Source organism: Uliginosibacterium sangjuense (assembly GCF_059132465.1).
Genome location: NZ_CP101132.1, coordinates 508,361 through 566,031, shown reverse-complemented (window position 1 = coordinate 566,031; position 57,671 = coordinate 508,361). Strand labels below are relative to the sequence as shown.

The 57,671-nt window shown below is 58.7% G+C and carries 49 protein-coding genes (2 of these 49 running past the window's edge); 24 read left to right on the top strand and 25 right to left on the bottom strand.

The window, feature by feature from the left end:
- Positions 1 to 7, bottom strand: partial view of an SRPBCC family protein gene (locus NMB43_RS02540; RefSeq protein WP_494350589.1) — the 5' portion only. It extends 449 nt beyond the left edge of the window; the window shows 7 of its 456 coding nt (coding positions 1-7); its start codon is at positions 5 to 7; the stop codon falls past the left edge of the window.
- Positions 8 to 107: 100 nt separating this feature from the next.
- Here NMB43_RS02540 and NMB43_RS02535 point away from each other — a divergent pair, with 100 nt between their 5' ends.
- From NMB43_RS02535 to NMB43_RS02525, 3 genes are all read left to right on the top strand, one after another.
- Positions 108 to 1,328: a hypothetical protein gene (locus NMB43_RS02535; RefSeq protein ID WP_494350588.1), complete on the top strand. Its 1,221-nt coding sequence runs from the start codon at positions 108 to 110 to the stop codon at positions 1,326 to 1,328.
- 68 nt (positions 1,329 to 1,396) lie between these two features.
- On the top strand, positions 1,397 to 2,038 hold the full coding sequence (locus NMB43_RS02530) for a Vgb family protein (protein ID WP_494350587.1): 642 nt from the start codon (positions 1,397 to 1,399) through the stop codon (positions 2,036 to 2,038).
- A gap of 398 nt (positions 2,039 to 2,436) precedes the next feature.
- Positions 2,437 to 3,834 carry a pectate lyase family protein gene (locus NMB43_RS02525; protein ID WP_494350586.1) on the top strand — a complete coding sequence of 466 codons (1,398 nt, stop codon included), beginning with the start codon at positions 2,437 to 2,439 and terminating at the stop codon, positions 3,832 to 3,834.
- A gap of 135 nt (positions 3,835 to 3,969) precedes the next feature.
- Here NMB43_RS02525 and NMB43_RS02520 read toward each other — a convergent pair whose 3' ends face one another.
- From NMB43_RS02520 to NMB43_RS02505, 4 genes are all read right to left on the bottom strand, one after another.
- On the bottom strand, positions 3,970 to 4,704 hold the full coding sequence (locus NMB43_RS02520) for a LuxR C-terminal-related transcriptional regulator (RefSeq protein ID WP_494350585.1): 735 nt from the start codon (positions 4,702 to 4,704) through the stop codon (positions 3,970 to 3,972).
- Positions 4,705 to 4,795: 91 nt separating this feature from the next.
- Positions 4,796 to 5,404: an isochorismatase family protein gene (locus tag NMB43_RS02515; protein WP_494350584.1), complete on the bottom strand. Its 609-nt coding sequence runs from the start codon at positions 5,402 to 5,404 to the stop codon at positions 4,796 to 4,798.
- Positions 5,405 to 5,545: 141 nt separating this feature from the next.
- The gene (locus NMB43_RS02510) at positions 5,546 to 6,241 is read right to left on the bottom strand and encodes a response regulator (protein WP_494350583.1); all 696 of its coding nucleotides are present in this window, start codon (positions 6,239 to 6,241) and stop codon (positions 5,546 to 5,548) included.
- Between the two features lie 11 nt (positions 6,242 to 6,252).
- Positions 6,253 to 9,540: a PAS domain S-box protein gene (locus NMB43_RS02505; RefSeq protein ID WP_494350582.1), complete on the bottom strand. Its 3,288-nt coding sequence runs from the start codon at positions 9,538 to 9,540 to the stop codon at positions 6,253 to 6,255.
- A gap of 188 nt (positions 9,541 to 9,728) precedes the next feature.
- Between NMB43_RS02505 and NMB43_RS02500 the strand changes: the two genes are divergently transcribed.
- From NMB43_RS02500 to NMB43_RS02445, 12 genes are all read left to right on the top strand, one after another.
- The gene (locus tag NMB43_RS02500; protein ID WP_494350581.1) at positions 9,729 to 10,361 is read left to right on the top strand and encodes a response regulator; all 633 of its coding nucleotides are present in this window, start codon (positions 9,729 to 9,731) and stop codon (positions 10,359 to 10,361) included.
- A 393-nt stretch (positions 10,362 to 10,754) separates the two neighbouring features.
- Positions 10,755 to 11,591, top strand: coding sequence for an alpha/beta fold hydrolase (locus tag NMB43_RS02495; protein WP_494350580.1), 837 nt, complete (start codon positions 10,755 to 10,757; stop codon positions 11,589 to 11,591).
- A 5-nt stretch (positions 11,592 to 11,596) separates the two neighbouring features.
- Positions 11,597 to 13,030, top strand: coding sequence for a catalase (locus tag NMB43_RS02490; RefSeq protein ID WP_494350579.1), 1,434 nt, complete (start codon positions 11,597 to 11,599; stop codon positions 13,028 to 13,030).
- A gap of 46 nt (positions 13,031 to 13,076) precedes the next feature.
- Positions 13,077 to 13,733, top strand: a complete 657-nt coding sequence (locus NMB43_RS02485; protein ID WP_494350578.1) for a hydrolase — start codon at positions 13,077 to 13,079, stop codon at positions 13,731 to 13,733.
- A 16-nt stretch (positions 13,734 to 13,749) separates the two neighbouring features.
- Positions 13,750 to 14,022 carry a XapX domain-containing protein gene (locus NMB43_RS02480; RefSeq protein ID WP_494350577.1) on the top strand — a complete coding sequence of 91 codons (273 nt, stop codon included), beginning with the start codon at positions 13,750 to 13,752 and terminating at the stop codon, positions 14,020 to 14,022.
- Positions 13,910 to 15,904, top strand: a complete 1,995-nt coding sequence (locus tag NMB43_RS02475; protein WP_494350576.1) for an amidohydrolase — start codon at positions 13,910 to 13,912, stop codon at positions 15,902 to 15,904. The genes NMB43_RS02480 and NMB43_RS02475 overlap by 113 nt, the downstream gene beginning before the upstream one ends.
- 26 nt (positions 15,905 to 15,930) lie before the next feature.
- Positions 15,931 to 16,314: a DoxX family protein gene (locus tag NMB43_RS02470; protein WP_494350575.1), complete on the top strand. Its 384-nt coding sequence runs from the start codon at positions 15,931 to 15,933 to the stop codon at positions 16,312 to 16,314.
- Positions 16,315 to 16,396: 82 nt separating this feature from the next.
- Complete coding sequence (locus NMB43_RS02465) at positions 16,397 to 17,908, top strand: MFS transporter (protein WP_494350574.1); 1,512 nt, start codon at positions 16,397 to 16,399, stop codon at positions 17,906 to 17,908.
- Positions 17,909 to 17,931: 23 nt separating this feature from the next.
- Positions 17,932 to 18,447 carry a Dps family protein gene (locus NMB43_RS02460; RefSeq protein ID WP_494350573.1) on the top strand — a complete coding sequence of 172 codons (516 nt, stop codon included), beginning with the start codon at positions 17,932 to 17,934 and terminating at the stop codon, positions 18,445 to 18,447.
- 13 nt (positions 18,448 to 18,460) lie between these two features.
- Positions 18,461 to 18,712, top strand: coding sequence for a DUF2789 family protein (locus NMB43_RS02455; protein ID WP_494350572.1), 252 nt, complete (start codon positions 18,461 to 18,463; stop codon positions 18,710 to 18,712).
- Positions 18,713 to 18,778: 66 nt separating this feature from the next.
- Entirely contained in the window at positions 18,779 to 19,480 is a 702-nt protein-coding gene (locus NMB43_RS02450) for a pirin family protein (protein ID WP_494350571.1), read from the top strand.
- Positions 19,481 to 19,914: 434 nt separating this feature from the next.
- The gene (locus NMB43_RS02445; RefSeq protein ID WP_494350570.1) at positions 19,915 to 22,923 is read left to right on the top strand and encodes a sensor histidine kinase; all 3,009 of its coding nucleotides are present in this window, start codon (positions 19,915 to 19,917) and stop codon (positions 22,921 to 22,923) included.
- 1,259 nt (positions 22,924 to 24,182) lie between these two features.
- On the opposite strand, the gene NMB43_RS02440 is transcribed toward NMB43_RS02445, so the two are convergent.
- The 15 genes from NMB43_RS02440 to NMB43_RS02370 all read right to left on the bottom strand — a co-directional run bounded on the left by NMB43_RS02440 (position 24,183) and on the right by NMB43_RS02370 (position 42,925).
- Positions 24,183 to 24,590 carry a type II secretion system protein gene (locus tag NMB43_RS02440; protein ID WP_494352101.1) on the bottom strand — a complete coding sequence of 136 codons (408 nt, stop codon included), beginning with the start codon at positions 24,588 to 24,590 and terminating at the stop codon, positions 24,183 to 24,185.
- The gene (locus NMB43_RS02435) at positions 24,565 to 25,047 is read right to left on the bottom strand and encodes a competence type IV pilus major pilin ComGC (protein ID WP_494350569.1); all 483 of its coding nucleotides are present in this window, start codon (positions 25,045 to 25,047) and stop codon (positions 24,565 to 24,567) included. Before NMB43_RS02435 ends, NMB43_RS02440 begins: the two co-directional genes overlap by 26 nt.
- Before the next feature lie 2 nt (positions 25,048 to 25,049).
- Entirely contained in the window at positions 25,050 to 27,305 is a 2,256-nt protein-coding gene (locus NMB43_RS02430) for a secretin GspD/PilQ domain-containing protein (protein WP_494352100.1), read from the bottom strand.
- Between the two features lie 10 nt (positions 27,306 to 27,315).
- Complete coding sequence (locus tag NMB43_RS02425) at positions 27,316 to 27,846, bottom strand: hypothetical protein (protein ID WP_494350568.1); 531 nt, start codon at positions 27,844 to 27,846, stop codon at positions 27,316 to 27,318.
- A 1-nt stretch (position 27,847) separates the two neighbouring features.
- The gene (locus tag NMB43_RS02420) at positions 27,848 to 28,339 is read right to left on the bottom strand and encodes a hypothetical protein (protein WP_494350567.1); all 492 of its coding nucleotides are present in this window, start codon (positions 28,337 to 28,339) and stop codon (positions 27,848 to 27,850) included.
- Entirely contained in the window at positions 28,340 to 28,861 is a 522-nt protein-coding gene (locus tag NMB43_RS02415) for a hypothetical protein (RefSeq protein WP_494350566.1), read from the bottom strand.
- Complete coding sequence (locus tag NMB43_RS02410) at positions 28,858 to 29,535, bottom strand: hypothetical protein (protein WP_494350565.1); 678 nt, start codon at positions 29,533 to 29,535, stop codon at positions 28,858 to 28,860. The genes NMB43_RS02415 and NMB43_RS02410 overlap by 4 nt, the downstream gene beginning before the upstream one ends.
- 118 nt (positions 29,536 to 29,653) lie before the next feature.
- Positions 29,654 to 31,333, bottom strand: coding sequence for a GspE/PulE family protein (locus tag NMB43_RS02405; RefSeq protein ID WP_494350564.1), 1,680 nt, complete (start codon positions 31,331 to 31,333; stop codon positions 29,654 to 29,656).
- The gene (locus NMB43_RS02400; protein ID WP_494350563.1) at positions 31,330 to 32,520 is read right to left on the bottom strand and encodes a type II secretion system F family protein; all 1,191 of its coding nucleotides are present in this window, start codon (positions 32,518 to 32,520) and stop codon (positions 31,330 to 31,332) included. Before NMB43_RS02400 ends, NMB43_RS02405 begins: the two co-directional genes overlap by 4 nt.
- A gap of 143 nt (positions 32,521 to 32,663) precedes the next feature.
- Positions 32,664 to 33,578 (bottom strand): PstS family phosphate ABC transporter substrate-binding protein, encoded by a 915-nt coding sequence (locus tag NMB43_RS02395; protein ID WP_494350562.1) that lies wholly within the window; start codon positions 33,576 to 33,578, stop codon positions 32,664 to 32,666.
- A gap of 691 nt (positions 33,579 to 34,269) precedes the next feature.
- Positions 34,270 to 34,641, bottom strand: a complete 372-nt coding sequence (locus NMB43_RS02390; RefSeq protein ID WP_494350561.1) for a hypothetical protein — start codon at positions 34,639 to 34,641, stop codon at positions 34,270 to 34,272.
- Positions 34,635 to 38,405 (bottom strand): RHS repeat domain-containing protein, encoded by a 3,771-nt coding sequence (locus NMB43_RS02385; RefSeq protein WP_494350560.1) that lies wholly within the window; start codon positions 38,403 to 38,405, stop codon positions 34,635 to 34,637. The genes NMB43_RS02390 and NMB43_RS02385 overlap by 7 nt, the downstream gene beginning before the upstream one ends.
- 113 nt (positions 38,406 to 38,518) lie before the next feature.
- On the bottom strand, positions 38,519 to 41,407 hold the full coding sequence (locus tag NMB43_RS02380) for an FG-GAP-like repeat-containing protein (protein ID WP_494350559.1): 2,889 nt from the start codon (positions 41,405 to 41,407) through the stop codon (positions 38,519 to 38,521).
- A 204-nt stretch (positions 41,408 to 41,611) separates the two neighbouring features.
- On the bottom strand, positions 41,612 to 42,382 hold the full coding sequence (locus tag NMB43_RS02375) for a metallophosphoesterase (RefSeq protein WP_494350558.1): 771 nt from the start codon (positions 42,380 to 42,382) through the stop codon (positions 41,612 to 41,614).
- Between the two features lie 54 nt (positions 42,383 to 42,436).
- A complete protein-coding gene (locus NMB43_RS02370) occupies positions 42,437 to 42,925 on the bottom strand; it encodes a hypothetical protein (protein ID WP_494350557.1) in 489 nt (162 codons plus the stop codon).
- 487 nt (positions 42,926 to 43,412) lie between these two features.
- Between NMB43_RS02370 and NMB43_RS02365 the strand changes: the two genes are divergently transcribed.
- From NMB43_RS02365 to NMB43_RS02355, 3 genes are read left to right on the top strand one after another with little or no spacing between them, the layout of a single operon-like run.
- Positions 43,413 to 44,318 carry a TnsA endonuclease N-terminal domain-containing protein gene (locus tag NMB43_RS02365; protein ID WP_494350556.1) on the top strand — a complete coding sequence of 302 codons (906 nt, stop codon included), beginning with the start codon at positions 43,413 to 43,415 and terminating at the stop codon, positions 44,316 to 44,318.
- Positions 44,306 to 46,552: a TnsB C-terminal domain-containing protein gene (locus NMB43_RS02360; protein ID WP_494350555.1), complete on the top strand. Its 2,247-nt coding sequence runs from the start codon at positions 44,306 to 44,308 to the stop codon at positions 46,550 to 46,552. Before NMB43_RS02365 ends, NMB43_RS02360 begins: the two co-directional genes overlap by 13 nt.
- The gene (locus NMB43_RS02355) at positions 46,545 to 47,825 is read left to right on the top strand and encodes an AAA family ATPase (RefSeq protein WP_494350554.1); all 1,281 of its coding nucleotides are present in this window, start codon (positions 46,545 to 46,547) and stop codon (positions 47,823 to 47,825) included. The genes NMB43_RS02360 and NMB43_RS02355 overlap by 8 nt, the downstream gene beginning before the upstream one ends.
- Positions 47,826 to 47,849: 24 nt before the next feature.
- Here NMB43_RS02355 and NMB43_RS02350 read toward each other — a convergent pair whose 3' ends face one another.
- The 5 genes from NMB43_RS02350 to NMB43_RS02330 all read right to left on the bottom strand — a co-directional run bounded on the left by NMB43_RS02350 (position 47,850) and on the right by NMB43_RS02330 (position 52,120).
- A complete protein-coding gene (locus tag NMB43_RS02350; RefSeq protein WP_494350553.1) occupies positions 47,850 to 49,133 on the bottom strand; it encodes a TniQ family protein in 1,284 nt (427 codons plus the stop codon).
- Positions 49,134 to 49,136: 3 nt separating this feature from the next.
- Positions 49,137 to 49,493: a helix-turn-helix domain-containing protein gene (locus NMB43_RS02345; protein ID WP_494350552.1), complete on the bottom strand. Its 357-nt coding sequence runs from the start codon at positions 49,491 to 49,493 to the stop codon at positions 49,137 to 49,139.
- A gap of 86 nt (positions 49,494 to 49,579) precedes the next feature.
- On the bottom strand, positions 49,580 to 50,584 hold the full coding sequence (locus tag NMB43_RS02340) for a TnsD family Tn7-like transposition protein (RefSeq protein WP_494350551.1): 1,005 nt from the start codon (positions 50,582 to 50,584) through the stop codon (positions 49,580 to 49,582).
- A gap of 292 nt (positions 50,585 to 50,876) precedes the next feature.
- Positions 50,877 to 51,821: an ImmA/IrrE family metallo-endopeptidase gene (locus NMB43_RS02335; protein WP_494350550.1), complete on the bottom strand. Its 945-nt coding sequence runs from the start codon at positions 51,819 to 51,821 to the stop codon at positions 50,877 to 50,879.
- Positions 51,818 to 52,120, bottom strand: coding sequence for a hypothetical protein (locus NMB43_RS02330; RefSeq protein ID WP_494350549.1), 303 nt, complete (start codon positions 52,118 to 52,120; stop codon positions 51,818 to 51,820). The genes NMB43_RS02335 and NMB43_RS02330 overlap by 4 nt, the downstream gene beginning before the upstream one ends.
- A 231-nt stretch (positions 52,121 to 52,351) precedes the next feature.
- On the opposite strand from NMB43_RS02330, the gene NMB43_RS02325 reads away from it, so the two are divergent.
- From NMB43_RS02325 to NMB43_RS02300, 6 genes are all read left to right on the top strand, one after another.
- The gene (locus NMB43_RS02325) at positions 52,352 to 52,528 is read left to right on the top strand and encodes a hypothetical protein (protein WP_415658387.1); all 177 of its coding nucleotides are present in this window, start codon (positions 52,352 to 52,354) and stop codon (positions 52,526 to 52,528) included.
- A 9-nt stretch (positions 52,529 to 52,537) separates the two neighbouring features.
- Positions 52,538 to 52,825: a multiubiquitin domain-containing protein gene (locus tag NMB43_RS02320; RefSeq protein WP_494350548.1), complete on the top strand. Its 288-nt coding sequence runs from the start codon at positions 52,538 to 52,540 to the stop codon at positions 52,823 to 52,825.
- The gene (locus NMB43_RS02315; protein ID WP_494350547.1) at positions 52,800 to 54,065 is read left to right on the top strand and encodes a ThiF family adenylyltransferase; all 1,266 of its coding nucleotides are present in this window, start codon (positions 52,800 to 52,802) and stop codon (positions 54,063 to 54,065) included. Before NMB43_RS02320 ends, NMB43_RS02315 begins: the two co-directional genes overlap by 26 nt.
- Positions 54,044 to 54,559 (top strand): ubiquitination-like system serine protease family protein, encoded by a 516-nt coding sequence (locus tag NMB43_RS02310; protein WP_494350546.1) that lies wholly within the window; start codon positions 54,044 to 54,046, stop codon positions 54,557 to 54,559. Before NMB43_RS02315 ends, NMB43_RS02310 begins: the two co-directional genes overlap by 22 nt.
- A gap of 788 nt (positions 54,560 to 55,347) precedes the next feature.
- A complete protein-coding gene (locus NMB43_RS02305) occupies positions 55,348 to 56,544 on the top strand; it encodes an efflux RND transporter periplasmic adaptor subunit (RefSeq protein WP_494350545.1) in 1,197 nt (398 codons plus the stop codon).
- A 13-nt stretch (positions 56,545 to 56,557) separates the two neighbouring features.
- On the top strand, positions 56,558 to 57,671 hold the 5' portion of the coding sequence (locus NMB43_RS02300; RefSeq protein WP_494350544.1) for an efflux RND transporter permease subunit. Its footprint extends 2,036 nt past the window's final position; only the first 1,114 of its 3,150 coding nucleotides appear in the window; its start codon is at positions 56,558 to 56,560; the stop codon falls past the right edge of the window.

Sequence of the window (57,671 nt, the reverse complement as noted above, 5' to 3'; positions counted from 1 at the left end):
CGACCATGATGTTTCTCCGTTGGGTTGATTGAACGACAATCCGTCGTGGTCGAGAGTCTCGGCGCGGAGCCTGGGAGGGTGGGAGTGACAAGTGTGTCGGGATTCGGATGGACTCGCTGATCACCGCGGCGGCGCGGGCGCTGGCGCTGGGCTATCCACTGGATGCGCTGAAGCTGGTCGCCCTGCGCGATGACGCGTCGGCGCTCGCGCTGCGCGGCATCGCGATGGCCCAACTGGGCGACCTCGCGCGCGCCAAGCCCCTGCTGCGCAGCGCGGCGCGCGCCTTTGGCCCACGCGAGGGCCTGGCCCGGGCACGCTGCGTCGTGGCCGAGGCCGAGGTTGCGCTCGCTTCACGCGATCTGAGCTGGGACACCCAGGCGCTGGAGGCCGCGCGCGTGATGCTGGAGGCATACGGCGACCGGGCGAACGCGGCCCACGCGGCTTACCTCGAAGTACGGCGCCTGCTGTTGATCGGCCACCTCCGCAAGGCCGAGGGCAAGCTCGCCGCGCTCGACCCGTCACCCCTGCCGCCCGCGCTGCGCGCAGCGCATGAGCTGGGGATCGCGGGGATCGCGATGCGCCGCGTGCGTGCGGCGGAGGCGCGCATGGCCGTGCAACGCGCGGCGCAGGCTGCGCACGCAAGCGGCATTGCGGCGCTGATGGCCGAGGTGGAGGGCGTGGCAGCCCTGCTCGCAGCACCTGCGGCACGCCTGATCACGGAGGGCGCAGCGCGACCACTGCGGCTCGACGAGGTCGAGGCCGTGCTCGCTTCCAATGCGCTGGTGGTGGATGCCTGTCGTTACGCGGTGCGGCATGGAGATCAATCCGTCGAGCTGGCGACCCGGCCCATCCTGTTCACGCTGATCCGTGCGCTCGCCGAGGCCTGGCCGGCGGACGTGGCGCGCGATACGCTGGTGGCGCGCGCCTTCCGCCTCAAGCTCGCCGATGAATCTCAGCGCGCCCGTTTGCGGGTGGAGATCGGGCGGCTGCGCAAGCTGCTGTCGCCGCTGGCAGCGCTGCAGGCGACGGCTGCGGGATTCCGGCTCGTGCCCCTGCAGGCGGTGGAGGTGTGCGTGCTGGCGCGGCCGGTCGAGGAGAAGCATGCCGCCATCCTGGCCCTGCTGTCCGACGGTGAATCGTGGTCAACCTCCGCCCTGGCGCTCGCACTCAACACGGGGCAACGCACGGTGCAGCGCGCACTCGACGCACTGGCCGCCGCCGGCAAGGTGGAGCCGGTGGGCCAAGGGCGGGCACGGCGCTGGATGACCCCTTCGGTCGCGGGATTCACGACAGCATTGTTGCTCTCCGTGCCCGCAGGCCTCGATTAGCATGCACGGCGAAGACCCCGGAGAACACCGCCGGGCCAGCTGAATGGATCACGCATGAGGACTGCATCATGAGCAAAGCCCCTGTCGCCGAAGTTCTCCGCGAGTACGGCCCCTTCCCCGACATCGAGGGCGTGCACGGCGTCAGCTACGACGGCCGCCACATCTGGTTCGCCTCGGGCGACAAGCTCAGCGCGCTCGATCCCGAGAGCGGCGAGACCACGCGCGCCATCGACGTCGCCGCCGATGCCGGCACCGCCTTCGACGGCAAGCACCTGTACCAGATCGCCGAATCGCGCATCCAGAAGATCGACCCCGCGACCGGCCAGGTGCTGGCGACGATCCCGGCGCCGGGGAATGGCGGCGACTCCGGCCTCACCTGGGCGGAGGGGCTGTTGTGGGTCGGCGAGTATCGCAACCGCAAGATCCACCAGATCGACCCGGAGACCGGCGCAGTCCTGCGCACCCTGGAATCCAACCGTTTCGTCACCGGCGTGACCTGGGTGGAGGGCGAGCTGTGGCACGCCACCTGGGAAGGCGACGAGAGCGAGCTGCGGCGCGTCGACCCGCAGTCCGGCAAGGTACTGGCGCAACTGCAGATGCCGGCCGGCATGAACATCTCCGGCCTGGAATCGGACGGCGCGGACCGCTTCTTCTGCGGGGGCGGGCCGACACGCAAGCTGCGCGCGGTGCGCCGGCCGACGAAACCGTAAGGGCACCTGCGCGGGCCTGGCACCCGACAGGAATCCCGATCCGACCGCCGGGACTATTGCTGGAGGACGATGAACAGGAGTCGATCCGTCCCCCGCCCCCGCTTCACCAGGTGAAGAGCCCCCCGGCGGGCACCTGGCCGCTTCCGACGGCACGGGGCACTACGAGATTCTGCATAGCTGACCGACCGCCCCTGCGCATCCGCAGTGGTGACGAAGAACATGGCACAGCCCTCGATGAAGGCGCGGTCTTCGCCTGAGAACGCCTTGAAGTGCCATCAGTTTTCTGTATGGTGCGCTGCGCCTTGGCGAAGGCTGTGCTGTAGGACATATTCCTACAACGACAAGGCTAAGCGGTTTGTCTTGCTCGTACCAAAAATCCAGAACGAGGAGACAAACACATGATTCGCAAACTCACTGCGGGCGTTTTCGCCTGCCTGCTGGCCGGTGGCGTGCAAGCCGCCACCGATTATCCCTCCGGCTACACCAAGTGCGCTCAGAACACCGGGGCCACCTGCAGCATGAGCGGCACGCGCAACGTTGCCCTGGGCAAGTCAGGCTCTTTCGTCTACGCCGTGAAGACGGGTAACTTCGCGTGTACCGGTTCGGCCTTCCCGACCAATAGCTTCTCCAGCTCGGCCTGGTGCTCGGTGGGCCCGGTTGCCAGTTCCTCCTCGTCGTCTTCTTCGTCGTCTTCCTCCTCGTCGAGCAGCAGTTCCTCGTCCAGCTCCTCCAGCTCGTCGAGCAGCTCTTCCTCCTCTTCGAGCTCTTCGTCGAGCAGTTCGTCCTCCAGTTCCTCATCGTCCAGCGGCTCCAGCTCCGGCAGTTCGGGCCAGGTTGGTTTCTCGACGCAGAACGGCGGCACCACCGGCGGCGCTGGCGGCACCACCGTCACCGTCTCCACCGGCACCCAGTTGAATGCAGCCCTGTGCGGTCGCGCTTCGGTCAGCACGCCCATCATCATTCGCGTGAACGGCACCATCAATCACGGCAACACCACCAAGGTCAGCGGCAGCTGCAGCACCGCGGCCGACGTGATCGAGCTCAAGGGCGTTAGCAACATCTCGATCATCGGCGTGGGTAATGCAGCGCTGTTCGACCAGATCGGCATTCACATTCGTGATGCGCGCAACATCATCATCCAGAACGTGCATGTGCGTAACGTGAAGAAGTCCGGCTCGCCGACTTCCAACGGCGGCGATGCAATCGGCATGGAATCCAATGTGTCCAATGTGTGGGTCGACCACGTCACGCTCGAAGCCTCCGGCGGTGAAGCCCAGGGCTACGACGGCCTGTTCGACATGAAGGACAACACCAAGTACGTGACGCTGTCCTGGAGTCTGCTGAAGAACTCCGAGCGTGGCGGCCTCGTCGGTTCCGGTGATGGTGACAGTGGCAACGGCCCGGTGACCTACCACCACAACCATTTCCAGAACCTGAACTCGCGCGTACCGCTGCTGCGTCACGCCACGGCACACGCCTTCAACAACTACTACAACGGCATCGTTGAATCCGGCATGAACCCCCGCATCGGCGGCAAGATCAAGGCCGAAAACAACTACTTCACCAACGCCCAGAACCCGATCGGCACCTTCTACACCGACGACATGGGCTACTGGCAGGTGAGCGGCAACATCTTCGGCAGCGGCGTCACCTGGCTGACCGGCGACAAGCTGCATCCGGCGGGCCCGAACGTAGTGTCCACCACCACGATCAGCATCCCGTACGCCTACTCGCTGGACAATGCCGCGAACGTGCCGGCCATCGTCACCAGCGGTGCTGGCGCGGGCAAGATGTAAGCATCGGTAGCTGAAGTCAGGAAAAGGGGCCGGAGACGTTCTCCGGCCCCTTTTTTGCGACAGTCATGGGGCTTCTGCAAGGGCCTCGGACTTGTTGAAATACGGTTTCTCGCAGCAATCAAGACCGGCTGGATGCTAGGGCCTGTTCACATTTACCGCGCCGGATTGCGTGGTTCGCAGCGGTCGTTCCAGACAGCCAAGGTCATATCGACGTTCAGACGCGGCATTAAACGCCCCCAATGCATACACCTGTGGCGGCAAGGCCAGCAGCCCACGACGATCAGCAACCGCAACAACTTCAGTTCGGCTAGTTGCATTGAGCTTATGAAAGATCCCTTTCACGTGGACTTTTACAGTCCCTGCAGCAATTCCCAAATGCTTGGCAATGGCCTTGTTGGGGTGCCCTTCAACCAACAAACGCAGTACGTCCATCTCTCTTGTGGTAAGCGGTGCGGAAGCGACGCTGTCTGCAATCTTACGGGCAGCAACGGCGCCAAGGTGGGGCATGTCGCGATGCAGGGTGCGCACAGCGCTAACCAGTTCGTCCAAGTTACATCCCAAGGTTAAGTAGCCGCGTACTCCACATGCAAGCGCATGCTTGATTTCCAGTTCGCTATCTCGTCGAGTCAAGACTAGTACTCTGGGGGACTCAACGTAAGGTATGTGACAACTGCTCTTGGCGCCAGTTAGACACTCTAGGCCTTGCTCATAGTCAGCGATCAGCACGTCAGGGACCGTTTTTCCCTGATTACATTGATCCCGTGAAACAACCTCAAAATCAGCTGGTTCGCGCAAAATTGCGGTCAGCCCGGCGGCCATCAGCGGATCGTGATATTCAATCAGGATACGGATTCGCTCATTGGTTTGCATTTTTCTCTCTCCAAAGTCGTTTGATTGGCTTCATCACGCTCAATCAAGTCCTGTTTGAGGTAACCAACGCCCTTCTTTTGACCGAGAGCTGTCAGTCGTTCAGATCGAAGATTCTGCTGTGCGCTTTCATGACCTTAATGACTTCTGAGTAGTGCTCACCTCGGGCCCAGTCCCGCTGAAGCTCCAGCAGCACCTGTACTGCCGACAGCGACACAGCGCCGGCTTGTGCAATGCGCCTGATAGCAATCTCCTGCGAGGAAGGTCGAATGCCAAAGGAAGCGTCCTCTGCGACGTAGACGTAATAGCCATCTTCCATCATCTGCAGGGCAGGGAAGACCAGGTTCGCCTCGCTCCAGGCTGCGGCGAGAATGACATTCCTGCGCCCTGTCTTTCGCACGGCGGTCACGAACTCCGGACAGTCCCATGCGTTCATGCAGGTACGCTGGATGATCGACTGGTTCGGGAACTGCTCGTGCAAGAGCGGGATGAATTCGCCACCAAGTTCCCGTGACGCTACCGCGGTGAGAATGACCGGCAGCTTGAATATGCTTGCAGCCTGCGCGACGGTCATCACATTGACCAACAATGCCTCGCGGTCCGACTCGCCCAGGCAGGCAAGCAACTGGTGTTGATAGTCGAAGAGGACGAGGACGCAGTTCTCTGGGGTCAGAAGGCCTTTGTCAGTAGAGCTCACGCTCATGCTTTCTCTTCCATCAAGTTTTGATGGATACAAGCATGCCGCTTCGCACCAACACCTTCTATGGGCCAGCGGACTAGATTTTGCGCGCTACCAAGGATGGAGCACGGCCTCCTCCTTTTGGAGGAGGCGCAGCACTTTCACCTAGAGCTTGACCAGGCCACGACGGCTGGCCACGGTGATGGCTTCGGTACGGCTCAGCACATTGAGCTTGGTAAAAATACTGCGCAAATGTGATTTGACGGTGGTCTCGCTGATGTACAGATGGGAGCCGATCTCCTTGTTAGTCTTACCCCTGGCGAGCAGACCCAGTACGTCCAGTTCACGGCCCGTCAGGGCCTCGTTGCTGATCCCAGCTGCAAGCTTAGCCACAATCGTGGGGGGGATAACGGTTTCACCTCTATGCACCTTGCGAATGCAGTCGAGCAACTCCTCGCGTTGTGAATCCTTCAGTAGATAGCCACGCGCGCCTGCCTTGATGGCGTTGGCGATATCACTGTCTGTATCGAAAGTCGTGAGCACAATGATGCGCGCCGCCGGAGCAACCTGGCGGATCTCGCTGATGGCGGCGACACCATCAAGGACTGGCATGCGCAGATCAAGCAAGGCGACATCAGGTTGACGCGCCAACCATGACGCTATAGCCATGCGCCCGTCGGCAGCTTCGGCGACGACCTCCATGTCGGACTGGCGACCAATCATCGCAACAAGCCCCTCGCGCACTGTCACATGATCGTCGGCAATCAAAATTCGAATCTTCGTTCTCGCTACGCAACGCTCGGCCGACATCAACTCAGCTTGCGCTGGCGGACGGGAGCGAAGCATGTCAGATGATTTCATTATTGCTTCCGTTATGCAGAATGATCACTTGCCAGATAAGGCAGAGTGACCTGGACCGTTGTGCCGGATCCGGGTGTACTGTAGATGCTCACTTGCCCCCCCATTTCAGTCACTCGTTCACGGATACCTAGCAAGCCAAAGCCATCGTGCTTGGTGCGAGCGTCGAAACCTTTACCGTCGTCATGCATTCTCAGTGTGACAACAGACTGATCGAAAGCAAGCCGCAGACTGAACTGGTTGGCTTGGGCATGACGCAAGCAATTGGTGAGCACTTCCTGACCGATGCGAAGGAGATTCTCTTCCCATTCCGAGGGCAGGCTGGGCGGCTCGCCTTCGACTGAGAACACGGCTTGAAGTGGCGTACCCAGGGTCATTTTGTGCACAAGACTCGCCAGCGCCTCACACAAGGTATTGCCTTGCAGTGCCTGTGGGCGCAGCGCCTGCACTGAGCGGCGGGCCTCTTTCAGACTTTCGCGTGCCAGTTCGGCCGCCCTGAGCATGTGTGCCTGGGCCTCGTCATTCAGCCCTTTTACGCTTGCATCTGCAGCAGCTTCGAGTTGCACGATGACGCCGGTGAAGCCCTGGGCCAAGGTATCGTGGATGTCGCGTGCCATACGATTCCGCTCAGCCAGCACGGCTGCACTGCGGTTTTGCACTGACATGCGGATCAGTTGCAGGGCAAGCATGGCAAGATTGGCCAGAGCCTGGGCCAGATCCATTTCGTCCGCACTGAAATTGCGTTTGGATGAAAACCGGATGCCAATGACCCCTTCCACTTCTCCGGCAACCAGCATCGGCACAATCAGAATGGAGATCACCCCCAAAGCCAAGACATGATCACGCCACGGAAATCTCACGTCCTTGCGAATATCTTCGAGCAGGTAGGGCTTGCCGGTGCGAAACACCTCGGGCCAGGGCCAGACGTCGTCAATACGTAGTGCTGGACTGACCGGGCCCACCTTGGGGTCGGTGGGCATCACGATGCGGCCGTGCTCAAAAGCGAATGCAAAGGCCACCAGGCCGCTGTCTTCCTCTCGCCGCCAAAGGCTGCAGCCCAGCGCGCCGAGTTGTGTTGTTATCGTGCGTAGCACATGCTCGGCGATTCTTTCAGGCTCGGACTCAAGGGCCAGCGAGTCGACCGTGTGCGTCAAGGCTTCGACCTGACCGCGTGCCAGCTGTCCGGCTGCACGCAGCGCTTCGGCTGCGCATCTGCGCTCAGTAATGTCGCGCAGGATGACGGTGAATATTTGCTCGCCAGACAGGTCCAGGCGAGAAATAGAGGCTTCCGCCGGGAACTCGCTGCCATCCTTGCGCAGACCCAGCACCTCCCGCCGCTCACCCATGCCACGTGTGACCTCGGCGGAATGTGCAAATGCTGCAACCTGTTCGGCATGAAGAGTCTGAAGTCGCTGCGGCAAAAGCAGTCCCAATGGCTGACCAATCACTTCCTCCTGGGTATAGCCAAATACTTTCTCGGCCCCCTGATTGAACAACGAGATGCGTTGGTTTATGTCAACCGAAATGATGGCGTCATCCGCAATTCTTAAAATTCCTTCAAAGCGGGCCTTGGCATGACGGATAGCCTCTTGCGTGAGCTGGTGCTCGGTCACATCCATGACTGCGCCTGCCCATTCCAGGATGCCCCCGCTTTCGTTGCGCACAGCTCTGGCGACAACTTCCAGGTGACGCAGGCGCCCTTCGGGCTGACACAATCGGAATTTGACTCGAATGTCTTGCTGCGCGTGGGCCAGCGTTTCGCGCAACATGCCTAGATCGTCCGGGTGGACCAGTGCCAGTATTGTCTTCAGGTCTGGCTGTTCATCCGGAGCCAGGCTGCAAATGCGGCGGGTTTCGGATGAACAAGTGATTTCCCCTGTGACCGGAAACCAGCTGAAACTGCCGGTTGCGCTCAGGCACTGAGCCGTGGCGAGTGAGAGTTCGCTACGCCGCAACTGTGTTTCAGCCTGCGCGCGCTCGATGGCGATTGCAGCCAGATGAGTGATTTGCTCCATCATCTTGCTGTGCTGCAATCCTGGTTCGCCCCTCAGGCGGGAATACATGACAAAGGCACCCAAGGCCGTGCCACCGGAAGAGAGTATCGGGGACAACCAGCATGCCTGAAAGCCCCGGCGCAGAAAGTGCTCACGCCAGGCCTGATCATCCCTCAGATCAGCTTGTGCCAGGTCGCCGACGATCACAGGCAACTTGCTGCCACACATTTGTTGCAGCAGGGCATCCGGCGGCAGCAAGTCGGTTGGCGGCGCGGCGTCGAACGCAAATCCGAAACCCGGTGCAACGGTACTGTGCGCCGAGCGGCTGCCGGCCTCGAAATCCAGAATGAGGGAGCAAGCGTCCGGGGACATCTCATCCACGGCCAGGCATATCGCGGCAAACACTTCGGATAAGGGCATGCCTTGCGCAATCATCTCCAGCACGCGCTTTTCGGCGGCTAGCAGAAATTCTGCCCACTTTCGGTCTTCGATGTCGGTGTTCATGCCGAACCAGCCGATCAGCTTGCCCGCATCGTCGCGCACCGGCACACCACGGAACAGGTACCAGCGATATGTGCCGTCATGACGACGCAGACGGGCTTCACCCTCGCCTGCCGAGCCTGCGGCCAGCAGTGTTTTCCATTGGCTGACGAGTTTGGGCAGATCAGCAGGATAGATTGCAGACTGCCAACCCCAGCCATTGGCCTGATCGACTGTCAGGCCGGTGTATTCAGTCCAGCGATTGTTGTGGTACTCCACTTCGCCCGTCGCCTTGGCACTCCAGACCAGGCCGGGAATCGAATCAAGCAGTTGCCGCAGGTGGTTTTCACTCCGGCTCAGGGCTTCGGATGCCAACTCGCGCTCGGTAACATCGCGGCATGAGACCATGATCAGGTCGCGTCCCCCCAGGTTGCAGCGGATCAGACGCAGATCTATCAGAAGCCGCACCTGGTCATGCCGACGATAGGTGCGCTGAACCGTGGCGACCTCCCCTGGGAGAAGACCTTGCGTCAGATCGAGGATCTCTTCACGTGATGCACTGATCACGAAATCCCAGGGGCGCATCCGGAGTAGTGCCTCCCGGCTATAACCGAGAAGGGCGCAGGCCGCAGGATTCGCGTCGATGATGGTTGCGTCGCGCTCGACGATAAAGGTCGCATCAGCAAGATGCAGGAACACATCAGCCATGGATTTGGCTTGAGCGCTGGCCTCAGCTAACTCGCTCTTGCATCGAATCAATTCACTTTTCAGTCGATCAATCGTACTGAACGAGGACGACATGCTCTCAGGTTTTTCGTTATGCTCCAATTACGCCCCAATCAAAGTAAAGGTGAGACACTCCTTCTCGGCGCTCATGCAGGCAATGCACTCAAGACCATACAGCCGAGTTCTCATGCTTTTAAACATACCGCAACATTGTCCGAGCCATATGCTACTCAGTCCGTCCAGCTTAGGCTCATTGCTGGGTGCTTTCACTACTGTATGGACTCTGGGTCATGATCCCTACTCGCGCTGCCATCCGCCTGCTCATCGTCGATGACCATCCCCTCATGCGCGAAGGGGTGGCGGCGGTGCTGCAGAGCCAAACCGACATCGTAGTGGTAGGCGAGGCAGCGAACGGGGTCGAGGCCGTGGAGCGTTTCCGTGAGTTGCAGCCCGATGTCACATTGATGGACTTGCAGATGCCTGGCATGGATGGAATTGAGGCCATCCATGCCATCCGCAAGACCTCGCGTGATGCGCGGATTCTGGTGCTGACAACCTACCAAGGGGATGTGCAAGCGTGGCGCGCGCTGAAGTCTGGTGCGGTTGGCTATCTGGTCAAGAGCAGCCTTCGCGGCTCGCTGCTGGATGCTGTGCGCAGCGTCCACGCGGGTGGCCGATGGGTACCCCCAGAAGTGGCCGTCGCATTGGCACACCATGCGGGTGACGAGATGCTCACCGAGCGCGAGGTGGATGTGCTGCGCCTGATCGCCAAGGGTCATTCCAACCGTGAGGCCGGCGCAATGCTGTCCGTTTCGGAAGACACAATCAAAGCACGCTTGAAGAGCATTCTCGCCAAACTGAATGCGCGAGATCGTACTCATGCCGTCATCATTGCCCTGCAGCGCGGCCTGATCCAACTCTGACCGCCCAGGCAGAGCGCCCCGCTCTGACCTTCATTCCCCTGTATCAAAAGCACCGGTAGCCAAAGCGCCGGTGTCATGCCTTTTGGCATTCCTTCCGCTCGGTCTCGAGCGTCATCTACCCCCATCTACCCCAAAAGGCAGAGGCAGATCTACCCGAACGTGGGTGTCCGCTTGGGATGTGGCTGCCTAACCTTTCATCACCGACCACCACCCCACGGCCCCACCATGAAACTCGACGACACCGAAATTACGAACCCCGATCGCAGGCGGCTGCTCGCGCTCGGAACCGGGATCGGCGCTTCGCTGATCCTGCCTCTAGGCGCTGCAATGACGACAGTCGGCGAAGCGCAAGCTGCAACTCCCCCCAACCCTGTGTCTCACGAAGGAATACACATGAACACCATCACGACGAAAGACGGCACCACGATCTTCTACAAGGACTGGGGCCCCAAGGATGCCCAACCCATTGTGTTCCACCATGGCTGGCCGCTGTCCAGCGATGACTGGGATGCACAGATGCTGTTCTTCGTGCAGCGCGGCTTTCGCGTGGTAGCCCATGACCGCCGTGGTCATGGCCGCTCAGCCCAGGTCAGTGAGGGGCATGACATGGACCACTATGCTGCCGACGCTTTCGCCGTTGTCGAGCACCTGAACCTGCGCAATGCGGTGCATATCGGTCACTCCACCGGGGGCGGTGAGGTGGCGCGTTATGTGGCCAAGCATGGCCAGCCGTCCGGCCGCGTGGCCAAGGCCGTGCTGGTGGCCGCCGTGCCGCCCATCATGGCCAAGACCGCCGCCTACCCCGACCACCTGCCGATGGAGGTCTTTGACGGCTTCCGCAAGGGCGTGGCCGACAACCGCGCGCAGATGTTCATGGACGTGCCCGCCGGCCCGTTCTTCGGCTTCAATCGGCCGGGCGTGAAGCCCCTGCCGGGCGTCATCAACAACTGGTGGCGCCAAGGCATGATGGGCAGCGCCAAAGCCCACTACGACGGCATCAAGGCCTTCTCGGAAACGGATCAGACGGAAGACCTCAAGGCCATCACCGTGCCCACGTTGGTCATGCACGGTGACGACGACCAGATCGTGCCGATCGCCAACTCCGCGCTCAAGGCCGTCAAGCTGCTGAAGAACGGCACGCTCAAGGTCTACAAGGGCTACTCGCACGGCATGCTGACGGTCAACGCCGACGTGCTGAACGCCGACCTGCTGGCCTTCATCAAGGGGTAAGCAGCATGAAGAAGCGCCTGACCCACGCCAGCGGTGCGCCGGTGGCAGACAACCTGAACATCCAGACGGCCGGACCGCGGGGCCCGGCGCTTCTTCAAGACATATGGCTGCTGGAGAAGCTGGCTCACTTTGACCGCGAGGTCATCCCCGAGCGCCGCATGCATGCCAAGGGTTCCGGAGCCTGGGGACATTTCACCGTCACGCAGGACATCACCCCATACAGCAAGGCCAAGGTGTTCGCGCAAATCGGCCAGCGCACAGAAGTGTTCGTGCGTTTCTCCACCGTGGCTGGCGAACGCGGTGCGGCCGACGCGGAACGGGACATCCGTGGCTTTGCCATAAAGTTCTACACGCCCGAGGGCAACTGGGATCTCGTTGGCAACAACACGCCAGTGTTCTTTATGCGTGACCCTTTGCGTTTTCCTGACCTCAATCACGCGGTCAAACGGGATCCGCGCAGCAATCTGCGCAATGCTCAGACCACCTGGGATTTTTGGAGTCTGATGCCGGAAGCATTGCACCAGGTAACCATCCTGATGGGCGACCGTGGGCTGCCGGATGGCTATCGCTACATGCACGGTTATGGCAGCCACACCTTCAGTCTGATCAACGCCGCGGGCCAACGCACCTGGGTGAAATTCACCCTGCGCAGCGAGCAAGGCGTGCGCTGGCTGTCGGACGCCCAGGCCGAAGCCATCGTGGCGAAGGACCGTGAAAGCGCTCAGCGCGACTTGTTCGAAGCCATCGAGCGTGGCGACTACCCCCGTTGGCGGCTGTGCGTTCAGTTAATGGACGAAGCACAGGCACAGTCCTGCACCTTCAACCCCTTCGACCTGACCAAGGTGTGGCCGCATGCGGAGTATCCGCTGCACGAGGTGGGTGTGCTGGAGCTGAACCGCAATCCCGAGAACTACTTCGCCGAAGTGGAACAGGCGGCCTTTTCGCCTGCCAACCTGGTGCCGGGAATCGGACTCTCGCCTGACAAGATGTTGCAGGCACGCCTGTTCAGCTACGGCGATGCGCAGCGTTATCGCCTGGGCGTCAATCATCATCAGATTCCCGTCAATGCGCCGCGCTGCCCGTTCCACATATTCCATCGGGATGGCGCGATGCGTGTCGATGGCAACCAGGGGCGACTGGTGAGCTATGTGCCCAACAGCGAGGGAGAGTGGCCCAGCAGTTCCGAAGCCGTTGAGCCGCCCTTGCCGCTGCAGGGTGAGGCACGCGCCCATGACCACCGCGATGACGACGATTGCTTTAGCCAGGTAGCTGCCTTGTTTCGGCTTATGCGTGGCGACGAGCGACAGCGACTGTTCGACAACACGGCGCGAGCCATGTCCGGCGTCAGTCGCGAAGTACAGCAGCGCCATGTCGACCTTTGCTGCAAAGCGGACCCTGCCTATGGCGCAGGTGTAGCCCGCGCCCTAGGACTTATTTAACTGCAGTTCCCCCAACCACCAACCCACTCGCAACAAGGAGAAATCAATGAACATCCCGACTGCCAAGGCCGCCCCCGGCGCCAAACTGCTTACCCCGACCGATCACCTGTTGATCATGATCGATTTCCAGTCGCAGATGGCTTTTGCGACGCATTCGATTCCCGCCATCGAGCTGCGCAACAACGCATCCTTGGTGTCGCAGGCCGCCGCCGGCTTCAAGGTGTCGACCATTCTGACCACGGTGGCCGAGAAGAGCTTTTCCGGCCCGATGTTTGATGAGGTGACCGCGCCCTTTTCGGGGCAGACGATGCTGGATCGCACAACCATGAACACCTGGGAAGACGCCGCCGTGATTGCGGAAGTCAATCGCATCGGCAAGAAGCGCATTGTGCTGGCCGGCCTTTGGACCAGTGTTTGCATCGTGGGACCGGCCTTGTCTGCACTGGATCAGGGCTTCGATGTCTATGTCATCACGGACGCCTGCGGCGACGTGTCTACCGAAGCGCATGAGCGCGCCGTCGAGCGCATGGTTCAGGCGGGTGCGCAGCCCATGACCGCCTTGCAATACCTGCTCGAACTGCAGCGCGACTGGGCACGTGGTGAGACCTATGAACTGACCACTGGCATCGCGAAGAAGGTGGGCGGCGCATACGGTATCGGCGTCACCTACGCCAAAACCATGTTCGGCGCACACGAAGGCTGATAAGGAGGCGCCGACGATGAATACCTACGTTATCTCCGCAGCAGTCGGTCTGCTCGTCGGCGTCATCTACGCCTTGTTCAACGTGCGTTCGCCTGCCCCCCCCGTAATCGCTTTAGTCGGATTGCTGGGCATCCTGGCAGGCGAACAACTGCCCCCACTGATCAAGCGCTGGTTGGGTGCTCCAACGCACACCTCATGGCTGCGGGATCAAGTCAAACCACACATGTTCGGTGAGTTGCCACGCTGCGCCGATCAGAATTCAGCAGCAAAGGACGAACGTCATGGATAAAGCCAATACAACTCCGGATCTGATTCTGTTCCGCGGCCGCTTCAGTACCCTCAATCGTGCGCAGCCCGAAGCCAGCGCGGTCGCCATCACCGATGGCCGCTTCAGCGCGGTCGGTAGCGATGAGGACGTGCTGGCCTTGGCCGGTCCGGCTACGCGCACGGTGAATCTGAACAATCGCCGCGTGTTGCCTGGCCTGATCGATAACCACATGCACATCATTCGCGGCGGCCTGAACTTTAACCTTGAGCTGCGTTGGGACGGCGTGACCAGTCTGGCCGACGCTATGGCCATGCTGAAGGCGCAGGTCGCCATCACGCCTGCGCCGCAATGGGTGCGCGTGGTCGGTGGCTTCAGTGAGCATCAGTTCGCAGAGAAGCGCTTGCCGACACTCGACGAACTGAATGCTGTGGCGCCTGACACGCCGGTATTCATACTGCATCTCTATGACCGTGCGCTGCTCAACGGCGCGGCCTTGCGTGCTGTGGGCTACACGAAGGACACGCCTGCGCCCCCCGGCGGCGAAATCGTGCGCGACCATGCGGGCAACCCCAGTGGCTTGCTGCTCGCCAAACCCAACGCTGCCATCCTGTATGCCACCCTGGCCAAAGGCCCCAAGCTGCCTATCGAATACCAGATCAACAGCACCCGCCATTTCATGCGTGATCTGAACCGACTGGGCGTCACCGGCACGATTGACGCAGGCGGCGGCTTCCAGAACTACCCCGAGGACTATCAGGTCATCCAGCAGCTGGCCGATGCCGGGCAACTCACTGTCCGCATTGCCTACAACCTGTTCACCCAGAAAGCCAAGCAGGAAAAAGACGACTTCCTGGCCTGGACAAAAAGCGTCGCCTACAAACAAGGCGACGAGTATTTCCGCCACAACGGCGCCGGCGAGATGCTGGTGTTCTCGGCCGCCGACTTCGAAGATTTCCGCCAGCCCCGGCCCGACATGTCGCCAGACATGGAGCCTGAGCTGGAAGAGGTGGTGCGCATACTGGCGCAGAACAAGTGGCCCTGGCGCATGCACGCGACCTACGACGAGACCATCAGCCGCGCACTCGATGTGTTCGAGAAGGTGCATCGCGACACGCCGATTGATGGCCTGAACTGGTTCTTCGATCATGCGGAGACCATCTCCGAACGATCGATGGATCGCATCGCGGCCCTGGGCGGCGGCGTTGCCGTGCAGCATCGCATGGCGTATCAGGGCGAGTACTTTGTCGAGCGCTACGGCGCGCGCGCAGCCGAGGCCACACCGCCGGTGGCGAGGATGCTGGAAAAAGGTATCCGTACCTCCGCCGGCACGGATGCCACCCGCGTCGCCTCCTACAACCCCTGGGTATCGCTGTCCTGGCTGATTACCGGCAAGACCGTGGGCGGGTTGAGGATTACACCGCAGCGCAATTGCCTGAGCCGTGATGCGGCTTTGCGGATGTGGACCGAGAACGTCACCTGGTTCAGCAATGAAGAAGGCTTGAAGGGACGTATCGAGGTCGGGCAACTGGCCGATCTCGTGGTGCCTGACCGCGACTTCTTCAGCTGCCCGGAGGACGACATCGCCCATACCAGTGCGCTGCTGACCATGGTCGGAGGCAAGTTCGTATGGGGCGCGGGCGAGTTCGCGTCGCTTGACGACAGCATTCCACCGCCGGCGATGCCGGAGTGGTCACCGGTGCGCCGCTACGGTGGCTATGCCGCGTGGGGGGATAAGGCGCGTCCCCAGCAGACAGCCTTGCGTCAGGCAGCCGCCGCATGTGCCTGCGCCAACTCATGCAGTGTGCACGGCCATCGCCATGCCAGCGCTTGGGCGTCTGATCTACCGGTGTCCGACCTGCGCAGTTTCTGGGGGGCGCTGGGCTGCGCCTGCTGGGCCGTGTGATGTCGAATCCTCCGTCATCCTGTCCCATGCAGAAAGCGCTGCCCGCTTTAGCTCTGTTGGCGCTGTGCTCAGCCTATCTGCAAGGTGGGCTGACCAAGGCTCTCCACTTCGAGGCTGCCATTGCAGAGATGCATCACTTCGGCCTGCCGTTCGCAGCGCCGCTGGCGCTGGCCGTCGTGTTGCTGGAGCTGGGCGCGTCCGGCCTGATCCTCAGCGGCTGGTATCGGTGGCTGGGGGCCTTGTCGCTCGCGCTGTTCACCCTGGCGGCCAGTGTGATTGCCAACCCTTTCTGGAGCATGGCTGGGGATGCACGCTTCATGGCCACCAACGCCTTCTTCGAGCACGTGGGGCTGGTCGGCGCCTTCGTTCTGGTGGCTTGGTACGATCTGCGCGAGGCTCGGCGTGACTGAGCGGTCGGCACGCGCAGAGCCGTTCGAGGCGCCAGTCGGGGCGCTTGACCCCTTACGCGAACGGGTTTTCGCTACGCTTTGGGTGGCCACCGTACTCGGCAATACGGGCAGCTTCATGCGCGATGTGGCGAGCAGTTGGATGGTTACCGAGTTGAGCTCGAATCCAGCAGCAGTCGCGGCTGTGCAGGCTGCTGCTGCATTGCCGGTTTTTCTCTTCGCCATCCCCGCGGGCGTGCTGTCCGATATTCTGGACAGGCGCCGTTTCCTGATCGCGGTGCAAGTGCTTCTGGCCACCGTCAGCGCCCTGCTGATGGTGCTGTCGGCCAGCGGCGCTCTAGGGCTGGAAAGCCTCCTCGCGCTGACCTTTGTCGGTGGCCTGGGCGCAGCGCTGATGGGGCCGGCCTGGCTATCTATCGTGCCGACCCTTGTATCAGGGCGCCAGCTGCGTGCAGCGGTGGCTCTTAACTCGCTGGGGGTCAACATCTCGCGTGCCATCGGCCCAGCGGCAGGTGGTGCTTTGCTGGCAGCCTGTGGCGCTGCCGTGACCTACGGCGTTGACTTGCTGACTTATGCCCTGGTGATCTCCGCGCTGCTCTGGTGGCGCCCGTCGCCCACAGCGCCCGACCCGCTGGCCGAACAGTTCGTTGGCGCTTTGCAGGCCGGACTGCGATTCACCCTGGCTCAAACAGCCCTGCATCGCGTCCTGCTGCGCTCGGCGGTCTTCTTTGTGAGTGCCAGCGCAGCCTGGGCCTTGCTGCCACTGGTGGCGCGGCAGCTGCTGCAGGGCTCCGCAGGCTTCTATGGCCTGATGCTGGGTGCGGTAGGTTTGGGCGCGATTGTCGGCGCGGTGGCGCTGCCGCGATTACGGAACTTCCTTGACCCGGATGGCTTGATGCTTCTTGCCGCGATGCTAAGCGCTACCGTGCTGGCGGCCTTGGCAATGAGCCCGCCGAAAGGGCTGGCGCTGCCGATTCTGCTGGCACTGGGCGTGGCCTGGATCGTCGCGCTGAGCACGCTCAATGCACTGACGCAGAGCATCTTGCCCAACTGGGTCCGTGGCCGCGGTCTGTCGGTCTATCTCACTGTGTTTAACGGTGCGCTGGCGGCAGGAAGCCTGGGCTGGGGCGCTGTCGCGCATGGTTTGGGCCTGCCCGGCACCTTGCTGCTGGCGGCGGCCATGCTGGCCTCCACCGCCTTGTTGATGCGTCGCTGGCCGCTCCCCGCAGGCGAGAGCAGTCTGGCTGCCAGCCAACATTGGCCGACACCACCCAGAGCCCTCGAACTGGCACACAACAGGGGGCCGATACTCGTACAGGTGGAGTATCAGGTGTTACCGGCTGACAGAGCAGAGTTCGTGGATGTGCTCAACAAACTGTCAATACAGCGACGCGGTGATGGCGCCAGTGCTTGGGGCTTGTATGAAGACAGCGCCGACCCGCATCGATTGGTGGAATGGTTCTTTGTTAGCTCATGGGCTGAGCACTTGCGTCAGCATCAACGTGCCTCCCAAGCAACCGTTGCGTTGCAGGCCCGCGCGCGCGCGTTGCATCAGGGGCTGGAGCCGCCCAACGTGAGTCATTTGATCTCCCTCTAACCCATCAAAATGGAGTTTTCATCATGAAAGACCCTGTCACTACCCGCCGCCGTCGCCAAGCTCCACTTGTCACCCCCAATGGCTTGGGCACGGAAGCGCGCAAGGATCTTAGTGCTGCCTTGAACCAAGTGCTGGCTGATGTATTCGCGCTTTACCTGAAAACCAAGAATTTCCACTGGCATATGTGGGGTCCCTTGTTTCCCAGCTATCACGCGCTGCTTGACGAGCAATCCAGCCAGTTGCTGGACATGACCGACGCGCTGGCCGAACGGGTACGCAAGCTGGGCGGCACCACCCTGCACTCGATCGGCCACATTGCGCGTCTTCAACGCCTGGCTGACAACGATGCAGACCTGGTTCAGCCGAGTGGCATGCTGGCGGAGTTGTTCGATGACAACCATCGCCTGGCCGACTGGCTGCGCGCTGCGCACGAGCTATGCGATCAGCATGGCGATGTGGCGAGTGCCAGCTTGCTGGAGAACTGGCTGGACGAAACGGAGCAGCGGGCGTGGTTCCTGTTCGAATGCGGACGCAGCTAATCGAGGTGGATAAATGCAGCGCGGACATCACAGCATTACCGAGTTGTTCGATCAGCTTGGCTTGCCCTCTACACCTTCGGACATCGAAGCGTTTATTACGCGTCACCGACCCGATTCGCTAGGTTGTGCGCTTCCCGATGCCCCCCCGTGGACAGCGACCCAGGCCGCCTTCCTGCGTGAGGCCATTGCGGCAGACGCCGATTGGTCGCAGTCGGCGGAATGGCTCTCTCTGGCTCTGTGCCAACCCGCCCCGGCTACTGACTGAACAGACCAGGCAATCGCCAGAGTTTCAGTCCAAGCTCCCTCTCCCAATACAAAACAAGGATTCGCCATGTTAACTATCAGAAAATCTGAAGACCGCGGACAGGCCAGCCACGGTTGGTTGCAATCCGCGCACAGTTTCTCCTTTGCCGAGTACTACGATCCTGAGCACATGGGATGGGGAAACCTCCGCGTCATCAACGAGGATCGCGTTGCGCCAGGTGAGGGGTTTGGTACCCATGGACATCGCGACATGGAAATCATCAGCTATGTTCTGGAAGGGGAGTTGGCGCATCGTGACAGCATTGGCAATGTGAAAGTCATTCCGCCAGGTGATGTACAACGCATGTCCGCCGGTACTGGCGTACGGCACAGCGAGTTCAATCACGCCAGTGATCGCACAACCCACTTCCTGCAGATCTGGATAGAACCGAATCAGATGAATATCACGCCCAGCTATGAGCAGAAGACAATTCCGCACGACCTGAAACGAGGGCGCCTGTTGCGGGTAGCCTCAGCTGAAGGAGGGGAGCATGCTGTGAAAATCCATGCAGACGCAGCGCTTTACGCCGGGCTGTTCGATGGCGATGAGCAGGCGCGCTTGCAACTTGATTCGCAGCGCAAGGCCTATGTGCACCTGATTCGTGGCGAGCTCGCTGTCAACGGTCAGGCATTGCTGGCAGGCGATGCGCTCAAGGTTGAAGGTGAGTCGGCGCTGACATTTGATAATGGTCGATTGGCAGAGGTGCTCGTCTTCGACCTGGCGCCTTGATTCACGGGGTTATGCTGAAAGCCGTCCGGATTACATAGACACGGCCAAGTTGTGCTTCACCGCACGCTTGCCGCACCACAGCCAATGAGCCTTGCAAGCACAGGCACATGAGCAAGGTGTCTCTGCTCAATGCTGCGGGCCAGCCGTTTCCTGCGCACTGCCTTCAGGTACTCACGGAAGGCGACCGTATGGAGCTGCGGGCTGACCAATCCAGTGGGCTACTCTTGGTGGCAATTCAATGCCCAAAATTCCATGCTGGTAATGGAATCTCGTTGTCAGTGACCGCATTATGGTGAAGTGTCCTTGAGAGTGATCTGGATTACCGACGACTCCAGATGGGGCAGACCGCATTGAGGCCCCTGCATAGAAAGACCGGGCCCCGCTCTGGCCGGGAATACAACGATTTCAGCTGAGTAGCGATCCGTCCAATCTGAATGATCCCTCGTTTCCTGCACCTCTGCATTTCGTTTCTTGGCGCCTTGGCGACGCGCCGCTACCTCCTGCTCGGCGGTCTGATCTGCCTGTCCATGCATTCAGTCACGTCATGGGCGGCCTCTCTACCCGTCGCTCTAGTGGAGTTCAAGCATGAAGCCTGGTCAATAGAGCGTGGTGCGCCCAGTCGGATCAACTCGATTACACAAACCCTTGATGGCTTTCTATGGATCGGTGGTGTCGAGGGTTTGGTGAATTTCGACGGTGTGAGGTTTGAACCCGTGCGCTTGAGCACCGGTGCCACCGAAAAGTTAGTGGTCTCAAGTCTCAAGGCCTCACGATCTGGTGAGTTGTGGGTCGGACTGGCCCGGGGCCGTGGCATGGCAGTGCTCCGTAAGGGCCGCCTGGTCGAGGCCGGGATGCCTAACCCGTCGAGGGAAGTCAACGACATCGAGGAGGATGCCGGAGGCGGAATCTGGGTTGCTCGCGGTGGGCGTAGCGATCGCACGCTGGCCCGGTTTCATGACGGGACCTGGCAAGAATTCGGAACCGAAAGCGGCTTGCCCGCCCAGCCCATATGGGATTTGCATATTGCCCGCGATGGCACCTTATGGGTCGTGTTGTCGACCACTCTGGTCTATCTGCGCCCCGGAGAATCTCACTTTACGGGCACCCAGTTTGTCACCACGCCTCGTGCCAGCCTCGCGGAGGATTCATTGGGACAGCTCTGGATCTCCGACGCCGACGGCACGCGCATACTGGATCGGTCTGCCGGCCCCGACACCTTCTTCTCGCACCCCAACCCAGTTGGCGGAACACGCCTGCTGTTTGATCGCCAAGGCGACCTGTGGACCACTACGCGGAATAACGGCGTCCTGAGAATCCGTGAGCCGGGTCATCAACCTGCTACGACAGACATCATCAGGCGTCGTATCGCCTCCCTTGATGCCAAGGCTGGGCTGACTTCCGACCAGACACGCGCGCTCTTTGAGGACCGCGAAGGAAACGTCTGGGTCGGCACCGAACTGGGGCTAGACCAGCTTCGGCCGGCCAGTGTGATCGTCGATCCCGATTTGCCGCCCAATTCACCTGTCAGCTATCAGATGTCAGCCACACGCGACGGCATGGTCTATGTCGCAGATGCTCAAGCGCTGTATGTCATTGCGCCGAATCAGGCACCCAGGTGGGCCATGGATATCGACACGCCTGCCGAAGCACTTTGCATGGCGGGCGAACAGGGTGTTTGGCTGATTCTTGGCAAGCAAGTATTACGCGTTGAGGCAGGCAAAGTCCGGCACTATCCAAAGCCCCCCGGCATCGCCCTCGGCTGCGCCGAAGATGCATCTGGAAGACTATGGATGCCCGCTCTGCAACATGGTCTGCATTGGCTTCAGGGCAGCACATGGCAGCGCTGGCCCGAGCCCTCGCCATCCCCGTCTCTACCGGCCAATGCGGCCCTTGATCGCGATGGCCGCGCGGTTGTGGTGTTCCGCGCGCGACCGCCGGAAGGCGAGCTGCCATTTCGCGCCCTCGATTCGACCACCGCCAGATCCGGTGGCATTGAAGGCCTGCTACCCACCGACGCAGGTGTGCTGGTCAGTGGAAGCCGGGGGATAGCTTTTGCCGACTCCGCCGCGAAGGCGCTGCTGTCGGGCGAGATCCATCCCTGGGCGGCCTCGGTCAATGGCTTGGCCCAGGCGCGTAACGGTGACACCTGGATGATTGGCGACGCAGGCATCGTGCTCCTGCGATCCAGTGATCTTGCAAACGGCTTATTGCAACCCGACAAACCTATCCCGCATCGCGTCTTCGGATTTGCAGATGGCATGAACAGCTTTGTCCAGAAGGCTGCGGGGCCACAGGTCGCTGTAGGGGGCGATGGTCGGATCTGGTTCCTGACTCGGCGCAATGTCCTCACCATCGCCGCAAAGGCTTTTGCGCCGAACACCTTGCAACCGCCCGTTTTGCTGCGCTCGGTCACGGTCGGCGGGCGGGTCTATGATCCCGCGCCTGAAATCGAATTGCCGGCGGGCACGACCACCGTACGCATCGCTTTCACTGCATTGAGTCTCACTGTACCGGGGCGTGTTCAGTTCAGGCATCGTCTCCTGGGCACCAGCGTGGAATGGAGCTCGCCAGACAATCGGCGCAATGCCCTGCTGACTGATCTGCGCCCCGGCACCTATCGTTTTGAAGTCGTCGCCTCCAATAACGATGGTCTCTGGAGCGAACAGGCCGCCGGCGTCACGCTCAAGATCCCCGCAACCCTGACCCAGTCCCTTGGATTCAGAATCGTCGCGAGTGTGGCGGTACTGTTGCTGTTGTATGGGCTGTACCAAGTGAGAATACGGCAAATCCTGGCCGGAGCTCGGAATCGCGCCCATGAGCGCAATCGTGAGCGTGAGCGCATCGCCCGCGAGCTGCACGATACTCTGCTACAGAGTGTGCAGGGGCTGATCCTGCGGTTTCAGTCGATCGCCAATCGCGTTCAGAATGATCCACAGACTCAGATGGCGATGAGCCAGGCACTGGACCGCGCAGAGTCGGTACTGATCGAAGGCCGGGATCGAGTGCAGGGACTACGTCGGATCTATGCCAGTGACCTTGAGCATGAAGTCCGCAAACTGATCGCAGGACTACCGCTATCGCCCAGCACCAAGGTCAGCCTGACTAGCCAGGGACTCAGCAAAAATTTACGCCCCGAAATCTTCGACGAAATTCTGTGCATCGTAGGAGAGGCCCTGTTCAATGCCGCCAAGCATGCTGGCGCTGACAACGTGACGGTGCAAATCAATTACACGCGCCGGTGGCTGATGATTACTGTCAGTGACGATGGGTCCGGACTGACCGAGAACATTGCGGCTCAGGCCCTTCAATCAGGCCATTTCGGTTTGCTTGGCATGCGCGAGCGTGCAAAAGGCATCGACGCTCAACTCAGCATTGACGGGCATCACGGCCAAGGCACCCGCGTTCATCTTCGTATAAAGGCCAGTGTCGCTTACTCGGCCTGACATGCGTCGCTCCACCCGTCGATGTACCGGGCCAGGGGCTTTGTTGCACAAATCGTCGGTCAGGCGGTGAGTAGCCGATCGACTTACAGGACGAGCAAGCCGCAAAACCGAAGTGCCGCCCCCCTGGTCAGCCTACAACGAATCCTTGCCCAGCACGGCGCGCTGCTGTTGTGGATCGACAAGTACATGGCGTGGGCTCGCAAGATGTAGATCCTTGCAAATCAATCGAGAGCTCTGCAGCCAAAATTCGTCGATCGAAGCTCAGACGTAGCCGATTGATTGAGCAGTCCAGGCAGCAGCATCAAAACCCTTACCAGGTAAGTAGTTTTGGGACTTGTTCTCGACTTTGTCGCACAAAGTTGGTGCTTGCGCGCAGTAAGGGCCTACTTCCTCGCAAAACCGCATGGGGCCTGCCTTTGAGGAAGTCGACAACCTGAAAAGTCGTTCTCGACTTTAATGGCTCGTTCTCGACTTTAATTGTCTGGAACAAGTCACTTGTTCCGGACAATTAAAGTCGAAAACGGAGGGTACGCAACGAAGCGGGTTTCGGCGTGCCTTTCGGATCACTCGAACAACCTAAAGTCGAAAACAAGCATTCATGCGGGTTGTGGCCGGCTCATGGGAGAACATTCCCACGCATTATGCGGTGACCACACACCCCGTGGATGCGTAAATACGTGACGGTGAGCGGCTTTTCGCCAGAAGCCATGACAGGAAGGTGAGATTTCATTGTGTCATTACACTCAATCTTCCAGAAACTCGCTCGCTAATCTTAATAATCTTTGTTAGGCGACTTTGGCAAAGGCGACAAAGGGGAAAACTCAAACACCCATTCTGAATAAGACATCGCCACTCTTTCTGTTCCGCCGACCGTTGTAAAAACGGAAAGTGGGACACCCTCAGCCTTACTAAACACCCCCTTTATTCCGCCATCTGGAGCACGCACAAGGCCCCAATTCGCTTTACCTGTAAGAGGGTCAGCGTACACCTTTCGCAAGTATCGCGAGGTAGTCAACTGTCGCTTATCACTGACAAGATCATCCAAATGCTGAGGGTACCTTTTTACAACGCCAGGACTTCTATAATAATATAGAGCAATCGCCTTACGAATCTGCCCTCCAGCCCAGCGGAGCTCTTCCTCCTTCTGGCGCTGCCGCTGTTGGCTATCAAGCAAAACAACTACAGATAGCGCTGCGGTAGATACAGCCACGAAAATAAGAATGGCTAGGTAAGCGAATCCAGCGTCACCGAATACCGACCTAGTATTCCGAGTACTTCCGCCCATCTTTTCCTTGACCTTTGCCGCCGCTCCGAATGTCATAAACTTTGCCATCGATCCCCGGCGGAGGTGGGAGAACTATCCAACCCTCACTACTATCATGCACAGGATCAACCGGCAAATCACGCAAATAACGCCTATCAACCAATTCGGCTAAGGACTCGGGATAACGCCCGTTGTCCGAATAAAACTGATCTATTGAAACACGTGTAGTATGAAGATTGTTCTTTAAAGCAACCTCCTGCGCTCTATCAACCGACCCATAGTATCGGGGGACAACCAGAGACAGCAGCATAGCCAATATCGCCATAGCGACCAGAAGCTCTATCAAAGTAAAGCCACACAGCTCGAGACGTACGCGCTCACCATTCACTGTACGGAACACCATTGAGTCCGACTTCCGAAGAGCGAGAATATACATCATATACATCAACACCTGCTCGCGGCCTATCTGGAGGGCTTTCATAGCTCCTTAGCCCCCAGGTTTCAATAGGATTAACAACTCCCGCGACCGCTAAATTTATCGGGTCGCGCGGAATTTTTCTTAGGAAATAAAGCCGACGTCCGGAGGACGAACTTTGATCAGGGACACCCTCAACGAGAGCGCTGAGACTGTGCGGATAACCAGAGCTATCGGCAGATCTTGCAACTCGCCCCTCATCTGCAGCAGTTTTATAGGCATCAATGGCGTTACGAATTTCACGGAGAGCCATCCGAAGCTCCGCCTCATCCCTTCTCTTCTTCGCCATCTCAGAAAGTGGCATGGCCATTAGTGCCAACAACGAGAGAACAGCGAGGCACACAAGCAGCTCAATCAGGCTGAATCCTTGTCGATTCAATTGCATCTCTACTTCTCTATCGATACCGAGTAAACCGGGGATCCGCCCTCCAACAATACTGCCCCCCCATTTTTGTCTAAAATTACTGCATTCTCAACCCTAATAGAAGAATTAAACGACCGATCCGCAACAGGGCGCAAAATGATAGTCGCCAAATCCCCTTCACCTCGTACCACATCTGAAAATGAAATGCTAAGGCTCAGACGCCCCAACGACTCGGGGGCGCTGAACTTCAGCTCTGTTGCCGCTGGCGTGGCACTTCCTGACTTCACGTCCACAACCCGAAATCGAGTCGGATCAAAGACGAGTTGGATGTTAGCGCTTTTCAAATCAGACTGCCCGGTAAAGCCCAAGCCGAGCTTGAGATCCTCATTCGCCAAAGCCTGAGGTGTGCCATTCAGCTGCAAACGACCTCTCCCCGCTTTCCTTTCCTCCTCTCGAGCCTTGGAGGGGGCGCTACTCAACTCGCTTCCCCCCGTTTTCTTGGATTCTCCCTCATCCCCAACCGCAGCAAGCCGAATGGGACCCAATCCGACATTTGCTTCGGGCCCCGAGAAGAACTCGGATATGGCGCGATCTGGCTTAACCACGCCACGCACAATTCGAGGAGTTACCAACAGAACGATCTCTGTTTTCGATACAGAATCCCCCTGGGTTCCGAACAGACGACCTAAGATCGGCAAGCTTCCCAAAAATGGGATCCGGCTCGCAGAGCTCCTGTCCTCATCACTAATGAGTCCTGCAAGAACCTGTGTTTCTCCATCCTTCAACCTCAAGACCGTCACAGCGTTGCGCGTCCCAATCTGATAATTAATGTTTCCAGAAGCACTCTTTATCTCCTTTGAAATATTGCTCACTTCTAGACCAAGCCTCACGCTAACATCGCCATCGATATGAACGTCCGGCTCCACTTCAAGCTTGAGGCCCACATCTAAATAGTTCACCGACTCCGAACTCACGCCAGTAGAAGTTGTTGTTGTTGTGACTACGGGGACTTTATCTCCAACCAAAACTTTCGCCTTCTCTCTATTTTTCACACGAATCTTCGGATTGGCGAGGAGACTAGCTCGGCTCAGCTGGTCCTTAATATTCAAGGAAAGCGCGGGGTCGCCTACGTTTATACGCACTTGATCCGACGGAATTGATCGAAACTCTGGCAGCGGCAACACACCAACCTGCCCGCTGGAACTCAATACGCTCGCACTAATTTTCTGTGGGTACTGAACGCCCAGCTCCATCAAATCTGTGCGGCTAACCTCCATCACCTCCAAGTCCAGAACCACTTCAGGCTGTGCCACATCTTGGCTAAGCAAGAGTCGCTCAACGGTCCTCACAACGCCCGGAGTGTCGCGTACCACAATCAAGCCAATCTTGTCATCAACAAAAACCTCTCGTGCTTTCAACACTGTCTTTACAAGCGTGGCGACCTGTTTGACATCCGCATTGCCAACAAAGAATGACTTGACGAGCAGCTCTTGATACTCTTTCTGCTTCGCCTGCGTTGCCGGGTAGATCAACAGTGTCGAGTCATTCAGCACTTTCTGCTCAAGCTGATTGGTTACCAGAACAAACCTCACCAACTCCTCTACACTCGTATTCTTTACGCTCAAAGTTGTCCTTTGATCAGTCTTGACATCTTTGTCGAAGATAAAATTCAGCCCAGATCCTTTAGATATAAAATCAAATATCTGTCGTACACTTCCATCTCGGATATCCATCGAAATCGCTTTACGGAACGAAGCCTTAAGGCGCGGCTCCCCGCCATAATCCAATGCTCGTTGTAGATCTATACGCCTAAGCAGCGCACCGGCAATTGAATTCTTTGGATCGAGAGAGATGATTTCGCGCGCTTTTTTTTCTGCCAAATCAAGATTCCCATCCTTCAACAACTCTTCTACTTTGGCCAGCTCCTTCTTGGCATGGCGCTCGACATGCAATTGCTCTCGTCGCTGGATAGCCGCGTAATTCCTAGGGTCGACGGCAAGCACTTCCACATATATAGCATCCGCCTCATCAAACCGACCTGCATCTTTTTCAACTTCTGCACGGGAGAGCAGCTTCTGCACGGAGGCATCTCGCTGACGCAAATAGTAATTCCGCCATTCTCTATTTTCTGGCGCCATCTTAACTGCCTGGTCAAGCTTTAAAACCCCTGCGGAGAGCTTTCCATCCTGAATGAGTCCAACACCCTCGTCGTACACACGCTGAGCAGCACATCCACTAAGCAATAGCGCGCACAATACGACATAGAAAACATGATTCATCGCTTTCACTTCAGTTATCTTTAACAAACAGCGTTTGCCCTTGGGACAAGGGAAGGTAAACAAAAACCACTCGATCTTCCGTGAAACCTTCTACTTTGTATGTTTGCTCTATAACATCGCCTTCGCGAACAGCATATTCGCTCCCGCCTTTCTCGAGAAACAATACGACTCCCTCTTCATCCTCCATTCGCCCAAGATAGCGAAAAGGTAGAGTCGGCGCCGTAGGCACCTGCGGGACAGGCAGAATATTATTCTCTTGTTTTTCGATTGGTCTAGGTATAGAAACCGGAGCTGGCACAGCAGGAGCACTGAAGACATCTCTGCTCGGCAATCTAGGAACTCGGATTCTCACCTCTTCTGCAAGCCCCCCCGATCTATCCTCCGGCTCTTTCTGCAAAGAATCAGTGATATGGGGAGCGCTACCCCTGTTGTCGTCATGCAAGCTCGACGCCAAAACGGCCAAAGCCGTCGCCCCCGAACCGGCCACTATTAGTAGTGCGATATTTCGCAGTGATAGTGGCATAAATGACTTTTTCGGCATTTTATTTCTCGAAAAAGAAAACAAGCCGAATATCAGCCTCTACGCCATTGGAAGGGAGAGGTTGTTTTTGAAAACCTATTTCCTCCAAAGCAAGACTGGGGATTTTTGTCAAAGCCTCGGCAAGAAAGCTGCGTATCGCCACATACCCCCCTTGCATAGAGAAGGTCATCGTGTACCTCTGAACATTGGCATCAGGTAATTCACCCAGCTCATAGGTGGCCCGGTAAATCTCTAGGCCCTGGTTATGGGCAGCCGCAAATAAAACCGCCAGATGATCAGTTAGCTCTTGAATTTGTGGGAGCTCAAGTTTCCGGGAGCCCCCCCTTACAACGCGTCTTGAGGGATCAACTGCGCGATGTACCACGCTGGTAGCATCAAAGGCTTGACGCTGCAATCCTGGAATAGAGGACGCGGAAAGGTATAGTGCAAGAGCAAAACAGCATAGCGCTGCTATCCCGTACCAACCCAATCTACTCCATACTATGGTGATCACTCAGTCGCCCTTTTGAAGCTCAATATCCAGCTCGAATACCCAACGACGCCTACCCAAGACTTGCACAACCTCATGCCGTGAAATAAATGCGTTTCGCACCCCTGGCCTTCCTCTTAGCTTCGCTACATAAGTCAAAACATCCAAAAACTCCTCTGCATCCCCACCCAATACCATTCGTGCCTTATTGATAGATGGCGACAGTCGAGTCAAGCTGACTCCCTCGACCGCGGTGTCCTCTACTAGGCCAAACGCCATATTCCATGGCGCATTAATGGAATTGACTACTTCCCGCATAGCGTCTTCATTCTGTTCGGACGCTAGCCTTTGGTATGTGGTTTCGTCACTCGCAGGTTCTGACACTAGTTGCTCTGCCTGAGCACGCGCTTCTTCAAGTGCAATCAATTGCTGACGGTAGCGTGCCACAGCCACCGTCAGTACACTAATCGATAGAGCAAGAAGGACGATCCCAACCCAAGGACGGGGGCGATTCGGCGCCACGAAATCCAGATAAAGTGGGCTCATGCTGTGAATTCGTTGTCGAATGCCATTTCTTCCAATATGTCTGCTTTGGGCGTCAGCCATAGGATGTTGAGATTTCCAACCTGAGAATTGTGCTCTTGCCAGTGACTCCTAACCAAGATGAGATGCTGAGAAGTGGGACTTTCACACAAACTGGACTCTCGTGTCAGCAGATCATCCAAGACCGTAAAACCCACATGTCTGTCACAAGCACGTACCCGCACAGCGCGCCATTCAGATCTATCGACTTGCGCTACGACCAGCGCCTGCGGCTCACGCAGCACTATCCAGAAAGTAGGCATATTCTGCGCCTTTCGAATATGCGGACTCAGGCTGCTCCAGCGGTCCATCAAAGCAGGCTGAATGCTAACAAGGCTCAGCCCTGCATGCTCCGCACACTCACGCAATCCAGGCAGCACTCCTTGCTCCAAAGCAACAGCCACCCGCGCCTGTCCAGGCGGCATCCAACCAACTCGAACAGATTCCAAATCAAGCCCCGCGCCATACACCAACGACAGCCGGTTCATCGCGAAAGCAGTCCAGTCGGTTTCGCGCTTCAAGGCTGGACTCGAGGGCAACAACTGAAAGGCTACCAGTTGGTTGGAGAGCGTGATTCGCAGGGAGGCCCCGCGAGGGGCGGCCAGTTCGTCCAGAACCTCCTGCACTGCGCGCAACATGCCACCCGCCTCATGGCCATCCACCAGGCGACTTGCAGCGCTCTCAGCAGTATGCTGTTGCCAGTATTTTGTACGTATGCCAAGAACTCGATGCCGATAAACAGCTACGCGAACGGATTCACGCCACCGCGGTAACACGATTCACCTCTTCAAGCGTTGTCCTACCCGCCAAGGCCAGCTCCATGGCGGACCGTCTGAGTAGCTTTACTCCGCACTTGGCCGCCGCAACTCTAATTTCACGCGTCGATGCGCGGCTCAAAATCAAATCACGAAGTTCGTCATTCATGACAAGTAATTCGCCTACCGCCATACGGCCGCGATAACCGGTTCCACGACATGCACCACACCCCAGCCCGCGCTGAAACTTCGCACGGGCCAAATCCTCTGCTGTCAAATGAGAACGCCGTATCACTTCCGACTCCGGCGCGTCTGGTCTAACGCATTCAGTGCAGACCATGCGCAGCAGACGCTGGGCCAAGATCGCATTCACCGCGGAAACAAAGTTGTAGAGGTCGACCCCCATGTGCATGAAACGCCCGATCACGTCATAAACGTTATTGGCATGCACGGTTGTGTATACCAAGTGTCCAGTGAGTGCCGACTGAACAGCAATCTCCGCCGTCTCAGGATCTCGTATTTCTCCTACCATTATCCGATCAGGGTCATGGCGCAGAATTGAACGCAGGCCACGCGCAAAGGTCAGTCCTTTTCGCTCATTGACAGGAATTTGTAATATCCCTGGCAATTGATACTCTACTGGATCCTCAATTGTGATGATTTTGTCGTGCCCGGTATTCACCCGTGACAGTATGGCGTAGATGGTCGTCGTTTTACCCGAACCCGTAGGCCCCGTTACCAGCACCATTCCATACGGAGCAAGCGCAAGATCATGCAACTGCTCCCGCATAGCACTCTCGAATCCAAGAGACTCCAAGGTGACCGCCTGAGCCTCCCCTGCCACGCTGCGCCGATCGAGAATACGTAGTACTGCATCCTCACCAAACACACTAGGCATGATTGAAACTCTCAGATCAACGTCGCGACCTTTGATGGCCACTTTGAATCGACCGTCCTGCGGCACACGTCGCTCCGCAATATCGAGCTCTGCCATTACCTTCACGCGGGATATCACCTGCTCGGCAAAGTTTGACCCCGAGACGCGCTCAGCAGTCGTCAGCACTCCGTCGATGCGATACTTTACTGCCATGCCATCGAACGTAGACTCCAGGTGTATATCACTTGCCCCAGAGCGGTAGGCATCATAGAGCGTTGAGTTGACCAGTCTTACGACTGCGCTCTCCGCCCCACTGATCGACTCAATAGAAATGTCATCAGCGCGTACCGTTAATTCTTCCGTCGCTCCCCCTGCGGCCTGGGTTTGGTCGAGGGCACGCATACCTTCTTCGAGACGCACAAGTAAGGCAGCGAGGTCATCCCGAAGAACGAGGACGTATTGGAAGGGCTCAACCATCCGCCGCTCGACCCAGTCCTGAACGGCAAGAGCAAAAGCGTCGCTCAAAGCAACCTGCAGATGTCCGTCCGCAGTCCGCAATGCAAGACAGCCGCGCTGGCTCGCCTCCACGAAACCAATCCGGCTGAAGTCTGGGGTGGCTTCGGCAAGCTGGGAGTAGTGCCAGGCAGCCCATCTCAGCACCCTGGCCATGCCAACAAGCACCACAAAGGGCGCCTCCGCTCTCCGCTCCGCCAGAATATCAACGGGGCTGCGACCGCTTGCGGCTGCCTGCTCACGTGCCCATCGCAAGTCATCAGCACAAAGATCAGAAGGCTGCGCGCTCATTGCAGATTACTCGCAAGTTCAAAGATGGGCATATACATCAGCACCACGATACCGCCTATGCCGATCCCCAGTATCGTCATCAAAACAGGCTCGAACAATCGGGAAGCATGATCTAACCATCGCGCAAGATCCTCATCGAAGAATCCTGCGATGCGCTCCAACATCTCACCCATATTGCCGCCACGTTCACCGACCAACATCATCTGCATAGCAACGGAGGTCACCAAGCCCACCTCCGAGAGGGCCGAGGACATCGGCAGTCCCTGTTCTATCAAGCGCTGCCCCTTAGCCAACTGAACTTGCAAGTGCTCCGCCAAGACCTCGCGCGACATCTGGAGCGCGGGCACCAAAGGTGTTCCCGCGCGCAGAAGCATGCCCAGCGTACGAAATAGGCGCGCCAATTGAAACAAACGCATCTTCGCTCCGACAGTCGGCAATCGCCACGCCTGCCGATTCAGCCAGCGCCTCACTTCAGGGCGGCGTAAGACCACGATGATGGCCGTCACCACAATGAACATCGCAAGCACAAACCAATGACCATGAGCCTCCATGATCTGCCCAAGTGACTTCAGCAAGGTCGAGAAGAATGGACGCTCGCCCCTCCTGTCGTCGTACAGGCGCGCGAATCGGGGAATGACGTGCACCAACAGGAAAAGCATGACGAGGCCGCCAACCACCAACAGCACGGCCGGATACACGAGGGCCGAAACCAGCTTGCGACGAATCTGGCCAAAAGCCTCCGCGTAAGCGACATACCTTGCCAGGGCTTCGCGCAGATTGCCGGTGCGTTCCGAAGCTCGGACGACGGCACAGTAGATGGGAGGAAAAGCTTGCGGGAAACGCTGCAGCGCGATGGAGAATGACTCCCCAGTATGTAGCGCGTCCAGGATGCCGCGCGTGACTGCGCGCGTAGTCCCGTCTTCAGCCTCTTTGGCGCTGAGCGCCTGCATCGCCTCGACGAGATTCAACCCTGCATCGAGGAGCGCGATTAACTCAATACTGAAGAATACCGTTGGAAACGCCTGACTCCGGCTCAAGTTGAGCTGCAATCGACGCTCTGCCCTGACGTCGAGAACGTCCAACCCTCTCTGCGCAATGTACGCTCGCGCTGCGACTTCGTCCGGTGCGTCAACAGGAAAGTCGCTCACCTCTCCCGAAGTGGCAACCGCTTTCACCATGTAACGCATCGCACCGCCCCCTCCCCCTGCAGGCCTGGTGGCCCCCTATTTCTCTACCCAGTCACCGGATAGCCACGCTTAGGGGATTATCGCCAATCCAAGGCCCAAATACGATGCCAATGCGGGCATGCGTCACACTGGAAGCGGCAAGCTTAAGGCTTGGCAGACGCAGCCGGCCGATCCTTGCGCACAGTGTTCAGGCTCTTCGTGTACTCCGCCTCCGGCAAAGGAACGAAACGCAGCGGTTTGGCTAGTCGCGCTGCATTCTGGAGATAGAACTCGACAAAGGCCATCACTTCGGGGCGCACCAGCGATTGAGTGTTGATGAACAGGTAGAGGGGACGAATCAAGGGCTGATACGCCCCGCTGGCGACATTCTCAGGGGTGGGAAACACGGCTGGCGGCTTGCCCTTGGCAGGCTCGATACCCAAGGCCTTGACGCTGTCGCGCGCGTCCAGGTAATACGACAGACCAATCAGGGCCAGCCCCGCCGGGTCGCGTTTCAGCCCCTGAAGCAGCATGGCGTCGTCACCCGAGGCCGTGAAGTCTTCACGCAGCTCACCCCCCTTATCCAAAAGGCGACTTTCGATGAACTGCGCGGCGCTGGAACGCGGGATTGGGCCATAGAGTTTCAGTGCTTGAGCCGGGAAGTTGTCGTTAATCTGCTTCCATTGATTGATACGGCCCTGAGACTGCACATCCCACATCGTGCGCAACTCTTCGATACTGATTCTGTTGAGTGGATTGAGCTTGTTAACCACGACAACAAGCGCGTCACTGACAACAGGAATGACTAGCAAGCCGACTTTTGAGTGCTCACACAGCGCTTGTTCCGGGGCGGTAGGAAGACGGCTGGATTCCGCGATATCCACGCGGTTCGCACACAACCGCTCCGCCCCCCCTCCCAAGCGCTGCAAAGCTGGCGCGGGGCGCTCAGATGTACTTGGCGAGGAGGGCGATTTCGCATACGCGTCAACCACTGCCGCCGTCAACGGAAACAAGGCTTGCCCGGCGTCGATGCGAATGGCTTTGCGTGCGCCGGGAGCCGCAATGGGACGCGAAGCCATGTCCGCCGGCAGTGCCGGACGCTCTGTCGACGTTGTTTGCTGAGCGCCAAGATGAGAGCCATGCAGTGCGATAGCCCAGAACAGGCCGCAACGCATGAAAGAAAACTGTAGTCTTGACATCAATTACCCCGGAGGCAAATGCAAAAGACCGTTGAATGTGCCCGCAAAAAATCACTGAGATAATTTCTCACAAGTTCGTTGGATACTTGCCTCACCGCATCCCGCAGCGCATCGACATGCCGAACCCGCAAATCACCTTTGTGCTCCAACAGCGTCGCAGTGAAAAAAGTACGTCGCACCCGGAACGAAAGCACGCCGATAATTCGACATCAACACGCCCCACACCCTCAAATGTTGTAACCCGTAGGGCGGATTCGGAGCAAAGCGACAGTCCACCATTCGCGTGCCCTCCAAGCCGCGGCGAGCCGAAAGCAAAACGCAATCGCCTATTGCTACTCCAATGGCAGACTGTTTGCGAATCCGCCCTACTCGTTATTCACCGTACGGAGGTACGGCCGTCACCGGCGGCGCCGATGTCGTCGTGTCGGGGGATCGGCATCTGCTTTCGCTCGGTAGCCATCAGGGCAGCGGCATCGTCAATGCGGCCAAGGCAGCCAGACGCATTGACGACGCAAGAAGCAAGACCTCACACCAGCGCCGGATACCGCCGCCCGATTTGATTGGGTGATGATCAACCGGTAAAGACAATGCGGTCTTCGCTCTCCGGCCAGTCAGAGGTTGAAGCCGCCTCCATAAACGAGATCATGCCGCACTTGACGTAAACAACGAAGAAGATCGCGTTTGCACCGTCAGGGTGCCGAGCCTCAGCCTGAGGCGGATCCTTGTTGAATTCGTCGGGCAAATCGTCAACTCGCAGTTCTGCGGGAACCTCGAGATCCGCGTAATAGCCCGCCGTCTTTTCGGTTCTATTCGTCACATGAAGTGCGTCGACTTGCCGTATCAAGGCATCTCGCAATGCCTTGGACTTGATCGATCCAATCGCACGCTGGAGCGCCTCGCGCTCCAGCGTAGTGAGTTGTTCAGCGGGCAATGATTTCACCATTTGAGAACCGTCCCGATCCTGTAGACGCCATCGACCACAGCCCCGCGCACCTGAACAGCCACACCTTGAACATTGACAGTTGTCTGGAAGGTATTGCTGAACAAGCCGGTAGATGGCCTGGCTACCTCCAAGGCCCGTTGAACCTGCGCCATTGCTTCGATCGGTGAGCCGAATTTCCCAAGGAGCGCCTGCCCTACAGGGCCTTGGTGCACACCATTGAAGATGTGCTCGACTTTGTTGGCCCAGTCGACACCATAGCGGCCTGCAAGCATGGCGCTGTTCTCTGCGCCAACGCTTTGCATCGCGGCAAGTGCACGCTGAGCAATCAGCGCGTCTTGAGCAGACAGTGTGCCATTCCCAAGTAGTGCCTGAAGCTCAGCGACATCACCCCGAAGGATCGCTTGCTTTACGCCGGCCTCGTAGGTGTTGTCCGGATGCGCGAGCGAATTAAAGAGGTATCCAAAAGTCGCTGTAACCGCGCCATTCCCAAACTTCCCTCCGCCTAATACTGAAGCGGTACCCCCGACAATTGCATGCGCAGCGACATTCTGCGCAAAACCATCAAACTTGACTCCTGACGCCGTGAAAGCAGCGCCTGCCGCCGCCGACATGGCACCCTGCCCACAGTTGCCACCAGAAGCCTCCGCGCTGGCACACCCCACGGCTGCATGCGCCGCTACCCGCACCAGCTCACTGCCAGCCGCTTTGGCCAACGAGCCAGCACCATAGAACGCCGCCGACGTCGCAAAGGAGATCGCGCCAGCACGACGAGACGCCCAAATATCACCCGTCTGATAATAGGAGAAGTACTGCGTCCAGGTGGCCGAAGCCCCCGCGCCCGCCCATGGCCCCCCAAAGTACGATGCGACAGCAGTCACGGCGATCTGACCGATCGAATAAACCGTTTGATTCTTTGCTACATATCGATCAATGGCGGCCTGCCCAGGTTGGGCCTGGAAGGCTTTAAATAAATTTCGATCTGTTGGCGCGGCGTCGAACAGCAGTCGCGTCTTGAGTGCTTTTGCCAAACTCCAGTAACCGCTGGGGTCCGTCATGTTCAGCGGGTTGTTCATAACGTAGCTGTAACGATTGTAGCCCTGCAATTCGTAGAGCCCGTCGATGTTCGGATCGGCCGTCATGAAGCGCGCCGCCACCGGATCAAAAACCCGGCCATTCATATGGATCAAACCCACTTCGTCCAAGTGTTCATGTCCCGTATAGCCGCGATCCGTACTCAGCCCATAGAGGGGGCTATTGCGGTCCTCCGGCTGGCCGCTGGCATGGCGTCGCTCACCAAAGACTTCAAACCCCAGTCGCTCGATCACGGTTCCGTCTTCACGCGTGATCATCACAACGCTTCCCTGATGGTCCTTGTGGTAATAGCGCATTTCGGGACCTTGGCCCACGCTGTAGGCGCTCTTGGTGACATAGACCCCGACTACGCCGTTGCCCCCTGCGATGTAGTGCTTGAATTCGACCGTGCCATCGGGTTTGGTTTCTTCTTCAAAGAACAGGCCGCCGGCGTTGTCTGGGTTGAGGTAGCGCGTAATGGTGGTGCCGCCCTGGGTGGTGACGATGTGTTTGACCCGCTCATGATTAGCGCCATAAACGTACTGGTAGGTCACACTACGCCCGGCATGCATGGCCTGGATCTGCGCAGGCAGGTTGAAGCTTGTATAGCTTACCGTGCGGGTGTTGCCATTGGTGTAACTGGCGCTTTGTAGGTTGCCGTTAGCGTCATAGTCCATGCAGCCCTGAAGGACGGGGCCCGTGAGACAGCGCACCGCGTGCGGACGCACGCTGCCACTACCGGAGGCGGGGTAGCTGTAGTCGCCAACGTCACTCTTATAGGTGACATTGCCAATGGCGTCATAGGCAAAGGTACGTGTGGGCAAGCCAGGGCCGCTGCCACTCTTGAGGCGATTGAGATTGTCATAGGTGAAGCTCTCGCTGACGGACTGCCAAGCGTCCAACTGAACGGTCCGTCTCGTAAGGTTGCCCATTCGATCATATTGGTAGTAACGGTCGTAGCCGAGATCGTTGTATTCGTCGTTGTACCAATCGAAGCGCTCCTCCCAGGACTGAGCCAGCGGGCCACCAACAAAACTGTATGCGTGCTTAATCAGCGAGTGCCCGCCATAGTCATTTGTTGTTGGGTCGCCATAGATCTCGGTTTCAAACTGCCCGGCTGCATTGCGGTCCCCACGCAGCCAGATAATCCGGGGACCATTTCCGCCGTCCCCTTCGGTACCCAAACGCACCTCATCCAGCACACCAGTAATCGGTGCGTATCCATAGTAGGTCGTCGCCTTTCCGCCGGGGTAAGCGATGCTAGCGATGCGACCTGCACTATCGTAGTTCGTGGTGGTGGTAAACCATTTGTCGATGAAAGTGCTGCTTGTTACTGGTCGGCCTAGGCTGTCGTAGCTTTGGGTACGCTGGTAGCCGTTGTCTGCCGTGACGCTACACAGTTTGCCTATGCCCTTGGCACAGACGTCGTAGATCCAAGTAGACTTGAGATCGTTCTCGTTGCGACTCCTGAGGCGACCGAGCTTGTCGTAGTCGAAGAAGCTGGCCTGATTCTTGGCATCCGTTTGGACTCTGAGTTCCCCCAGTGCGTTGTAGCCATAGGTCCAGACGCCCATGTCAGGGTCGCTCTGGCCGGTCTTTCGGCCACGCTGGTCGTAGCTGACGACCACGGCGTTGCCCAGGGCGTCAATGGTGCGACTGAGATTGCCTTGCAGGTCATATTCGTGGGTGAGGGTTCCGCCTTCGGTGTCAATGATCTGGACGATTTGGCCCTGGATGTTTTTGACCGTGACTTTGCTTTGCGCCGGGGAGCCGTCTCGCGGGTTTTCAAGGGTAACGACCGTGCGCAATCCATCGTAAGTCGTACGCGTGATCAGACCGCTAGGGGCTGTTTCAGTTTCTGGACGACCAAGCGTGTCATAGGTGTAGGTCGTCCAGCGAGGAGACTCCCATGAGTAGTACGGTAAGGACTTCGCTTGGATTTGGCCTTTGGCGTTGTAACGGGTGTCCTGGAATATCCAATACCCTTGGTCACGCAAGTCACCTTGAATTTGACTTCGGATGGGACGCTCAAGGGCATCGTAGTAGACGATGCTAACGGGGCTCAAACTGGTGCCATTGGCACTGGATGACCTGTGGCGTACGAGATAGATGCCAACGGCACCGTTGATGGTGGGGCAATTTTCGTTGCCGCCGTTGTAGCCGGCGCACCAACGGTATTCCCAGGCGCTGTAGCTGCCGTCGGCACGCGTCTCCTTGGTCTTGCGGCCAAATCCGTCGTATTCCCACGCAGTGGTAAGGCCATTGGGGCCAACGAGGCTGCTCAGGGTACCCTTAACAGGATCAAAGCTACGCGTCTCCGTGTGGCCCAAGGCGTTGCTGCTGCTCTGGGGGAAGCGCCCATCCGGAGAATAGACGATGGTGGTGGTGCGCGCTTCAAAGAGAGCAAGGCTACCTGGCACGGGCGATGGGGCTTCTCCATCACTGCCGTTGCAGTTACGCGTGGTGGTAATGGTTCTGTTGCCAAAACCGTCGTAGCCGTACTCGGTGACCACACACAGATCGCTGTTGTCCGGCTCAACGATCTCCTTGATTAGCAGGCCGCTCGCCGGGTCATACCGAAACGCCGAGCTGCGCATCTGACTGGCCGACCAAGCCGGCCCCGCCAGTACGCACAACACGATCCCCGCACCCAACAGCCAGCCGCGCCCGCGCGGACTCGTCACGTTGTCCATCCCCTCACCCCCTGTACGGGACCGGCATATCCGGCCCGCCTCCTAAATTTGGCTTTGTGCTGCCTCGCTATGATTCGACCCTCCCGGCACCCCGCCGAGAGCGGCCCCGACGACTAGGGCCGGATACTGCTTACCGTCGAACGAATCAAGCGCCCCAGATACCAATTGGTCGCGTCGTTCTCGTAGGTGTTGGTCGTCACTTTCTTGATACCCGTCGCAACCGCGCCCGGTTGCAACACCTCGACCTCCACTTGCTTGGCATTGCCTAGCCCATCGAAGGACTGCGTCATCCGACTCCCAGGCAATTCCACACCGCGACCGTCGCTCGTCACGCTCCAGTTACGTTGCGTCGTCACCTGGGGATACACGAAGTAGCGCTGACCAGGACTTACCGAGCAGCCTGAACTGCCAGATACATCTGCGGGATTAAGACAAACATTGCTGGAGCGAACTTCAGACAAAGGCAACCAACTACCAGTCCATGAAGCTGCAGTCTCGGGCATACCTGTAAAAGGAAACTCTTGCCTAAACCAAGTTCTAGAAACAATGCCAGTCGATTGGTCCTGTACCTGCTGCCAATTAAACCCTTGAAAACCTCTATCTAAATCCGTCACCGCTGTACCGTACCAATAGACACTCTGCCTCCCCCCTCCCACCCCATCGGAAAAAGTCACATCCGTTACAACAGGAATCTGCATAGTTATTGCAACTTTTGGATATGCCGGTGAAAGCTCCTTAAAATAGCGACTGCCATATACAGTAGGGAGCCCCTGATAAGTCACCTTCACGGGCATATAACCGGCATTAAAAACGGAGACCAACTCCAAAGAGGATTGATTTGGATGGACATCTACTGACGCATACCCTCCCTCATCATGCACCAAAATCGCTCCAGGCAAGCCGTCTCCAGTAACATCTTCAAAAAACCAGCGCTGTGTATCACTAAACCCGCCCCGCTGCGTTACCCACCGAAGCGCTCCAAAAGCATTGCCGCGATTAAGGTGAACATCAATTGAAGCCAAACCACCATCACTGAATATATTCACCAAATCAGGCTTGCCATCCCCGTTCACATCAGCAGAAAACCAACGCTGCCCCTCCCAATATCCTCCAGCGCGAGTTCCCCATCGAGCAATTCCCTCATAGCGATCACCACGATTCCAATGAACATCCATCGAAGCCCCGCCTTCATCATTAAAAAGATTGACAAAGTCGACATGTCCGTCACCATTCACATCCATCGGAAACCAGCGCTGTCCCTCCTCAAAACCTCCGGCCTGAGTCTCCCAGCGCGCAGCAGAAAAGCTCTTTCCGGCACCAGAGTTTAAGTGCACATCTATTGAAGCCAAGCCATAGTCTGAAAAGACGTTAACAAAATCCAGCAAGCCATCGCCATTTGCATCAAACACAAACCATTTCTGATCAGCCGAGAACCCACCTACCCTAGACTCCCAGCGTTCGATGCCAAAGCCACTTCCAGTATTTGGATGAACATCTATCGAAGCATAGCCGCCATCACTAAATACCTTCGCAAGATCCGGCTTTCCGTCTGCATTAAAGTCACCCACAAACCAATTCTGCTCTTTCCACACTCCGCCTTGTTGCGTCGCCCATCTTTGCATCGCGAAAGAGCTGCCGGTGCTGAAATAAACGTTGATGTTCGCCATGCCCGCCTCGTCATATATTTGCACGAGATCAAGCATGCCATCTCCATTAAAATCGCCCTGCAACCATTTCTGAATCCCGCCGGGCTCGCGCATGGGATCGTTCGCGCATCGAGGGCGCCAACCACCTTTTGCTGGAGCACCACACAGATCAACCGAACCTCGTGGCATTGGTGCAGTTTGTGTAGCCCACCGAACAGCAGAGAAGTTTCTACTGCCAGTGTTTCGGTGAACATCAATAGAGACCAAACCATTGTCATCAAAAACATTAATAAGATCGGTTCGTCCATCCCCATCTACGTCACCCGTCATCCATTGCTGTTGAGCCCAGATACCTCCGGCCTGAGTCTCCCACCGCTCCCACCCCGCTCCAAAGTTCGTTCCAGCCCAACCAAGCTCCAGAGGAGCGAGACACACTCCCTGTGCATTACAATTCTGAATAGAAGTCACACGGGAACGATACGTGCCCGGACTTTGGTCATAGCCAATCCGGGTTTCCGTCAGCTTGGCACTCCCCACTCCCGAATCCACCTGGAATAGACGCAGTGCCTGAACCGAATCATTCGCCTTGCCATAGGTGCGCTCGATGTCGGCCTCACTTCCCGCCCTCCCTTGATAATGAAACTGTAACCATGCGCCGCTATTGGTCCCAGTCGCATCGTTGGCGGTGTAGTTCACCCTAGACGGATAGAACAAGCCTAAGTCCTTGTGATACAGAAAGGTCATGCTGTTCCGTTTGGAGTCGCTGACTTTGTTCAGCGCCCACACCGACACAGCATCCCCAATCCTTGTCCCCGTAATGCGTGCATTGTCGGTCGTACCAAACTCCATGGTTAAACCCGCCTTGGTTTTAACCAAAAAATAGAGAGGCCCCCGTGCGATCGCACTTCCGGTCGTACCATGTGAGGTGATCTTGGAGAAACTGTCGATCTCGGTGCGGTATTCCGCACCGTCTGCACCGTACACGCCCGCGACCAGCGTCAGGCGCTGGCCATCAAGACAATAGCGATCATTGATATCATGCTGGACGGTTCGCGCAAACGGCACCCCGTCTTGCGCACGCGTCTGAGGGCAGCGAGTAATGGCAGACAGCCCCCCAATCCCCCAGCCCACCCCCATAGGGCCATTGTCGTTTTGCTGGCTGTTGTAATTAAGCGTCAGCTTGGGTTCAATTCCCCCCACCCCCGGCACCGCCGCCAACGGCACCGTATACGTCGCCGCTCCCGACTCCGTCACGGCAAACTGACCTGGCGTCACCATCGCTGCCTGCATTGAATTGCTGATCATCAACAAAACAACGGCCAAACCGACACCTGCACGCCCCACAATCCAGCGCATGATTTACCCCCGGTTAGTTTTAACATGGTGACTTCGGCACCACTTCTTCTGCTTGCGGCACTTTACCGGCGCCCGCGCTTCCTATCAAGCACAGCGTGACTATTGGGCAGGTTGACGCCTAGATGTGATGTTGCAAGGGGCTGTTTGCGTGACTGATGGTTGCCCAGCACGCTTCAGGTCGTCCACCAAGTAACGACTGAGCCGTCATAGACCAACCGTGAGGTCAGGTCGAAAACCCACCAGCCCGTGCTCGCCGGGATAACCACGCTGATTCGAGAGGACTCTACAACCCTCAGCCGTAACATAATCGCAGTTCGTGTGGGTATGCCCGAAGCACCATAGCTCAATCCGATGCTTCCGTATTAACCACGAAAGATCATTCACAAAGTATGGTGAAAGATCGCCCCCTTCATATTGAGGCGCCACACAGCCTGGATGCGGAGCGAAGTGTGTGACTACTACTGTTTTCCCCTCGAAAGGCTCGGACAGCGCAGCATCCAGCCATTGAATGGCGGTACGGTGCAGATTGAGCACATCGAGTGGCCGCAGAGGCCTTCCACCTCTAGCGAAGATCAAGCGGAAGTCATTGATGCCCCTTTTCGCGACTTCCATATAGGCTTCCGCCTTGTCTCTCCCGTAGAGACTGAATGCGCTCCAGAGTGTGCAGCCGAGAAAACGGACATCACCCACTTTCAGCACTTGGCGCTCCAAAAACCGAACTCCCGCCTCTGCCCATTCAGGCTTCTGAAGCTCCTCTAGCATCCCGAGCTGAGCATCGTAGTACTCGTGATTGCCCGCCACATAGATGACGACCGGGGGATCCGCTCTTCCTTCGCAGAAGGTCTGCGCCGCCCAAGTCAAACCATGAGTATGTCGCCCGATATCACCGGCCAGAACGATGACATCAGCTTCAACGGCCGGAGGCACCCAAGGGGAGATTTCTAAATGAAGGTCGGAATAGAGCGCGATTCTCACAGAAGCAACGACTTGGAGAGGTTCTGAGCGAAAAGCCACGAGGGCAGGTTTTACCTACACAGGGTTCAGCGACGCTCGCCAACCCATCTGGAGCGCTCGTGCATCGTGTAGCGCATGGTGCCAAGGATGGCTTGGATTGTCATGATAGGCGGCCACGGCAGCATTGAACCTTACCTCCTCTTCCCCAGAGAGGGAGTTCAAGTTCAGCCACCCCATAATATTTGGCGGTGACGTGTAGTCCATCGCATCCGCAAACAGATCCCGATCATGGCTGGAGTCACAGGCCAACTTGATCGCCGGAAGCTCGGCTATCCACGTCTTTAGCTGTGCACTCAGCTCAGATCGCGTCATCACCCTGCTCGAATCGGCTCCGAGAAGTGGGAGCACCGCCACTCGTACAAAATCTGAACACTCATCTCGACGGAAATCGGACCGCTCTGCATAGAACTCACGGTCATCCTCACAGACCAGCGCAATGCTGATCAAATCAATATCCAGGAAGTCTGTGAACTCACAATCCAGAAAGACAAACGTGGGCTCCATTTTTTGACTTCCGGACGCATCGGAAGCCTCATTTTACGTCCAAACGTAAGCAATATGCAGCCGCTCAGCCACAGGAAATGGGCTATTAAATAATCATTGCATTAACCCATGATTTCCAACGTTGGAAATGGTGATATAAAAATAGTACTAAATATAAAACCTAGGAATTGCAATTGACCTATTTGCCGCCAGGAATTAGATTGAGTTTTCGTGCGCCTCGACGGAGGGCGCGAAACACCCTCATCTTCCTATTGCCAGCGGAGGTCATCAGGCACCAGAACAGCACCCTTGAAAAAGAAAAAGCCCGCAGCTAGGCGGGCAGATTTCTTTACATCTACAGCTTGTCGGGGATTGACACCCCCAACTGAACTTCACACGAGTCCAGTCTAGGACTGCGCCAGCAGTCCGTCAATCCCCTGTTTTCATTTTTCGCAAGCCGCCCGGTGAGCGAGGACCTCCCTCACCCCGGCATCAGGAGATTGACGCTATGCGCACCACAAAACGCTTCACCGCAGCCGTCCTCGATCGCTTCTACCGCGAGGGGCGCGGGACCGGCATTTATGAGGATTACACAGGCTGGCACCAAATCACGCGCGGGGATCCCACCAGCCGAGGCCGCTCCCACATCATGACTTTGCGGGGGCGTCACCACGACTTCCTGAGTGACCTTGAGCGAAACTTTGCCCTGTTAGCCTGGATGAACTTGCGCCTGGTGGATCTGCGGGAACAATTCCCACTGGCCGTTGAGCCCAGCACCCATGAGTTGTGTGCCTATCTGGGCTACGCCCCCCTGCAGCGGCGGCATCTGGGCACAGCGCAACTTGCGCAGCAGATGTCCATCCGCCACCCAATCTTGCGAGAGAAGGGCGGCGCCAGAACCCCATGGGTCATGACGACCGACCTACTGCTCACTCTCCGCAAGCGCGACGGAACGCTTGGCCTTTTGGCACTCTCGTGCAAGTACCGCAAGGAACTCCAGTCCCGGCGCAAAAAGGAACTGCTTGCTATTGAGCGTGCGTACTGGCTCGGGCGTGGTGTGCCGTGGCGATTACTGACAGAGGATATGGCGCACCCGTTGCTGGTTTCCACACTGGTGCGGACCTGGCACTGGGGACTGATCTCGTCTCCTCCTGAAGAACACCTTCAGCACGCAATCAAGTACGGGCTGCGCGGGGAAGGTCTGCCGCTACACACCACGCTCCAAAGGATCGCCGAGGCGACCGGTTGCATGGCCTTGGCTCAGAACGCGTTTTGGCGTGCGTGTTGGACCGGGCGCATCACCATCGATCTGCGCCGGGGCTGGCGTCCATCAGATGCGCTGTCACCGATGGCCCCCGAGGCTTTCTGGGAGCTGAACCCAGTGGTGGCAGGGAGGGATGCATGGACCCGCTAGCCCACAACTCCGTGATCAAAATGATCCGGCCAGAAGGCGACGTTCTGTACCGGGTCATCCTGGACGACCTCAAGTACCAGAGGACCGCGCTGGTTGAGCTTGTCAGACGCCCTGGCGACCCGCTCGCGCCGTCCGCACGAGGAGGCCGTCAGCGAAAGGAGAACCTGGGCAGGCCGCGCAAGAAAACCTCACTGCCCATCTCAACCAACCCCGTGTGGTTTGACCGTGATGCACTTGTCTCTCTGCAACGACGCAACCTGATGCTCCCAGTGCAGATCGAACCGGAGGCCGCGTATTTTTTGGAGCCGGCCAATGAGCGCAGCAAGGCAGAGTTCGCCCGCCGATGTGAAGTCGCGAGGCTCTTTCTGAACTTCGATCGCATGCGCGAATCGCTGTCGGGCAGCGGAAGCTTCACCCCTTTGATCAGGGAAGTCATCGAGCAAGGCTTCAGCCGGGCGCTCGTCTACAAGGTGCTCTCGCTGCTTTGCCGGTTCGGGTTTTCCGAGCGCAGTCTGCGGGATCGGCGCTTCGGCTGCGGAGCACCTGGACAGCCCCGCTACTGCTCGCCGGATGGTCGAAGGAAGGCCGGACGAAAGACGCGCAAAGAACGGCTGGCGCGCACGCATGGAGCCTCCGTCCCACCCGAACAGCCCGGTATGACAAAGGAGTGGCGCGACAGGATCATGGCGGCAGACGACAATATCTCCAAGCTCAAGATCAAGATGCCGGAGCGCATCGACCGTATCCTGACCTCGGCCTTTGTCAAACAGTTCAAGTTTGTCGACGGGGTTCCAGTCGAAGTCGTACTGCCGAAGGGGAGCTATCCGAATCGTCGTCAGATTAAACGCGTACTTATCGAAGAGATCCCAAAGCTGGTCGCTTTGCTGAAGAAGACCACGCAGGGACACTTCAACCGCAATATGCGCGGCCTCCGCGGCAGGATGTGGCTAGATGTGTCAGGGCCCGGTCACACGTGGTGCATGGACGCCACGGTGGGCGACATCTACCTCCGGTCCACCTTGGATCGGAGTTGGGTTGTCGGACGTCCCGTCGTCTACATCGTCGTAGATGTGTGGTCCACGGCGGTGCTCGGCTTCCATGTATGCCTCCAGCATCCATCTTGGAATGTAGCGAAAATTGCCCTCTTCAATAGTGCATGCAGCCCGGATCTACTGAGTGAGGTCTACGGCTTCACGGTCAATCTCGCCCTCGACCCTTTGCCCAGGTTGCCTGCCTCGCTCTGGGTGGACAACGGCGAGTGCCGATCAAAAGCAGGCCGGGCTTTCGGTATCTATATCCCGGACGAGTCATTCACACCACCGTACCGTCCTGACTGGCATGGCGTGGTCGAGGTTCTCCACCGGATCGGAAAGGAGCATATCCAGTCCATTCCAGGCGCGATTGACTATCGACGTCAGGAGCTTGAACTCCGTCAATACAGGCCCCGTCTGTCGGTCATGACGCTTCCTGAGTTTGCGCGCTACTTGGCGGTCGTCTTCTGGAACTACAACCTGACCTCTGATCGCCGGCATCGCCTGGACGCGTCAATGGTGAAGCATGGCGTCCAGCCTTCACCGGCTGGGCTCTGGCGTTTCGGCCATTCGTTCGGCATCGGCACGCAACGAGCTTTCCCAGCCTCGGAGTTGATCATGGATCTGCTGCCGATCGAGCAAGCGCGTGTGACCAAGTACGGCGTCTTCCGAGCTGGCCTGGGCTATGGCTGGCCCGAAGAACTTGAGCGCGACTGGAGCGAACGCGCCCGACACGAAGGTGGGTGGGATATCGAAACAGCCTACCACCCTGCTGGCATCAAGAAGCTGTGGATGCCTGACGCTCAGTCAGGCGTTCTCGACCTTACGCTCCGGGACGACGCCATTTGTCCTTCCTACGCGACCAACTTCGACCATCTCGATGTTCTGACCTACAGAGACCTGGATGGGGCGGAACTCGAGCATCAACGCAACCTCGCCAAGATCAAAGCTCGAACACTGCTGGAGAGCATCAAGAACGACGCCATTCAGAAAACGCGTGAAGCGGACGCGGCCTTGCATGGCTCGATCCCCAGCATCACGGAATCCCGCGCGATGGAGCTGGCCGCGCACCAATCTGGCATTTCATCTGATCCGCCGACAGAACCCACTGGGGCACGGTACAACCAGGAGGAGCTTGACGATCATCTTGCTCTTTCAGCTCAACTATCCGAAGAGTTCAATCGGAGGTATGCGCATGAGTGACCCCTATGCCGGCAACATTCTCATCGCTCCGCTCGGGAACATTCCGAGCTCTCGTGAGCTGATGCGGCTTCTCTGGCATATGCCGGAAAAACCCTCAGGCATCGCCACCATTCCAGCGCACGTACGGGTTCACTGGCTGAACAAGCTATGCGAACTGCATCTTCCCCGCCTTGAAGAAGTCAACCTCGCGCAATCTGTCGATCTCGCGCTTCGCCACAGCTATCAATATCGGGACCCTTCGCAGCCCGCCACATGGGCTCAACTCATGCACGAACCCGGATACCGGCCCGCGCTGCCCGTGCCGCCGCGGGTCATCACCCTGGAAGGTTTATCTGGGGCGGGCAAGACCACGGCCATCGCACGGATTCTGCGGCGCTATCCACAACTGATTCGACACGACAGCTTCCCGCATATGGCGTCTTCGCACTGGCAAGTCCCCTGGCTGTCGCTTGGCGTACCTGCCAGTGGAAAATCCTCGGATCTGGCGCGCGCACTCATGGAGGCCTGGCATGAGGCCGTCAGTCCGGCGAATGCCGGCTTGGAGCAGCGATTCCAAACGCTTATCTACGACACCAAGACGCCCGGTCATGCCAAGCTCGCTGAATGGAATAAAGTCGCCAAAGGCCACTTTCTGGGGCTGCTTCATCTGGACGAAATTCAGAACCTGTTCAAGCTGGAGACCTTGGCGCAACGCAGAAAACGCCAGGCCGAGGCCGTTAAGCGCAAGTCCAGGAAAGATCCTCATCTCGGCTTACCCGTGGCGGACGATGAGACACTGAAATCCATTCTGATGCTGACCAACAGCAGTAGCTTTGCGCTCTGCGTTTCCGGCACGCAGGATGGCTTCCTCGCGCTACGGAGTCGATTCGCGACAGGGCAGCGTCTTGCGACAGGCGGCAGTCACACGCTCCACCGTTTCACTGCCGACGACCCCGAGTTCGAACAGCCCTTCTTGCCAACGCTGCTTCAGCTTCAGTATGTGGCGCATCCGCTCGAGGACTCGCCGACACTGCGCGCCGTCCTGTTTGAGTTGACTGCCGGCATTCCTCGCATGCTCATCGCGTTGTGGATTCATGCGCAGCGTGCGGCGCTGGCACGCAAGGAGGATCGTTTGAGGATAGAGGACCTTCATCACGCTGCAAAAACGCGCCTGGCCCCTGTGATGCCCGCTATCTACGCGCTGAATTCTGGTGACCCCAGATTGATCGAGCAGTTCGAAGACTTGCTGCCGAACAGCTTCGATCCCCTTGCCAGCATCAGCACGCCCTTGTAGCGCAAGCTGGAATCCCTGACGGCCTCAGGCCGCCAGGGATTCCTCGTTCGCGTCTGATGCCCACAGCGCAAGCACCTGAGCAAACAAGGGGCTGACTTGTCGCACCAGCGCCTCCAACTCGGCCACCGCGATGCCACCCAGCATGGCCGACTCCACGATCCCCAAACGCTTCACATAGAACGCCGTCGCAGCGGCTGACAATCCCTCGCGGCGGCGCCCCGCTGCCAGATTGGGCAGCCCTAACGACAACAGCTTCTTCGTTGCCAGGAAGGGGCTTGTTCCACACGTCCTGGCTGCCAAACCGTGGCTACCGAACGAATCGATATAGGCCTCCACGATGTCCTGCGTATCAATGGCCATCGCGTTGTGCCGTGCGCTTCTAACCCGAGGGTTCGCCTCGTGCCGCTCAAGCTCCCGTATCGCCTCATCCGGCGTATCGAACAACACCGCCAAAGCAATGAAAGCGGCCTCGACAGAAGAGGCGCCCTTGGAGAAGAAGAACACTCCATCCAGCTGGTTAAGTAACTCACCCTTGGGAGACTGCAGGACGACCGGAAATACTTCGGCAAGCCATGCCCTCGGAAATGAGCGCCGGACAAGATCACTCAGCAATGGCCGCCTCACTTCGCCGCTGGTCACATGAAATCCCCTCTCCTGCCCACGACGATGGAGCACCTGGCGAACCACGGCAGAGTTCAGGGGTTGGCGTCGCTCCATCAGCGCCACCGCAATCGCCTGGAAACGCCGCACCAGGGGATGCGCGTGCCAGTCGCTTGGCGCCAGCGACTGACTGGTTTGATGCTCCAGATAGTGTGCTGGCGCCTTCAGAAACGCCCACTTGTTCTTGACGGCCACCAGCGGGACACCATGCTCCGCGCATGTGCAGCAGCCGGGCAGCTGATGAGCGCGCCGCCAGTAGCTGAATCCCAACCGCGCTTGGCCTTCCGCGATGCAGGCCGGGCAAAAGTACGCCACATCGCCTCTTGCCAAGCGGAAGCCGCTGATCGACACGATGGAGGCGCTGCCGGCGCCACCGTGCGCAACATTCACCTTGTGAGGCGAGATGGCTCGGCGCCAGGGCAAGGTCGTGTGGCTTGCGATGAATTCCGCCAAGGGCACATCAGCGATCCGGCTCAGGTATTCCTGAGTGCCGGTTCGTAAGCCTTGCGATGGGTTGGGGTCATCGCCACAGTACACTCTCAAAGCCCGCAGTCCGATCTTCTGGTCACGGATGCCATTCAAGCGCATCACACGCCCCAGGTAACCACGGTCCATTTCGTCCGGTTGCAGACTGGGGCGGATGAGCATCGCTTACTCCTTTCTGGTGATCGGGGAATGCACCGGATTGCCCAGTGCGGCCAGAGATCGGATGACGGTCGCCAGCGCGCGCGAATGAACCGCACTGCCGTCCCAGGTTTCGCGCAACGCCTCGATCAGCTCTTGGTTCTCGCGTACCGCCTTGGCCGTTACGCCTTGTCCAAAGCGCTCCGCATACAGGCAGACCTCCTCGAACAAGCGGGAGGCGCGCAGGTTGTGGCCTCGCAGGATTCGGCTCACCTGGCCCTGACTGGCGCCCAAGGCCTGCGCGATCTCGGTCTGCGTGATTCCACGCTCACGACAGATTTCCGCCGCGCGCAAGGCCCGTGCTTTGAGGCTGGATGCGTTCATGTGTTTAGGATAGTTTTTACATATTTACATACAAGCACCGTACGAAGGGCGAGGGTTTGCTCGCGAACGGATTGGTAAGGGTCAGGCTAGGATTGCCCTGGATCAGGCACGTTGATTTCGTCGAATCGTGCGAGAAAGCGCTTGGCATCGCCGAACAACCAGGCGATCAGCACGAAGTGCCGGAACGCATGAAAACCCTGGTGCGAGCCTCGCAGCAGACGACCAAGCAGCACGCTCGCTTCGCGTGCCGTCACCGGCAGCGATGCCAACTCACGTATGCGCCGCAGCGGCAAAACGAACTCGACGAGAGCGGGTGCGATGCTGTCGCGCCGGAGATTGCCAAGTGGGCTAAGCCAATCCCGCTCATGCATGGCTGTTCGATAGACCTCCAATAGCTTCCCCATATCCACACGGCGCAACTGCATCGCTGGAACAAGCTCCGAAATCAGGTCTGCCAGACCCTGTAACGCTGCCAGCTCAGCATCAGAAAGGCTGTCTGTGGTCACCTGCGGTGAATTGAGCGTGCCAATGGCGGGCAGGTGCCAGTGAGGACGCATGGCCGCGGTTGGAGAAACTTCGACCGCCAGGAGAAGTGTCCTATGACGCGTGCAAATCCAAGACCCCGGGCACTGATGCGTCAGGTGCCAATACGCAACACCATGTTCAAGCTCATCCTCTTCCATACAACGCGTGCAGGTCTTCAAAGGCTTGGCTGTTCGTACGTGGTGGCCAAACCCGAATGGCCATTTGTGGCGGGAGCCAGGCACGGGGTCGCACATCGCCCTCAGCAGCGCCGCTCTCTCCATGGCTGGCAAGAAGCTGGCGTAGTAGGCGTAGAGCGTCCGTTCGGAAGCGATCTGATCTGCTGTGCCTAGCAACCCGAAGGCGCGTGCTTCCAACAAACCGAGCTGCGAAACCAGGCTCGAATGTATCTGAACACGACGACCGAAGAGCACACGCACGGTGGACTCTGCGTGTGCGTAGCCCCAGAGCCGATGGATTCGGCTCAGCAGGCTGAAAAGGGACTCATCTGGCAGCCAGGCCAGAAGGGGTGATTTGAGGGTAAGGGCAAATAGATTTGACTGCTCCATGCATGCGGGGCACTTGAGCTTTGATCAATGCATTGGAAATGAAGCCTCGTGGGATATCAACGTAGCCGCGCGTCCGGACTTCGGCCGGAGCGGACGATAAAGCTTGAGTTTGCAAACGACTGCTGTTCAGCGATTGGCGTCATCCACGGCAAGGAGCCCCTTGCGCGGTTCTTCGCCCAAGGCAGCCATCGGCTCATCGTCGCAGCGATAGCGGCGCTGACCGCGGTCGAGCGTTAAGCCGAGCCGTCTTTCAGGCCTGACGAAGAGTCCCTCCGGCCAAAGGACGCGATGCTTAGCGCCCGGGCTGGACGATGTTCAACTTGGTGGGTACGAAAATGCTCGACGACGTGAGGGCCTTCGTCGGGTAGATCAGCAAGAAGACGTTGTACTTCGTCGCGAACGCCTCACCGAGGCATTCGTGGTCGACGCCATTCTTGTCGCGGTAACGCAAAGGGGTCGGCCACGTCATCTTCTTGCCTATCGGCAGGAGTGGCGAAAGTGCATGGTCGTTGTCAATACGCTCGTCAGTCGGCCGCCCAAACTGCAGATTGAAGCTAGGGGACACCTCTATGCGTCGAACCAGTCCGCGCACCCCCTTGCTAGGCACGAACTCAAGCGGCTCCAGGACATAGAGGACACAGGGCCGGTGGTGGACTCGCACAAACTCGCGTGCCGCGGCGTAGTTCGAAGCGCCAAAAGTCTTGGCCAAGCCGATGGGGGTTTTGATGCTCATCGGCATGTCAGCGGCCCGCTCCTGGAAAGCCGTTCCTTGAAACAGGGCGAATCTCGCAAAATTGTTAGCCTCTCGCTCGAACTGGTCGGCTATCGCAGGCGCAAGCGTCTGTTCGCAGTCTTGGAAGAGACTGAAGATCTTGCGATGCGTCGGGAGCTCGTGGTGCCCGGTTTCGTGCAGTTTCAGGAAGGTTTGCTTCGACTCGACGACCGAGTCATCGATGTGGATGATGTGTTCGTTCGCGTCGTAGATTCCCAAAACCTTGGAGAGCGCTGACTTCAGCAACTGCTTCGTGCTGTCAGCCTTCTTCTTCACGTACGCGAGAAAGCTCGCCGCGTCGAACAGCCCCTTCGGGGCCACCCGCAGCTTGGCGGCGAGCAGGATGTCGTCAACTGGTGTCGGGAATCGGCCCCAAGCGTCAGCCTTGTCGAGCGACAGCCTCGCACGGGCCTCCACTGCAAGCAGTTCGGCCGTCGTGAGTGTGCTGTCGTCGGGTTTTGTCACGGTTTCTTCCGGGTTCTAAGGTATTGAAGGTACTGCATGAGTTCGCCTTCCTCATCTGGGGTTAGGTTGTGTTCCGCGAAGGTAGCAATGCGACCATGCCGCTGCGTAGCTTCGCGGGCCTTGGCGGCCGGCAGATAGCCGGCAAGTTCCATAAGCTGCACGTAGCTGATCTTGTAGATGTCAGCGAGCGTGTTCAGGACGTTTGGGCTGGGCTGAAGGATCTTGCCGGTTTCGAGTTGACTAAGGTAGGCGTTCGAAACCTCCTTGTCGCTAGCCTCCTCGACCTGTCGAAGCGACATCTTTCGATCAAGCCTGATGGACGCTAGGTACTGTCCTAGTGTTGGTTTCACGGTCTCCTCGTGGTCATGCCGTAAGCGGCGGACGCCCATCGCCCGCCGCCCGACCAACTCAGTTTAGGTTCAGTCGCTAGTTTCATCAAGCGCGCACCATGTGCTTGACAAACTTAGCGCGCCGCCTCAAAGTAGCGAGCAGCAGCACCTCCTGCTGCGGACTTGGAAGGGATCTTGGACATGGCAAAGAACGGAAAGACAGGCGACGGTCACCGCGTGGGCGCCGTGCGAGAGCGCAGCCAGACGCAAACGCCGTCAGGCCACTACGTGAAGCGGGATACCAACAACGGCCGCTTCCTCGACGTCAAAACCAGCGACACGACTCCCTTCAAGGGCGTCCGCCGCGAAAAGAAGTAAGGAACCAGCATGAGCATTCAACAGCCATCCCAGGGCGCTGCCGAACACCGCCCCCCGCCCCGCCCGCACCCGGTCCAGTACGAGATCTTCGTCAACGGCAAGCCGCGCAAGTACCACCACGAGCAGATCAGCTACGAGGATGTCGTGCGCCTGGCGTTCCCCGAGGGACCCTTCGACATCCTGTACACGGTGGCCTTCGCCAACCTCCACGGCCACGACGGCACGCTCGCCCCGGGCCAGTCCACTGCCGTCCACAACGGGATGGAATTCCGTGTCCGCAAGACCAATCGCTCCTGATTCAGGACTCGCCGCCCTGCTGGAGCAGGGCTATGAGATCGAAGTGCGCCAGCAGCATTTGCTGGTGCACTCCGTCCCCTATGTCACCGCAATTGGCATGGTCGAGCGCGCGTCGATTGTCTGCAAGTACGTGGAGGATGCCGGCACCATCCTGCCCCCCACGGCCGCCGGTGACGACCATCAGGTTTGGTGGACAGGCTCATTTCCGTGCCGCAGCGACGGCACGCTGATGCTGGCGGAACTCGTTGCCAACGCGCAGCCGTCGCCGTTCACGGTGTTCGAAGGTTGCGACGCTCAACATCGCTTTTCGAACAAGCCGGAGGAGTACAGCCAGACCGGTTATCCGGACCATTTTGAGAAGGTCACGCACTATGTGACCCTCATTCAGAGCCAGGCCAAGGTACTCGACGCGAACGTTGACGCGCGCACGCGCCGCGTCATCCCACCCTCGGAACCGGACTCTGTCTTCCGATACGCAGACACGGCCAGCGTGCGCGCCGAAATCGTGGCCACATCGGCCAGGCTCAAGCTGCGTAAGGTCGCAATCGTGGGTCTCGGCGGTACTGGTAGCTACGTTTTCGACCAAGTAACGAAGACTCCAGTATGGGAGATTCATCCGTTCGACGGGGATAACTTCAAGCAGCACAACGCCTTCCGCGCACCGGGCGCAGCGACAGCGGAAGAGCTGCGTCGGCACATGAAGAAGGTCGACTACTTCGTCGAGCGCTACAGTCCAATGCGAACAGGCTTGGTGCCCCATCCGTACTTCCTGGATGAGGCAAACGTGTCCGAGCTGGCGGGCTTCGACTTCGTCTTCGTGTGCGTCGACAAGGGGCTGGCGCGCAAGACCATCTGCGGCTACCTGACCGCGCAAGGCATCCCTTTTGTTGACGTTGGCATGGACGTCGCGATGGACGCCGAGACGCAGCAGCTTGACGGAACCTGCCGAGTCACGACCGTTACGCCATTCAAGAACGACCACATCGCCGGCTCCATCCCGATGGACAACGACGAGTCGGACGCGCTCTACCGCCAGAACATCCAAGTGGCGGATCTGAACGCGCTAAACGCTCTACTTGCGGTAATCAAATGGAAGCAGCTGTTCGGCTTCTACGAGGACCGTGCGAGGTCGCACCAGGCCACGTATACGGTTGCGACACAGTCGCTGACTCGGGGCGAGCTCGCTGCTCGCGGTGATACCGCGGAATCCGCGACCGAATGCGCAGGAGCGGCTGGATGAGACAGACGCACCTGAAGCCAAAGTTCGTTGAGTTCATCCCTGACCAGTTAGACGACGGAGTGCTGTACATCAGCGAGCGGTTTCGGACCTGCTCCCACAAATGTTGTTGTGGATGTGGCCACGAGGTTGTCCTGCCCCTATCCCCGGCAGAGTGGCAGTTGAGTCGCGACGGCGACTGTGTCTCACTTTGGCCGTCGGTGGGCAACTGGGACTACCCGTGTAGATCTCACTACGTGATTCGTCGAAATCAGGTGCGCTGGGCCGCTTCGATGACAGAGCATCAGATTAGGCGGGTCAAGCAACGAGACGAGGTCGCCCTGCGGTTGCAGATCAATGCCAACAACACCGCGCGCGCCACCGGCGCCGTCGGAACATCGGCGCCATCCGCCTCTGCCGACGCATCAGGAGCGCCATCAGGCATATCGTTATCGAACACACCTAGCTTGGGCATCTGGAAGTGGATGCGAAGCCTTTGGGGCTCTGGAAGCGGCTGATGGATTCGCGGCGGGCGGAGCATCATTCGTCGTTGGTGCCGCGGACGTGAGGTCCGCTGGCCGACTCCGTTGCACAGCACCAGGCCGCTGAGGGCAGAGTCGGTTCGAGCTTATGCCGTCGCCGAGAATCGGTTGTTCAAGCAGCCACTGGGTGGGCATCATCGTCGAGTGACCGGTTGAATCCGCATTGGGATGCTGCCAGTCAGCCCACGGAATCGCAGTGGCCGGTTTTGGCCTTTCGCAGAACTATTTGGTTGCAGCCTTGACCGGCCGCTTTGGCCGACATGCAGCCAATCATCTCAATGCCTCCGAGCGCGGCCCCATGTTCCACCCCCATGCAGTCAAAGCGTCGAGCATCGCCGGCCCTCAAGTCTCGCAAGATACAAATCCTTGCAAATCAACCGAGAGCTTAGTGCTCCAAACGTCTTGATCGACACTCAGGCGTATGCGGCTGATGGAGCAAACCAGGTGGATTCATCAAAACCCTTGCCAGGCAAGGATTTCTGGACTTGTTCTCGACTTTATTGCACAAACTTGGTGCTTTGCGTAGCAAGGGCCAAATTCCTCGGAAAACCGCATGGAGTCTGCCTTTCAGGAAGTCAGCAACTTGAAAAGTCGTTCTCGACTTTAATGGCTCGTTTTCGACTTTAATTGTCCGGAACAAGTCACTTTCTTTTACACATTTCACGCTTGTATTCTGCATCGCACAAATCTTAGAATGAACATTCATTCAGTGTTGGCGATGCTCCGTTGCCAGCCCCCAACCCTCGTTCCCTGACAGGTGCTTCATGCCCAACTCCACCCTTTCCCCGCGTTTTGGAGCGCCGCTCGCGCTCGCTCTCGTTCTGGCCCTGGCCGCCTGCGGTAATCAGCAAGGAGGGGCGCAGCAAGGCGGTGGCAAGCCGGCTGAGGTGGGCGTGGTCACGCTGGCGCCGGAAACGGTGGCGGTGAGCACCGAGTTGGCCGGGCGTACTGCGCCCTACCAGATCGCGGAGGTGCGCCCGCAAGTGGGCGGCATCATCCAGGAGCGCCTGTTCCGCGAGGGGGCCGACGTCGCCAGCGGCAGCGCGCTGTACCAGATCGACGCGGCCACCTACCAGGCCAGCCATGCCAGCGCCCAGGCGGCCCTGGCGCGTGCCGAGGCCAACGTGGTGAGCGCGCGCGCCAAGGCAGAGCGCTACGCCGAACTGGTCAAGATCAAGGCAGTGAGCCAGCAGGATTTCGACGATGCCACCGCGACGCTGAAGCAGACCGAGGCCGATGTGCTGGTCGCCAAGGCCGCGCTGGAAACCGCGCGCATCAACCTGGCTTACACGCGGGTGGCCGCGCCCATCGGCGGCCGCATCGGCATGTCGACGGTGACGCCGGGCGCGCTGGTGACGGCCAACCAGGCCACCGCGCTGACCACGATCCAGCAGCTCGATCCGATCTATGTCGACGTCACCCAGTCGAGCAGCGAGCTGCTGCGCCTGCGCCGCGAGCTGTCGGACGGCCGCCTCAAGCGCGACAACGCCGGCCAGGCCAAGGTGAAGCTGGTGCTGGAAGATGGTTCGACCTATGCGCGCGAAGGCAAGCTGGCTTTCTCCGATGTGACGGTGGACCAGGGCACCGGTTCGGTGACGGTACGCGCGGTGTTCCCCAACCCTGACCGCGTGCTGCTGCCCGGCATGTATGTGCGTGCCGTGCTGGAGCAAGGTGTGCGTGAGAACGCCATCGTCGTGCCACAGCAAGGCGTGACGCGCGATGCCAAGGGCAATGCAGTGGCCATGGTGGTGAATGCCGAGAACAAGGTGGAGCCGCGCGTGCTGCAGGTGGGCCAGGCCCTGGGCAGCCGCTGGTTGGTGAACGAGGGCCTGCAGGCCGGCGATCGCGTGATCGTGGAAGGCCTGCAACGCGCCCGCCCAGGTGCCGAGGTGTCGCCGCAGGCGTGGAGCCCGGTGGCCGCCAGTGCGCCGGCCGCCGCCTCCGCCCCGGCTGCAAAGTAAGGAGCCCGCACTCATGGCACGTTTCTTCATCGACCGGCCCATCTTCGCGTGGGTCATTGCGATCGTCATCATGCTGGCGGGCGCGCTCTCCATCATGGAGCTGCCGATCTCCCAGTATCCCAACATTGCACCGCCGGCCATCGCGATCAACGCGAGCTACCCCGGCGCCTCGGCCAAGACCGTGGAGGATTCGGTCACCCAGGTCATCGAACAGAAGATGACCGGCCTGGACGGCCTGCTGTACATGAACTCGTCCAGCGACTCCTCGGGCCGCGTCAGTCTCACGCTGACCTTCGACGCCGACACCAACCCCGACATCGCGCAGGTGCAGGTGCAGAACAAGCTGCAACTGGCCCTGCCGCTGCTGCCGCAAGCCGTGCAACAGCAAGGCGTGCAGGTCGCCAAGTCGGCACGTAACTTCCTGCTGGTGATCGGCTTCGTGTCGGAGGACGGCAAGTACAACGGTTCCGACCTGGCGGACTACCTCGTCTCCAACGTGCAGGACCCGCTGTCGCGCGTGACTGGCGTCGGTGAGGTGCAAATCTTCGGCGCGCAGTACGCCATGCGCATATGGCTGGACCCGGCCAAGCTGAATAACTTCAAGCTCACGCCGAGCGATGTGGTCAGCGCGCTGCAGGCGCAGAACGCCCAGGTCTCGGCCGGCCAGCTCGGCGCCACGCCGGCGGTGCCGGGCCAGCAGCTCAACGCCACCATCACGGCGCAGAGCCGCCTGCAGACGGCCGAGCAGTTCGAAGCCATCCTGCTGCGCACCACCAGCACGGGCGCCAAGGTGTACCTGCGTGACGTGGCGCGCGTCGAACTCGGTGCCGAGAACTACGCCACCGTGGCGCGTTTCAATGGCAAGCCCGCCGCCGGTATCGGCGTGAAGCTCGCCGCCGGTGCCAACGCGCTGGAAACCGCCGACGCAGTGAAGGCCCGCATCAAGGAGATGAGCGCCTACTTCCCGGCCGGCGTGAAGGCGGTGACGCCCTACGACACCACGCCCTTCGTGAAGCTCTCCATCGAAGAGGTGGTGAAGACGCTGGCCGAAGCCATCGTGCTGGTCTTCCTGGTGATGTACCTGTTCCTGCAGAACTTCCGCGCCACCCTGATCCCGACCATCGCGG

Excerpts from the sequence above, each read along its gene's own strand:
- NMB43_RS02435 (WP_494350569.1), bottom strand. The coding sequence starts at position 25,047 with ATGCAATTGAATCGACAAGGATTCAGCCTGATTGAGCTGCTTGTGTGC.
- NMB43_RS02460 (WP_494350573.1), top strand. The coding sequence starts at position 17,932 with ATGAAAGACCCTGTCACTACCCGCCGCCGTCGCCAAGCTCCACTTGTC.
- NMB43_RS02470 (WP_494350575.1), top strand. The coding sequence starts at position 15,931 with ATGCAGAAAGCGCTGCCCGCTTTAGCTCTGTTGGCGCTGTGCTCAGCC.
- NMB43_RS02440 (WP_494352101.1), bottom strand. The coding sequence starts at position 24,590 with ATGGTGTTCCGTACAGTGAATGGTGAGCGCGTACGTCTCGAGCTGTGT.
- NMB43_RS02480 (WP_494350577.1), top strand. The coding sequence starts at position 13,750 with ATGAATACCTACGTTATCTCCGCAGCAGTCGGTCTGCTCGTCGGCGTC.
- NMB43_RS02425 (WP_494350568.1), bottom strand. The coding sequence starts at position 27,846 with ATGCCGAAAAAGTCATTTATGCCACTATCACTGCGAAATATCGCACTA.
- NMB43_RS02520 (WP_494350585.1), bottom strand. The coding sequence starts at position 4,704 with ATGCAAACCAATGAGCGAATCCGTATCCTGATTGAATATCACGATCCG.
- NMB43_RS02330 (WP_494350549.1), bottom strand. The coding sequence starts at position 52,120 with ATGTCGCTTCGACAGGTCGAGGAGGCTAGCGACAAGGAGGTTTCGAAC.
- NMB43_RS02370 (WP_494350557.1), bottom strand. The coding sequence starts at position 42,925 with ATGGAGCCCACGTTTGTCTTTCTGGATTGTGAGTTCACAGACTTCCTG.
- NMB43_RS02410 (WP_494350565.1), bottom strand. The coding sequence starts at position 29,535 with ATGTTGCGCGCAGTGCAGGAGGTTCTGGACGAACTGGCCGCCCCTCGC.
- NMB43_RS02305 (WP_494350545.1), top strand. The coding sequence starts at position 55,348 with ATGCCCAACTCCACCCTTTCCCCGCGTTTTGGAGCGCCGCTCGCGCTC.
- NMB43_RS02350 (WP_494350553.1), bottom strand. The coding sequence starts at position 49,133 with ATGCTCATCCGCCCCAGTCTGCAACCGGACGAAATGGACCGTGGTTAC.
- NMB43_RS02400 (WP_494350563.1), bottom strand. The coding sequence starts at position 32,520 with ATGCGTTACATGGTGAAAGCGGTTGCCACTTCGGGAGAGGTGAGCGAC.
- NMB43_RS02530 (WP_494350587.1), top strand. The coding sequence starts at position 1,397 with ATGAGCAAAGCCCCTGTCGCCGAAGTTCTCCGCGAGTACGGCCCCTTC.
- NMB43_RS02340 (WP_494350551.1), bottom strand. The coding sequence starts at position 50,584 with ATGGAGCAGTCAAATCTATTTGCCCTTACCCTCAAATCACCCCTTCTG.
- NMB43_RS02535 (WP_494350588.1), top strand. The coding sequence starts at position 108 with ATGGACTCGCTGATCACCGCGGCGGCGCGGGCGCTGGCGCTGGGCTAT.
- NMB43_RS02395 (WP_494350562.1), bottom strand. The coding sequence starts at position 33,578 with ATGGCTTCGCGTCCCATTGCGGCTCCCGGCGCACGCAAAGCCATTCGC.
- NMB43_RS02355 (WP_494350554.1), top strand. The coding sequence starts at position 46,545 with ATGAGTGACCCCTATGCCGGCAACATTCTCATCGCTCCGCTCGGGAAC.
- NMB43_RS02325 (WP_415658387.1), top strand. The coding sequence starts at position 52,352 with ATGGCAAAGAACGGAAAGACAGGCGACGGTCACCGCGTGGGCGCCGTG.
- NMB43_RS02415 (WP_494350566.1), bottom strand. The coding sequence starts at position 28,861 with ATGAGCCCACTTTATCTGGATTTCGTGGCGCCGAATCGCCCCCGTCCT.
- NMB43_RS02360 (WP_494350555.1), top strand. The coding sequence starts at position 44,306 with ATGGACCCGCTAGCCCACAACTCCGTGATCAAAATGATCCGGCCAGAA.
- NMB43_RS02405 (WP_494350564.1), bottom strand. The coding sequence starts at position 31,333 with ATGAGCGCGCAGCCTTCTGATCTTTGTGCTGATGACTTGCGATGGGCA.
- NMB43_RS02390 (WP_494350561.1), bottom strand. The coding sequence starts at position 34,641 with ATGGTGAAATCATTGCCCGCTGAACAACTCACTACGCTGGAGCGCGAG.
- NMB43_RS02500 (WP_494350581.1), top strand. The coding sequence starts at position 9,729 with ATGATCCCTACTCGCGCTGCCATCCGCCTGCTCATCGTCGATGACCAT.
- NMB43_RS02495 (WP_494350580.1), top strand. The coding sequence starts at position 10,755 with ATGAACACCATCACGACGAAAGACGGCACCACGATCTTCTACAAGGAC.
- NMB43_RS02450 (WP_494350571.1), top strand. The coding sequence starts at position 18,779 with ATGTTAACTATCAGAAAATCTGAAGACCGCGGACAGGCCAGCCACGGT.
- NMB43_RS02485 (WP_494350578.1), top strand. The coding sequence starts at position 13,077 with ATGAACATCCCGACTGCCAAGGCCGCCCCCGGCGCCAAACTGCTTACC.
- NMB43_RS02525 (WP_494350586.1), top strand. The coding sequence starts at position 2,437 with ATGATTCGCAAACTCACTGCGGGCGTTTTCGCCTGCCTGCTGGCCGGT.
- NMB43_RS02345 (WP_494350552.1), bottom strand. The coding sequence starts at position 49,493 with ATGAACGCATCCAGCCTCAAAGCACGGGCCTTGCGCGCGGCGGAAATC.
- NMB43_RS02445 (WP_494350570.1), top strand. The coding sequence starts at position 19,915 with ATGATCCCTCGTTTCCTGCACCTCTGCATTTCGTTTCTTGGCGCCTTG.
- NMB43_RS02510 (WP_494350583.1), bottom strand. The coding sequence starts at position 6,241 with ATGAAATCATCTGACATGCTTCGCTCCCGTCCGCCAGCGCAAGCTGAG.
- NMB43_RS02380 (WP_494350559.1), bottom strand. The coding sequence starts at position 41,407 with ATGCGCTGGATTGTGGGGCGTGCAGGTGTCGGTTTGGCCGTTGTTTTG.
- NMB43_RS02320 (WP_494350548.1), top strand. The coding sequence starts at position 52,538 with ATGAGCATTCAACAGCCATCCCAGGGCGCTGCCGAACACCGCCCCCCG.
- NMB43_RS02430 (WP_494352100.1), bottom strand. The coding sequence starts at position 27,305 with ATGAATCATGTTTTCTATGTCGTATTGTGCGCGCTATTGCTTAGTGGA.
- NMB43_RS02365 (WP_494350556.1), top strand. The coding sequence starts at position 43,413 with ATGCGCACCACAAAACGCTTCACCGCAGCCGTCCTCGATCGCTTCTAC.
- NMB43_RS02310 (WP_494350546.1), top strand. The coding sequence starts at position 54,044 with ATGCGCAGGAGCGGCTGGATGAGACAGACGCACCTGAAGCCAAAGTTC.
- NMB43_RS02455 (WP_494350572.1), top strand. The coding sequence starts at position 18,461 with ATGCAGCGCGGACATCACAGCATTACCGAGTTGTTCGATCAGCTTGGC.
- NMB43_RS02385 (WP_494350560.1), bottom strand. The coding sequence starts at position 38,405 with ATGGACAACGTGACGAGTCCGCGCGGGCGCGGCTGGCTGTTGGGTGCG.
- NMB43_RS02515 (WP_494350584.1), bottom strand. The coding sequence starts at position 5,404 with ATGAGCGTGAGCTCTACTGACAAAGGCCTTCTGACCCCAGAGAACTGC.
- NMB43_RS02490 (WP_494350579.1), top strand. The coding sequence starts at position 11,597 with ATGAAGAAGCGCCTGACCCACGCCAGCGGTGCGCCGGTGGCAGACAAC.